Source organism: Cellulosimicrobium sp. NPDC057127, assembly GCF_042670945.1.
GTDB lineage: Bacteria > Actinomycetota > Actinomycetes > Actinomycetales > Cellulomonadaceae > Cellulosimicrobium.
In genome coordinates, this window is record NZ_JBHUUP010000003.1 from 56,911 (window position 1) to 108,838 (window position 51,928).

A 51,928-nucleotide genomic window follows, 5' to 3' on the forward strand; every position below is an offset into this window, starting at 1 on the left:
TATCCGTAGGCGGCGCCCTCCATGCCCTCGGTCGGGTTGGTGCGCAGGCAGAACGACGTCCACCCCGCGGTGCAGTTGCGGCACGTGCCGCACGCGATGTTGAACGGGACGCTCACGCGGTCGCCGACCTGGACGCGACCGACGGCGTCGCCCACTTCCTCGACGATCCCCATGTTCTCGTGGCCGAGGACCTTGCCCTCCTCGACCGCGGTCCGCCCCTCGTACATGTGCAGGTCCGAGCCGCAGATGTTCGTGGTCGTGATCCGGACGAGGGCGTCGGTGGGCTCCTCGACCCGGGCGTCCGGAACGTCCGTGACCTCCACCTGGTTCGGTCCGCGGTAGACGACGGCGCGCATCGTGGTCCTCCTCGTGTGGGCGGGCCGTCCGGTCGTCCGGGCGGCCCAGCCATCGTGCGCAGACGGTCCCGCGCTCGCACCTGGGTGCCACGGGGCGCTCCGTTCCCGTTGGCGCTTCCCTCAGGACGACACGTCCGCCGTCGTGAACCGGCTCCACGCGAGCGCGCCGAAGACGGCCGCCCACGCCGCCTGGACGGCGAGACCCTGGCCGAGCACGCCGAGATCGACCTCGGTGCGCAGCAGCTCACCGACGTCGAGCCAGTGGTGCGTCAGGAGCGCGCCGTGCACGGCGGACAGCTGCGGGAGGGCGTCGAGGACGCCCGACACGACCGCGACGACGACGGTCGCCGCCATCGCGGCGACGGGGACCTCGGTGAGCGTCGAGAAGAACAGCCCGACGGCGACGAGCCCGGTGAGGGACAGCCCGACGTACACGACGATGCCCGCCGTGCGGACCAGGCCCTCGGCCATGGAGACCGTGTCCCCGGACAGGAGCGTGACGTTGCCGACGCCGAAGTACGCCGCGCCGACGACGAGCCCGGACACGGCGATCGCGACCACCGTGCACCCGGCGAAGACGAGCACCCCGAGCGCCTTCGCGGCGAGGAGCCTCGTGCGGGGCACGGGGACGAGCAGGAGGTAGCGCAGCGTGCCGGCCTGCGCCTCCCCGGCGACGGCGTCTCCCGCGACGATGCCGACGGCGAGGGGCAGCAGCAGGGGCAGGCACGCGACGAGCGCGGTCAGCACGAGGAACAGGCCGTTGCCGGTCACCCGGTCGAGGAACGGTGGTCCGCCGGCGCCGACCGCGGTGTCCTGCGTGACGAGGACGACCGTGCCGATGAGGACGGGGACGAGGGCGAGACCGGCCAGCAGGACGAGGTTGCGACGTCGTCCGAGGACGAGGCGGAGCTCGCTGGCGACCAGCCGGGCGAAGGCGCCGCGCACGCGTGCGGGAGCCTCGGGCTCCGGCGGACGCCGCGCGTCCGCCTCCACGTCAGCGAGCGACATCGAAACCCTCCCCGGTCAGCTCGACGAACAGGTTCTCCAGGCTCGGCCGCCGGACCTCGAGACCGACGAGGTCGAGACCGGCGCCGACCATCGCCGCCGAGATCTTCTCCGGCGCGACGAGGCCGAGGCGTGCGGTGAGCGCCGTTCCCTCGCGCTGGAGGTCGACGAGGCCGAGGTCCGCGAGGAGCCGGGCGGCACCGTCCACGCACGCGCGGGTCGTGCTGACGACGACGGTGGTCTCCGCGTCGGCGGCGAGCTGCTCCGGGGCGCCCTGGACCAGGAGCTTGCCGCGGCTCATGACGCCGACGTGCGTGCACACCTGCTCGACCTCTCCCAGGAGGTGGGAGGAGACCAGGACGGTCGTGCCGGCCTCGGCGAGCTCGCGCAGGAGGTGACGCACCTCGCGCGTGCCCTGGGGGTCCAGGCCGTTCGTCGGCTCGTCGAGGACGAGCAGGTCGCGCGGCCGCAGCAGGGCCGCCGCGAGCCCGAGGCGCTGCTTCATCCCGAGCGAGTACTGGCGGAACGGCTTGCGCGCCGCCGCGGTGAGCCCCACGCGGTCGAGGGCGGCGTCCGCCCGGCGTCCGCGCGTCCGCGGGTCGGCGGTCGCGTCCACGGCGTCCAGGCGGTCGAGGTTCGCGCGCCCCGACCGGTAGGGATGGAAGCCGGGGCCCTCGACGAGCGCGCCCACCCGGGGCAGGACGCGCGGCCCTGCGGCCGGCATCGGCTCCCCGAGGAGCGCGGCGGTGCCGGACGTCGGGGCGACCAGCCCCAGCACCATGCGCAGCGTCGTCGTCTTGCCCGAGCCGTTCGGCCCGAGGAACCCGTAGACGGCCCCGCGCGGCACCTCGAGGTCGACGCCGTCCACCGCGACCTGGCCCGAGCGGAAGCGCTTGGTCAGGCCACGGGTGCGCACGGCGAGGTCGTGCGCGGGGACGGCGCCGGTCCCGCTCGTCATGCGAGGGCGCGCAGCGCCTCGGGCGGCACCGCCCCGGCGAGGACGCGGCCGTCGTCGGTCACGAGGACGGACAGCAGCGCCGAGGAGAGCAGGCGGCCCTCCGGCACCTCCTGCGTCAGCTGCTCGTACAGCCCGGCGGCGTCGATCTCCGGCAGGCCGGGGGCGACCCCGTCCTCGCCGACGAGCTCGCCGTACAGGTCCTGCGCACCGGCGGAGCCGAAGCTGCGCTCGACACCGGGCAGCGCCGTCGCGGACGCCGGGTCACCGGCGAGCAGGCCGGCCACGTCGACGCCGTCGACGGCGACGACCGTCTCCCAGCCGGTGCCGGTCACCGAGACGCCCTCGGGCAGCGCGGTCAGCGCCTCGGGGCCTGCGGCGGGGTGGTCGGCCGGGTCGGGCAGCGGGACCTCGACCTCGCTGGTGGACGCCCCGGCGGGTGCGGAGAAGTCGAAGACGGCGTCGTCCGGCGTCTCGAAGGACACGTCGGTGAACCCGATCTCCAGGGCGGGCGTCTGCGTGTCCTGCGTGCTCCAGACCTGCACCCGCAGCGGCGTGGACGTCTCCGCGTCGACGGCGACGAGCACGCGCTCCACGAGGGTGCCGTCGGTGCGCGGCACGAGGCCCAGCTGGTAGGCGTCGCGCCCCGCGACCTCGGTCGCCGTGCCGACCGACAGGTCCGTGGAGAGCCCGGCGTAGGCGACGAGGGCGTCCGCCGCCTGCGCGGGCGTCGGCAGGTCGCCCGCGACGTCCGGTGCGGCACCGGCGCGCGCCTGCTCGTCGAGCTCCTCGTAGGCGGCGAGGTCGTCCGGCGCGACCGTGTAGTGCACGACCTCGTCGTCGCGGCTCGAGTACGTCCAGGCCTCGGGACCGTCCCGCACGACGGAGAACTCCGAGAGGTCGCCGAGCAGCGCGGCGCGCGAGCGGTCCTCGCCGTCGGACCACAGGCGGACGGTCGAGCTGCCGCCCAGCAGGTCGAGCGGGCTCGCGCCCTGCAGCTCCTCGAGCGGGAGGTCGGGGAGCCCGAGCCGTGCGGTGTGGACCACCGTCCCGGACAGCGGGACGGGGTCGGCCTCCGCGACCTTCGTCAGCAGCTCCGCGGGCGTGAGCTCGGGGAGGTCGGCGTCGGCGGAGGCGACGAGCGTCGGCGCGGCGAACGCACCGGCGACGACCGCGGCGACCACGGCCGGGACGGCCCAGCGGGCGCGTCGCGAGCTCCCGCCGACGGGCTCGTGAGGGGACGAGGGGACGGGTTCGGCTGCCATGACGACACCGTCCCACACGCCTGCTGAGGCCACGCTGAGAACGCCGTCGGCCCTGGTTCCCGCCACGACGGCCGGGGAGTGCCATGCTGTCGACGTGCGGGTGCTGGTGGTCGAGGACGAGCGAGGTGTCGCCGGGGCGCTGCGCCGCGGCCTGCTCGCCGAGGGTTTCGCGGTCGACGTCGCGCTCGACGGGAGACGCGGCCTCGAGCTCGCCGCGTCGGGGGCGTTCGACGCGGTCCTGGTCGACATCATGCTGCCGGGCCTGAACGGGTACGACGTCGTCGCGCGGCTCCGCGAGCTCCAGGTCTGGACGCCCGTGCTCATCCTCAGCGCCAAGGACGGCGAGTACGACATCGCCGACGGTCTCGACCTCGGCGCGGACGACTACCTCACGAAGCCCTTCTCCTTCGTCGAGCTCGTCGCGCGCGTGCGCGCCCTGGTGCGGCGCGGGCCGCAGCCGCGGCCCGCGGTCCTGACGGTCGGCGACCTCGCCCTGGACCCGGCGACGCGCGTCGTGACGCAGCGCGGCTACGAGGTCGAGACCACGGCACGCGAGTTCGCGCTCCTCGAGTACTTCATGCGCAGGCCGGGGCAGGTGCTGAGCAAGGGCGAGCTGCGCGACCACGTGTGGGACGCCGCGGGGGACGGGCTGAACGTCGTCGAGGTCTACGTCGGGTACCTGCGGCGCAAGTTCGGCCAGTCGGTCATCGAGACCGTGCGCGGCGCCGGCTACCGCCTCACGGTCGCCGCCGCGCCGCGGGGGCCCGGCCCCGCCGCGTCGTGACGCGTCCCCGGTGGTCGCTGCGCGCCCGGCTGACCGCTCTCGCGTCGCTCGTGCTCGCGGCCGCGCTCGTGATCGGTGCCGTCGTGCTCTCCGCGGTGGTGTCCGGGGGGCGCGTCGCCGCGCTGGACGACATCGCGCGCGAGCGCGCGGTCCTGGTCGCCCGCCTCGCGGCGAGCGACCAGGTGCCGGACGTGCTGCCGGTCTCCGAGCCGGGCGAGGTCGCGCAGCTGGTCGGGCCTGCGGGCGAGGTGCTGGCGTCCTCGGGGACGGCGAGCCGCACCCTGCCGGTCCTGCCGGCCGACGAGCTCGCGGCCCTGCGCGCCGAGGCCGACGCCGCGGACGGCGTGCGCGTGGTCGGCACGGACCGCAGCGCGTACGACGCCGCGGCGCGGGTCGCCGTCGTGCCCGTCGCCGGCTCGGGCGAGGCTGGCGGGACGACGGCCGTGGCGACCGTGCCGCTGCGTGAGGTCGAGGGCGTGGTGCGCGCGCTGCGCCTCTCGCTCGCCGTCGTCGTCCCGCTGCTCACGCTCGTGGCGGCGGGGGTGATCTGGTCGGTCCTGGGCAGGGCGCTGTCGCCCGTCGAGGAGCTGCGGCAGGGCGCCGAGGCGGTCGCGCGGTCGGGCGGTCCGGGCGTGCTCCCGGTGCCGCGCACCGACGACGAGCTCGCCGCCCTCGCCCGCACGCTCAACACGATGCTCGACAGCCTCCAGGCGGCCGCGGCCCGGCAGCGGACGTTCGTCGCCGACGCGGCGCACGAGCTGCGCTCGCCCGTGGCGGCGCTGCGCGCGAGCATCGAGGTCGCGCGGCTGCACCCCGCGGCGTACCCCGGCGACGAGCTCGCCGTCGAGCTCGAGGACGAGGTGCGCCGCCTGCAGGCCCTCGTCGACGACCTCCTCGTGCTCGCCCGGCTGGGCGCGCGGCCGCTCGCGGACCACGACGTCGACCTGGGCGCCGTGGCGCGCGAGGTCGTCGCGGCGTCCACGGTGCGGCAGCGGCAGGAACCCGGTCGCGCGCCCGTCACGGTGACGGTCGACGTCGACGGCACGCCGACGGCCCGCGGCGACCGGGACGCGATCGCCCGGGTCGTGCGCAACCTGGTGGACAACGCGGTCCGGCACGCCAGGTCGAGCGTCCGCGTCACGGTCGGTCCGGGCGACGTCGTCGTCGACGACGACGGTCCAGGCATCGACGTCGCCGACCGCGAACGCGTCTTCGAACGCTTCACACGCCTCGACGAGGCGCGCGAGCGCGACGCGGGCGGCACCGGCCTCGGGCTGGCCATCGCGCGCGAGACCGCGCGGGAGCACGGTGGCGACGTGACGCTGGGGGAGTCCTCGCTGGGTGGGCTGCGTGCCGAGGTGCGGCTGGCGCCCCGCCCGGCGGAGCAGGCGCGCGGTGGCGACGCCCCTCGCCGGGACGGTCCTAGTGCAACAGGTACTTGAGCAGGATCACCACGACGCCGAAAGCGCCGGCGACGGCGGCCTCGGCCGCGAGGGCGAGGCCGCGCGCCCCGGCGCGGTAGCCGGCCAGGACGGCCGCCGCCACGATGAGGGCGACGGTGAACCACAGCGCGAGCCAGGCGGCCCCGGTGACGTCGAGCCCGAGAGCGTCTCCGAGCAGGAACACGAGGACGGGCGGGACGCTGCCCAGCAGGACGCCGAAGTTCGTGCGCAGCGCGACCGCGAGCCGCGTCCCGACGGAGTGCTCGACGTCCTCGAACCGGCCGCCGACCGCGTCGACGAAGACGTGCGCGAGCCAGTAGACGAGCGCGACCGACGCCGTGGCCACCGCGACCCGGTCCTGGGCGACGCCGTGGACGCTCGCGACGGCCAGCACGGACCCGCTCACCACGGCGCCGTACAGCAGCTCGGGCGCCGCGCCGGGGGCCAGGTGCCGGCGCAGAGGGCTGGGCAGCTCCACGACGCCACGGTAGCGACCGCCTGCCGACGGCGCTCGGCAACGACGAAGCGGGCCCAGGCTGTGCCTGGACCCGCTCCGTCGTCGCTGTCTCAACGAGTGTCCGGAGGGGGACTTGAACCCCCACGCCCGATAAAGGGCACTAGCACCTCAAGCTAGCGCGTCTGCCATTCCGCCACCCGGACGAGTGGACCGTCCCGACGTTCCCGCCGTTTCGGTGCGGGGAAAAACATAGCACGGTCCGGCCGGTGATCCCGCATCGCGCCGACCCCTCGCGACCCCGCGGCGCGTCTCGGGACGACCTGGGGCAGACTGGGCGCACGAGGGCGCGCACGAGCGCGCCGACGGGGGTGAGCGTGACCGACGAGCAGCAGCCGCCCGAGGAGGCGGGGGCGAACTCGCGCGCCGGCGCGACGAACGACCGCGCGCCCGCCTCGGTCAAGCACCTGGTGGGCGCCTCGCGGGAGGCCCGCAAGGTCGCCGGCGCGCGGCGCAACCCGTCCGTCGTGGGGCACGACGACACCGTCCCGTCGTGGCTGCGCAGCGCCGCGGGGTGGTCGTGGCGCCTCCTGCTCGTCGTCGCCGCGGTCGCGCTGATCTTCTACGCGACGGCGCAGGTCCAGCTGGTCTTCGTCGCCGTCTTCCTCGCGCTCGTCATCACGTCGGTGCTGCGACCCGTCACCGACGTCTACGCCCGGGTCATGCCCCGCGGGCTCGCGACGGCGCTCGCGCTGCTGTCCGCCCTGCTGTTCATCGCGGGGCTGCTCACGTACGTCATCTCGTCGGTCGCGGGGCAGTGGGAGGCGCTCGCCGGCGAGTTCACCGACGGCATCGACCAGATCTTCGACTTCCTCGAGAACGGGCCGCTGCCCGTGACGATCACGGCGGACGACGTCAACGGCTGGATCGAGAACGGCCGCCAGTGGATCACCGAGCACGGCGGCGACATCGCCAGCCAGGCGGCCGCGAGCGCCGGGTCCGTGTTCGAGGCGTTCGCGGCGATCGCGCTCGCGATCTTCTGCACGGTGTTCTTCCTGGCGCGCGGGAAGGACATGTGGACCTGGTTCCTCAACCAGCTGCCCGCGCGCTCGCGCGACAGCTGGAAGGTCGCGGGCGGGGCCGGCTGGTACACCTTCTCGGGCTACGCGCGCGGCACCGTCATCATCGCCATCATCGACGGCATCCTCGCCGGGATCCTCCTCGCGGTGCTCGGGGTGCCGCTTGCCGCCCCGCTGGCCGTGCTCGTGTTCATCGGTGCGTTCATCCCGATCATCGGCGCACCCCTGGCCATGATCGTCGCTGCCGTCGTCGCGCTCGCGGCGGACGGGGTCGTCACGGCGCTGATCGTCACGGTGGGCATCGCCCTCATCGGGCAGTTCGAGGGACACATCCTGCAGCCGCTCATCATGGGGGCGCAGGTCTCGCTGCACCCCGTGGTCGTCGCGATCTCGGTTACGGCGGGCACGCTGATCGCCGGGATCCTCGGCGCGGTGGTGTCCGTGCCGCTCGTCGCGGTCGCGTGGTCGGTGTTCACCAGGCTGCGGCACAAGGACCCGCCCATGGAGGAGGAGGTCCCCACGGCCAAGGAGATCGCGCTGGGCGACGTCACGCCGCGGACCGCACCGCCCGCCGCCGAGGACTGAGCCGGGCGGGTCAGCGCGGGACGGACGAGACGTCCGCCGCGAGCCGCAGCCGCACGTGCACGCGGTCGCCCACGCCCTTGTGGAGGCCGCGGCGGACGTCGCGCAGCACCGCGAGCAGGTGCGGGCCGCCGTAGGACACGAGCGACGCCCGGTACGTCACGTCGTCGAGCCGCACCACGACGGGAACCCGGCCCCGTGTGCCGAACAGGTCCGAGGCATCGTACGGCAGCTCCACGAACGCACCCGTGGCCGTCCCCGCCGCGGTCACCACGGCGTCGAACTCGACCTCGCCGGGGTCGGTCCACGTGGGCATGGCCTGACGCTAGCGGAGCGCGCGGCACGCCGGTGCACGGCACGCGCGAACGACCCGCGTGCGGCGACACTGGAGCATGAGGATCGGCATACCCACCGAGGTCAAGAACCACGAGGACCGCGTCGCGCTCACCCCTGCCGGCGCCCACCACCTCGTGCGGGCCGGGCACGACGTGCTCGTCCAGTCCGGGGCCGGCGACGGCTCCCACCTGTCCGACGCCGAGTTCGAGCGGGCCGGCGCGCGCGTGGTCGCCACCGCCGAGGAGGTGTGGGGCGAGGCGGAGCTCGTGTGCAAGGTCAAGGAGCCCGTCGCGAGCGAGTACCCGCTGCTGCGCAAGGACGTGCTGCTGTTCGCCTACCTGCACCTGGCGGCCGACGCGGCGGGGACGCGGGCCCTGCTCGACGCCGGCACGACGTCGGTCGCGTACGAGACGATGCAGGCGCCCGACGGCAGCCTCCCGCTCCTCGCACCCATGAGCGAGGTCGCGGGCCGCATGGCGACGCAGGTCGGCGCGTGGCTCCTGCAGCGGCCCGCCGGCGGGCGAGGGGTCCTGCTCGGCGGTGTCCCGGGCACCCCGCCCGGGCGCGTCGTCGTGCTCGGCGGCGGGACGGCCGGTCGCAGCGCTGCCCAGATCGCCGTCGGCATGCGTGCCGAGGTGACCGTGCTCGACCTGTCCCTGCCCGTCCTGCGTTCGCTCGACCACGAGCTGGGCGGACGCGTGCGCACCGTCGCGTCGAGCGCGTACGCCGTCGAGCGCGAGGTGCTCGAGGCCGACCTCGTCGTCGGCGCCGTGCTCGTGGCCGGCGCCCGCGCTCCGCGCCTCGTGAGCGACGACCTCGTCTCCCGCATGCGCCCGGGGGCCGTGCTCGTCGACGTCGCGGTCGACCAGGGCGGGTGCTTCGAGAGCTCGCGCCCCACGACGCACGACGACCCGACGTTCGCCGTCCACGACACCACGTTCTACTGCGTCGCCAACATGCCGGGAGCCGTCCCGGTGACGAGCACCCAGGCGCTGACGAGCGCGACCCTGCCCTACCTGGCGGCGCTCGCGGACGGTGGTCTCGACGCGGTGCGCGCCGACCCGCTGCTGCGCGCGGGAGCCTCGACGCACCGCGGGGCGCTGCTCAACGACGCGGTCGCCCGGGCGCACGGTCTGGAGGCGACGCCGGCGGGCGAGGCGCTCGGCGCGGGCTGAGGGCGCGGCGACCGCGGGGGCAAAGGCCGTGACCGGGGGGTTGCGGCGTGGCAGGGTGCCGGTGTGCAGCCCTTCACCCTCGACGACGGCGTCGTCCACCTCGCCACCCCGACGCTCGGCGACGTCGACGCCATCACCGCCGCGTGCCAGGACCCCGACGTCGCCGCGTGGACCGTCGTGCCGTCCCCCTACACGCGCGACGACGCGGTCGGCTTCGTGCGCGACTACGTGACCCCGGGCTGGGAGCGGGGGAGCGTGCTCACGTGGGCCGTCCGCGAGAGCGCGGGGCGCTCGGGCCTACCGGGACCGGAGGACGCCGGCCCCCTCCTCGGCATGTTCGGTCTCGGCCTCGACGACGCGCCCGCCGGGCAGCGCTCGGCCGAGATCGGCTACTGGATGACGCCCGCGGGCCGCGGCCGGGGTCTCGCGACCGCGGCCGGCCGGCTCGTCGTCGACGCGGCGTTCGACCCCGAGGTGCTCGGGCTCGCGCGCCTGTCCTGGGAGGCGTACGTCGGGAACTGGCCGTCGCGGCGGCTGGCGTGGCGCCTGGGCTTCCGGGTCGAGGGCACGGTGCGCGGTCACGCGCTCCAGCGCGGCGTGCGCCGGGACGCGTGGCTCGCCACCCTCCTGGCCGACGACCCGCGCGAGCCCTGCGAGCCGTGGCCGCACCCGGTTTCCGCAGACCGCGTCGCAGGGTGAGGATGGGGCCCATGACGTCTTCCGTGGTGCCGACCGGCGCCGTCCTCGACCTCGATCCCGCCAACCCCTTCGCCGCGCCGTCGTCGCTCGCGTACGAGCTCCCGGACTACTCCGCGATCCGCGAGGAGCACTACCTGCCGGCGCTGCGGGCGGGCATGGCCGCCCAGCGGTCCGCCGTCGAGGCGATCGCGACCGACCCGGAGCCGCCGACGGTGGCGAACACCCTCGAGGCGCTCGAGCGCTCCGGGCAGGCGCTGACCCGCGTGCTCCACGCGTTCTTCAACCAGGTCAGCGCGGACGCGACGCCCGGTCTCGAGGAGATCCAGGAGACCGTCGCGCCCGAGCTCGCCGCGCACCACGACGCGATCTACATGGACCGGCGCCTGCACGCCCGTGCGCGCGCCCTGCAGGACGCCGCCGACGCCGGCGAGCTCGCCCTCGAGCCCGACGCCGCGTGGCTGCTGCACACGCTGCTCGTCGACCTGCGCCGGTCCGGCGTCGAGCTCGACGCCGGGGAGCAGGCCCGGCTGCGCGACCTCAACGCGCGCCTGACGAGCCTCGAGGCCGCGTTCGGGCGCAAGCTCCTCGCCGGCGCGAACGCCGCGAGCGTGCTCGTCACGGACCGCGCCGAGCTCGACGGTCTTGCCGAGGACGCCGTGGCGGGGGCCGCCGCGGCCGCCGCGGCGCGCGGTCACGAGGGCGCGTGGCTCCTCGAGATGCAGCTCCCGACGCAGCAGGGCGTCCTCGCGTCCCTGACGGACCGCGAGGTGCGCGAGCGGGTGCAGCGCGCGTCCGAGTCGCGCGGGGCGACCGGCGACGACCACGACACGCGTGCGATCGTCCTCGAGACCGTGCGCCTGCGGGCCGAGCGCGCGCGCCTGCTCGGTCACGAGCACCACGCGGCGTACGTCGCCGAGGACGCCACGGCGAAGACGACCGAGGCCGTGAACGCGATGCTGTCCCGCCTGGCGCCGGCCGCCGTCGCCAACGCTCGCCGCGAGGCGGCGGACCTCGAGGCCGCCCTGCAGGCGGACGAGCCCGGGGCGAGCCTGCGCGCGTCGGACTGGTCGTACTACGCCGAGCGCGTGCGCAAGGACCGCTACGCGCTCGACGACGCGCTCCTGCGCCCCTACCTCGAGCTCGAGAAGGTCGTGCACGACGGCGTCTTCCGCGCCGCGAACCTCCTGTTCGGGATCTCGTTCACCGAGCGCACCGACCTCGTCGGGTACCACCCGGACGTGCGCGTGTTCGAGGTCTTCGACGCCGAGACACTGGGTGCGCCGGGCGAGGGCATGGGCCTGTTCCTCGCCGACTGGTACACGCGCGAGGCCAAGCGCGGCGGCGCGTGGATGAACAACCTCGTCGACCAGAACCACCTGCTGGGCCAGAGGCCCGTCGTCGTGAACAACCTCAACATCGTCAAGCCGCCGGCCGGGCAGCCCACGCTCCTCGGCTGGGACGAGGTCATCACGCTGTTCCACGAGTTCGGCCACGCGCTGCACGGACTCTTCTCGGACGTGCGGTTCCCGTCCCAGTCCGGGACCGACGTCCCGCGCGACTTCGTCGAGTACCCCTCGCAGGTCAACGAGATGTGGGCCTGGGAGCCGGAGATCCTGCGCTCCTACGCCGTGCACCACGAGACGGGCGAGCCCATGCCGGCGGAGTGGGTCGACACGATGCTCGCCTCGCGCCAGTTCAACGAGGGCTTCGGCACCACCGAGTACCTGGCCGCCGCGCTGCTCGACCAGGCGTGGCACCAGCTCGCGCCGGAGGCCGTGCCCGCGGCGGTCGACGACGTGGTGCCCTTCGAGACCGCCGCGCTCGACGCCGCGGGCGTCGCCTTCGCGCCGGTCCCGGCGCGCTACCGCACGACGTACTACAACCACGTGTTCGGCGGTGGGTACTCGGCCGGCTACTACTCGTACATCTGGTCGGAGGTGCTCGACGCCGACACGGTCGAGTGGTATCGCGAGAACGGCGGCCTGCGCCGCGAGAACGGCGAGCGGTTCCGCCGCACGCTCCTCGCGCGCGGCGGCTCGCAGGACCCGCTGCAGTCCTTCCGCGAGCTCCGCGGGCGCGACGCCGACATCGCGCCCCTGCTCGCGCGCCGCGGGCTCGACGCCTGAGAGTCCCGCGCTCGCACCGCGAGGTAGAGGGTTCGACGCCGAGGTAGAGGGAATCGCTGTCCACCTCGGCGGAGAACCCTCTACCTCGGCAGGTAGCGTGGGACGCATGACGAGCGTCCGACCCGACACCCCCGCCGTGCCCGTCCCCACCGCCGAGGACGAGGTGGTGCGCATCTGCCAGGACCTCCTGCGCATCGACACGTCGAACTTCGGCGACGGGTCCGGGCCGGGGGAGCGCGTCGCGGCCGAGCACGTCATGACGCTGCTCCACGAGGTCGGGCTCGAGCCGGAGCTGTTCGAGTCCGCACCGGGCCGCGCGAGCGTCGTCGTGCGCCTCGAGGGCGAGGACCGCTCGCGCCCCGCGCTCGTCCTGCACGGACACCTCGACGTCGTGCCCGCGCAGGCTTCCGACTGGTCCGTCGACCCGTTCGCGGGGGAGGAGCGCGACGGGCTGCTGTGGGGCCGCGGCGCCGTCGACATGAAGGACATGGACGCGATGATCCTCGCGGTCGTGCGCCAGATGGTCCGCGAGGGGCGCAAGCCCGCGCGCGACGTCGTCGTCGCGTTCTTCGCCGACGAGGAGGCGGGCGGCGTGTTCGGCGCCCGGTACGCCGTCGACCACCGTCCCGAGCTGTTCGAGGGTGCGACGGAGGCGATCAGCGAGGTCGGCGGGTTCTCGGTCGAGGTCGACGGCCGCCGTGCCTACCTGCTCCAGACCGCGGAGAAGGGCATCGCGTGGCTGCGTCTCGTCGCCGAGGGGCGCGCCGGCCACGGCTCGCAGGTCAACCCCGACAACGCGGTGACGCACCTCGCCGAGGCGGTCGCGCGCATCGGCGCGCACGCCTGGCCGTACACGCTCACCCCGACCGTCGACGCGCTGCTGCGCGGCGTCGCCGACCTCACGGGGCTGCCGTTCGACCCGCACGACCCGACGTCCGTGGACGCGCTCGTCGCCGCTCTCGGCCCGGCGTCGCGCTTCGTCGGCGCCACGGTGCGCCACACGTCCAACCCGACGCAGCTCACCGCGGGCTACAAGGCGAACGTCATCCCGGGCCGCGCCGAGGCCGCGATCGACGCCCGTCTGCTGCCCGGGCACGAGGACGAGGGCTTCGCGACGCTCCAGGCGCTCGCGGGCGAGCACGTGCGGGTCGAGGAGATCCACCGCGACATCGCCCTCGAGGTCCCGTTCTCGGGCGACCTGGTCGACGCGATGGTCGACGCCCTGCACGTCGAGGACCCGGGCGCGGCCGTGCTGCCGTACACGCTGTCGGGCGGCACGGACAACAAGTCGCTCGCCCGCCTCGGCATCACCGGGTACGGCTTCGCACCCCTGCGCCTGCCGGCCGACCTCGACTTCTCGGGCATGTTCCACGGGGTCGACGAGCGCGTGCCCGTCGACTCGCTGCGGTTCGGTGTCCGCGTGCTCGACCGGCTGCTCCGCACCTGCTGAGCCGCGGCAGCCCCTAGCGGCCGTCGAGCAGCGCGGTGACCGACGCGCGCAGCTGCGGCACATAGCTCCCGCCGAACAGGACCGCGTGCACGGCCACGGGGTACACCTGGTGCAGCGTCACGCGGTGACGCCAGCCCCGGGCGAGCGGGTGGCGCTCCTGGTAGCCGGCCACGATCTCGTCCAGGTGCGGAGCGCCGAAGAGGGCGAGCATCGCGAGATCGGCCTCGCGGTGCCCGCCGTGCGCCGCGGGGTCGATGAGCACGGCGTCGACGCCGGGCCCGCCGCCGACGCCCGGCCTGTCGACGCCCGGTCCGTCGACGCCCGGCCCGTCAGCGTCCGGCCCGCCGGCGTCCTGCCGGGGGGACCACAGGACGTTGCCGGACCAGAGGTCGCCGTGCAGCCGCGCGGGCACGTCGTCGAGCGCCGGGCGGGCGAGGTCGGCCAGCCGCTCGCCGAGACGCTCGAGCAGCCGCGCGTCGTCGGCCGTCAGCGCCCCGCGCTCGCGACCCTGCCGCGCGACCGGTGCGAGGCGCGCCTGCGCGTAGAACGTCGGCCAGTCCGGCCACGCGCCGGTGGGCATCGCGAGCGGGTCGTCGAGCGGTCCGAAGAACCCGTCGCCCGCCCAGTCCGCGGACGGTGAGCCCCAGCCCGGGGCACCCGCGTCGTGCAGGACGGCGAGGCGGCGCCCGAGGTCGCGCGCGGCCTCGGCCGTGGCCCGGGCCTGCTCGACCCGTTCGAGGTCGAGGTGGGTCTCCCCGACGTCGCGCACCCCGACGACGCGCGGGCCGCCGGGTACGCGCAACCACCCGAGGCCCGCGGCCTCGCACGCGAAGAAGCCCGGCGGGGCGTCCGGGCGGGCCTTCGTGAAGACGGCGGTCACGTGCTCAGAGCGTCGAGCTGACCCGGATGATCTTGCGCCGCAGCCACACACGCCGTTCGCCGCCCACGTACAGCCGCGAGCGTGCGAGCTCCCACCGGCCGTACTCGGCCTCGCTCGTGAGCAGCCGCTTCGCGTCGGACCGGCTCGTCGAGCGGTCGATCGTCACGACGCGGTACTCGTACTGCCCACCCTGCGCGGCCCACCCGGACCGCTGGGGTGACGTCGACGTCCTCTTCACGACTCACCGTCCCTCTCGTCCGTCGCACCGGTGAGTGAGCAGCGTCGACCACCGGCATCCAACGTGTGCCATTGTGCCCCTCTCGGCGCTACCGTCAGGGTATGACCGTTGACCCGCGTGCCGCCCTCGACCGGTTCGTCGCCGCGCTCGAGGCCCACTACAACGCCGTCGCAGCACGTCGCGGGGAGGACGACCCCGCCGTCGACGACGCCTACTACGTGCTCGCGGACGCCTTCGAGGTCTACGACGAGGCGCTCGGCCAGGTGCACGGGGAGGCCACCCCGTTCTACCTCGCCGAGGAGGACGACGACGAGGACGACGACGACGAGGACGACGCGCTCGAGCCGCTGGACGACGACGAGGTCGTCGGGGAGCTCGAGGCGGACGGCGCTCGCTGAGGCGCTCGCCGGGAAGGGAGCGCTCCGGGCGTCACCAGCGCTCGGGGTAGCCGACGTCGAGCTCGCTGACGTCGTCGAGCGCGGCACGGACGGCGTCCGGCAGCACGAGGTCGGTCGCCGCGAGCGACGTCCGCAGCTGGGCGGGCGTCCGTGCGCCGACGACGGCTCCGGCGACGGCCGGGCGGCCCAGGAGCCACGACAGGGCGACGTCGAGCGGTGCCCGCCCGAGCCCTTCGGCGGCCGTCACGACGGCCTCGACGATCCCCGCCGACGACTGGTCCAGGTACGGCTCCACGAACCCGGCGAGGTGGGGCGAGGCGGCGCGCGAGTCGGCGGGCAGCGAGCGGCGGTACTTGCCGGTGAGCACCCCGCGGGCGAGCGGGGACCATGCGAGCAGCCCGAGGCCCAGGGCCTCGGCGGCGGGCACGACCTCGCGCTCGACCCCGCGCTGCAGCAGCGAGTACTCCAGCTCGACGGCGGCGAGACCGACGTCGTCGGCGCCGCCGAGCAGGGCCGCGGCCCGGGCCGTCGCCCACGCGGGGTGGTTGGAGAGACCGACGTAGCGCGCACGCCCCGACGTCACCGCGTGCCGGAGCGCGGACAGCGTCTCGGTGAAGGGCGCGCGGGCGTCGGGCGCCTGGACGAGGAACAGGTCGACGTGGTCGGTGCCCAGGCGTGCGAGCGACTCGTCGAGCGAGTCGAGCAGAGCGCCCCGCGACGCGTCGACGACCGGACCGGACGACGTGCGCCGCACGCCGGCCTTGGTGCACAGCACCACGTCCTGGCGGTCGACCTTCGTGCCGAGCAGCGAGCCGATGAGCGACTCGGCGTCGCCGTCGGCGTAGGAGGCGGCGGTGTCGACCAGCGTGCCGCCCGCGTCCACGAAGTCTCGCAGCTGCTCGGCGGCGTCCAGCTCGTCGGTGTCCCGGGCCCAGGTCATCGTCCCCAGCCCGAGGACCGAGACGCGCAGGCCGCTGCGGCCGAGCTGACGGAGTTCCATGGGAGCCGAGGCTACCGGCGAGCCCCCTGCGGCGCGGCCCGGGCGCGCGGTCGGGCGGGCCTCACGGGGCGTCGTCGCAAAGTTCACCCGCCCGTGCAGGTCAGCGTCGTGCCCCGGGGTATCGTTTCCGCTCGTGAACGCGTGGGAAGCCGTCCTCCTCGGACTCGTCCAGGGCCTCACCGAGTTCCTCCCGATCTCCTCGAGCGCGCACCTGCGCATCGTCGGGGAGCTCATGGGGTCCGACCCGGGTGCGGCCTTCACGGCCATCACGCAGATCGGCACGGAGACGGCCGTCCTGCTCTACTTCCGGCGCGACATCGCGCGCATCTGCGCCGCCTGGTGGCGCTCGCTGCGCGGCGACCACGGCACCGACTGGCGGTCCCGGACGGGACGCGGGGACCACGACGCGGCGATGGCCTGGTACATCGCGCTCGGGTCCGTCCCGATCGTCGTCCTCGGCCTCCTGTTCCAGGAGTCCATCGAGAACACCTTCCGCAACCTCTACCTCACGGCGCTCATGCTCGCGGCCTTCGCGCTCATCCTCGGCTGGGCCGACCGGATCGGTGCGAAGCGCCGCACCCTGCGCGAGCTCACGCCCGGCCAGGCGGTGGCGTTCGGCTTCGCGCAGGCGCTCGCCCTCGTGCCCGGTGTCTCCCGCTCGGGCGGCACCATCACCGCCGGGCTCCTCATGGGCTTCACGCGCGAGGCCGCGGCGCGGTACTCGTTCCTGCTCGCCATCCCTGCGGTGCTCGGCTCGGGGTTCTACCAGCTCGTGAAGTCGGCGGGGGAGCCCGAGCCGGGGGCGCCCGGTGCCGGTGCGACGCTCATCGCGACGCTCGTGGCGTTCGTGGTCGGCTACTTCGTCATCATCGCGTTCCTGAAGATCGTCTCGACGTTCTCGTACACGCCGTTCGTCGTCTACCGGCTCGGCCTGGCCGCGCTCGTCGTGCTGCTCCTGCTCGTCGGCGTCCTCGAGCCCGGCGGGACCACCGCGACGACGCCGTAGCCGCGCGCCTCGCCCCGTCCCGGCGCGGCCCGGACGGTGGCGCGAGGCCTGCGGCACGGCCGTTAAGGTGGTCGCGTGCACAGCTGGCCCGCCCCGCAGATCCCCGAGCTCCCCGGCCGCGGCCGCCCCGTCCGGGTGCACGACTCGACCACCGGCGAGCTCGTCCTCTCCGCCGAGGGCCCGACCGCCACGCTGTACGCGTGCGGCATCACCCCGTACGACGCGACGCACATCGGCCACGCCAACACCTACGTCGCGTTCGACCTGCTCGTGCGCGCGTGGCGCGACGCGGGGCTTGACGTGACGTACGCGTCGAACGTCACCGACGTCGACGACCCGCTGCTCGAGCGGGCGGCCGCGACGGGCGTCGACTGGCGCGCGCTCGCCGCCGACCAGATCGCGCTGTTCGCCGAGGACATGACGGCGCTCGGCGTCGTCCCGCCCGACGTGTGGGACGGCGTCGTCGAGCGCATCCCGTCCGTCGTCGAGGCGGTCGAGGAGATGCTCGCCGCGGGCGCGGCGTACCGCGTCCCGGTCGAGCCCGGCGCGGGCGGCACGGACCCGGGGCTCGGCGACGTCTACGCCGACCTGTCCGCCGACCCGTCCTTCGGGTCGGTGTCGCGGTTCACGCGCGAGACGATGGAGCGCCTGTCCGCCGAGCGCGGCGGGGACCCGGACCGCGACGGCAAGAAGGACCGGCTCGACCCGCTGCTGTGGCGGCGCGAGCGCGCCGGCGAGCCGGCCTGGGACGGCGGCGCGCTCGGCACCGGACGGCCCGGCTGGCACGTCGAGTGCGCGGTCATCGCGCGCGATGCCCTCGGCCTGCCGTTCGACGTGCAGGGCGGCGGCGCGGACCTGCTGTTCCCGCACCACGAGATGTCGACGTCCCACGACCGCGTCCTGGCCGACGGCGCGGGCCCGCGCGTGCACGTGCACGCCGGCCTCGTCGGCTACGAGGGCAGCAAGATGAGCAAGTCGCTCGGCAACCTCGTGCTCGTGTCGAACCTCCGCGCGACCGGCGTCGACCCCATGGCCATCCGCCTCGCGCTGCTCGCCCACCACTACCGCGACGAGTGGGAGTGGACCGACGACGACCTGCCCCGCGCGGTGCAGCGCCTGGAGACCTGGCGCGACGCCGTCTCGGGCAACGGCGGCCCCGACGCCACGGCAGCGCTCGACGCGGTCCGCGCCGCGCTCGCGACCGACCTCGACGCGCCCGGCGCGCTCGCGGCGGTGGACGCGTGGGCGGCCGAGGCGCTGCGGCTCGGGCGGGACGCGTCCGGCGACGAGGAGGGCGCGCCCGGCGTCGTCGCTCGCGCGGTCAACGCCCTCCTCGGGGTCCGGCTCTAGACCGTCGGGCCCTTGCCGCGGTCGCCCGGGCTGCCCGGGTCGCGGCGGCGCAGGTAGCGCTCGAACTCGCGCGCGATCGCCTCGCCGCTCGCCTCGGGCAGCTCGGCCGTGTCCTTGGCCTCCTCGAGCTGCTGCACGTACTCGGCGATCTCGGCGTCCTCGGCCGCGAGCTCGTCCACCCCGTGCTGCCACGCCTCCGCGTCCTCGGGCAGGTCCCCGAGCGGGACAGGCTCGGACAGCAGCTCCTCGATGCGGGCGAGGATCGCCAGGGTCGCCTTGGGCGACGGCGGGTGGGCGACGTAGTGGGGGACCGCGGCCCACAGCGACACCGACTGCATCCCGCGCTCCGCGGCCGCGTGCTGGAGCACGCCGACGATGCCCGTCGGCCCCTCGTAGCGGCTCGGCTCGACGTCCAGCACCGCCTGCAGGCCGACGCTCTCCGACGTCGCCGTCATGGGGATCGGCCGCGTGTGCGGCACGTCGGCGAGGAGCGCACCGAGCGTGACGACGGTGCGCACGTCGTGCGCGACGGCGATGTCGAGCAGCTCGCGGCAGTAGCGGCGCCACCGCATCGACGGCTCGATGCCGTGCACGAGCAGGACACGGCGACCGCTCGGCGAGACCGTCGCGGCGGCGATCGTCGTGGTGGGCCACGTGATCTCACGGTTGCCGTCGTCGTCGGTCGTGACGATCGGCCGGCTCACCTGGAAGTCGTGGTACTCCTCGGGGTCCAGCTCGTCGACGTCCTCGGCCCCCCACACCTCGTGCAGGTGCGCGAGCGCGGCGGTCGCAGCGCTGCCCGCGTCGTTCCAGCCCTCGAACGCCGCGATCATCACCGTCTGACGTGCTCCGTCGTGCGCGTTCTCGCTCATCGCCCCAGCCTATGCGGCACGGTCCGACGAGCGCGGCGGTTCGCGCGTGGCGTACGGGCACGTCGCACCGGGTGAAGTCCGCGCCGTACCGTCCGGTGACGCCCGCAGCGGCCTCCCTCCCACCGCGAGACGCCGGTCGCGGTCGCGGCCGCGTCGTCGTGCGGGCCGCCGCCCGGCGGCCCGGGACGCACCGACAGCAGGGGGAACCATGAGCGAGACGACGACGGTGACCAAGGACGTCCTGGTCGCCGACTTCACCACCGCCACCGCGGACGTGCTCGACACGCCGACCCTCGAGGCGGCGGCCGAGCGGCTGCGCACCCTGACCACCTCGTACCCGGCACAGGGCACGGTGGCCAGCATGATCTTCTACCTCCAGATCACCGTGGACGTCCGGGGCGGCAGCAGCTTCCGCGGTCACGCCGGCGGCATCTCGACCCCCGGCGGTGGCGGGGCCTGGGGTGACCTCTACACGGACGACATCGACGCGCTCTACGCGCGGACGAAGAGCTTCCAGTTCAACGCCACGCCGGTCTACTTCAACGTGAACTTCTTCGACGGCGGCTCCCACCTGCTCGGGCACTTCCAGGCAGGTTCCTTCTCCACCGCGCTGGGCACGGGCGGCGGGTCGGGGCACTGGAGCTGATCGCCCGGGCCGCGTCGTAGGGTGGTCGGGCCGGGGCCGAGCCCCGGTCCGACCCCCCTGTGACGCCCTGAGCTGGAGTGCCCGTGACCCACGCCCGTCCGCCCCTCGCCGCCGACCTCCCGCACGCCGTGCTCTGGGACATGGAAGGCGAGCGTCACTTCGGTCGGTACAACTCCGTGCAGGAAGACGCATAGAACCGCGGAATCCGGCCAACCGTCCTGTATAGAACTCAATGAGCAGCATCACCGTACACGGCGATCGAGCGCGGGTTTGATGCATCGGATCATGCATCGGCCCGGACTCGTTCTACCCAAGAGGATCGCCTCCGGCACGCTCGACGAGCACCTGCAGCGCGTCCAGCACCGCAAGGCCGAGATCTTGGACCCGGTGCTCGGCCATGGCTACGACACCTCGGTCACCCACCAGGAGACCGACGACGTCGCCTCGGTGGCCAGCATCGCCATCGCCATCGTCACTGAGCGAGTCGAGGTGCGTGCCAAAGCGCTGGCCAAGCGCCAGCCCGCCCGCCAGCTCGCGCACGCCGCCTGACCGCACGGCGGCAGGCGCGGTTTCGCCCCGTGACCCGCTACCCACATCCGGCGGCGCGTGCAACGATCACGCCGTGGGATTCCTCCAGCGCCTGCTCGGCAAGCGATTCGAGCCCAGCACCGACCTCGAGCCAGCGCCCCGCTCCGAGCCGCAGTCCGGCCCGGAGCCGGCGGTGACCCTCTCGGTGTCGCTGCAGATGAGTCCGCTGACGAAGGTGGCCGGCACGACGACGTTCGCCGCCGCGGGGGCCCAGGGGCTCGTGTGGCGCCGTGGCGTCGGTGGGCGAGGCGTCCTCGAAGACACCGCGGTGCTGCAGCGGGACCCTACCAATCCGGTCGATCCGAACGCGGTCGCGGTGCTCATCGACGGCGAGCACGTCGGGGCGCTGCCCTCGCCCTACGCCCGGGCGACCACCCTCGACGCGGGAGCCGCGCAACCCGTTCCGGTGCAGGTGGCCTGGGCGGAGTCCGAGGGCAAGCTCCGGGTCGAGGCGTGGGTGTGGCTCGGCGAGCCGCCCGCCCGCTGGACCTACTCGGCCGACAACCTTCCGCCGATGACGACCAAGGAGCGGGCGGCCGCCGACCACGCCCGCACCCGGGAGATGGTCGCGGACGCGGTCGCCGGCGGCGGGCACCGGGCCGCGCAGTTCCAGTCCGGGATGGTCCAAGGCGTCCATTACCTCGAGCTCGTCGAGCCCATCAAGCAGCTCAAGCGTGAAGCACGCCTCGATGAGGCGCTCGAGCTGTGCTACGCCGCGATCCAAGGTGCCGAGGGCGACCCGATCGGCGGCGCGCCCGCGCCGTGGTACACCGAGCAGGCGGCAATCGTCCTGCGCAAGCTCGGTGACCGGGACGGGGAGATCAAGGTCCTGGAGCGCTACCTAGCGCACCTCCCGGCGGGGCAGAGGGCGACGAGCAAGCTGGGCCTGCGCCTGGCGAAGCTGACGACCCCCTAGGCGGTTTCCACAGCGAGGCCGCGCGGTCCGCCGGTGACGCCGTACCCTCGCGCCCATGTCGTACCTGTCGCGCCCGACGCGCGAGATGCTGCCGCAGTTCCGGGGCGACTTGAAGAACGGGTACAACCCGTTCCAACTGCGCCGGTTCGACACCTTCGTCGCCGAGCAGTACGCGGCGGGGCGGTCCCTTCGCGAGATCGGCGAGCTCACCGGCCGCACGCAGACGGCCGTGCGTCGGCAGCCTGGACCGCACGGGGACGTCGCGGCGCGGACGTGGTGCTCAGCCCGTGGCCGACCGGCCGCGCTGATGTCGGGGCTGGCGGACGCCGCTCGGCGCGCCGACCCTGAGCGGCCCGCTGCGGCTCAGGCCGCCGGTACCCTCCTGACGTGACGTGGCAGCCCGGGGAGCACATCGCAAGTCCGCGCGAGGCGGAGGAATGTGCCGCCTGGCACCTGCGCCAGATTGGGTTCGCCGACGCGAAGGTGACGGCCGCCAGCGGCGACGGCGGCGTCGACGTCCGCGGCAGCCAGGTGCTCGCCGAGGTGAAGCAGATCGCCGCGGTGGTCGGTCGCCCGCTGCTGCAGCGGCTCGCGGGCGCGAGCGAGCGGCAGGACGTCGCCCTCGCCTACTACTCGGCCAGCGGGTACTCCGTCGCCGGCCAGGAGTACGCCGACCGGATGGGCATGGCCCTGTTCATCTACTCGGTGCGTGGGGAGGTCACGCCCGTCAACGGCCACGCCCGCGCCCTCGTCGAGCGCATCCGCGCCGAGGAGCCTGCTGCGCCGTCGAGCTCGTCGACTGGCGGCACCTTTCGAGCTGCGTTCCGAGATGCGGCCGAGGCCAGCCGCGCGGAGCGGGAGCGTCTCCAAGGGCTGAGCCCGGAGGAGCGGAGGCGCGAGACGGCCGAGTCCATGCGCCAGCTCGCCAACTGGCTCGAGAAGGCGCTGCTGGTCATCGGGGTGGTCGGCGTGATCGGGGCTGTCGGCATTTCGTGTCAGGCCGTGGCAGGAACCAACCCGGACGCCGAGCTCATCGTCGCGACCCTGCCGCTCGGCCTTGCCGTCGGATCGTTCGCCCTGCTGTGGCTGATCCGGCGCGTACGGCGTGTTCGTCTCCTGCGACACATCCGGCGCGGTAAGCAGTAGCAGCTACAGGCCTGCGGCGGCCGCCGCGTCGTCGGGGTCGCTGAACGTACGCGAGAAGCTCTGGGCGTTGCGCAGCGGCTCGCCGTCCGGGCAGATGACGCGGAACTTCTTGCCGACGGCCTCGACGCGCCCCGCCGGCTCGCCGGACGTCGCGCTCTTCGGCCTGTGGTGCCTTTCGATACCAGCGCGCGCTCGACGAATGCGCAGCCGCGCTGGTACGCGAGCCCGAATAAGCCCGGCCTGGTCCGGTGGTGGGACGGCGCGAGTTGGACCCACACATCAGCCCCCGTACGCCCACTCCCAGCCGCCGCTCTGCGGGTAGAAGGGGCGGTACGCCACGACGCCGGGCCCGCGGGCAGGTCCAGGACAATCGTGCCGTTGGCCAACTGCGCCGGCCCCATCGTCTGGGGGAAGTATCTCGGCGTCGGACGGGCACATGGACGCGTTGCCGACGGGGTCGTTGACCCGCATGTTGTTCGTGTCGAACGCCTGGAAGTCGTGGGCCGACATCGTGAAGTCGCCCATCATCTCAGAAGACCACGCCGCGGTGGTGTTCACTTCGAACCGCAGGGCGACGAACTGCCCGTTGGCCGACGGCTCCGCGAAGCCGCTCGTGCACTAGTAGCCGGGAATGATCTCGGTGACCTTGAAGTCGAGCGTCCATTCGCCCGTCACGTCGTTCGTCAGGCCCGCGGTCTCACCGATCTGCTTCACGAGGTGCCCGCGCTCGTTCGGCTCGGCGGTGGGCTCCGCCGGCTCCTCGGCTTCGACCGGCTCCGCCTCCTGCGTCGTCGGCTCCTCCGCCGGCTCCTCGGAGGTGGTGCGCGTCCCCGCCGGCTCAGGCGGTCCGGACGGCGACGTGGTCGAGCACGAGGCGGTGAGCGCGGCGGCGAGCACGACGGCAGGGGCGAGCAGGCGAATCTTCATCGAGCGTCCTTGAGGTCGGAGCGCGCCGAGTCCGCGAGAGCGCGGGTCCCGGACGGCGTGACGGGGGCGAACGTAACGGTTCGGCCACGGCCCGGCGCCTGCTCGAAGCGCTGCGCCCGGCCGCAGGAGGCGGACCAGCGGGCCGGGCGCGGCGCCGTCAGTCGTCCTTGCCGTCCGTCTCCAGCTGGTCGGCGCATTCGCCGCAGTACCCGTTGAAGCCTTCGCCGTCGGACAGGTCGCCGCCGCACTGGCCGCCGCACCCGTCGATGTCGTGCTCGGCCACGTCCGCGAGCGTGTCGTCGTCGGCACGGATCACGCCGGCGGCCGTCCCGAACCGGTCGGACAGGTGCACCACCCACTGGCCGCCCACGCGCTGCGGACGACGCCACAGGCGGAAGTCGTCAACGCCGTCGACCAGGTCCACCTCCGCCGTGAGCGGGTCCACAGCCTCCAGGTCGGCGCGCGTCAGGCGCTCGTCCGCGAGGAGCTCGCCGACGCGGAAGCGAGGGCGCAGACCGACCTCGCTCAGCAGGTCGACCCGCTCGGCAAACGACGCCCGCTCGCCTCGGCGTGCTGGTCGATCGCCTCACGCGGGTCCATGCCGCGCGCCGGGCGACGGCACGCCCGGGCGATCAGGGCCTCGATGCCGCGGCCGTGAAGGTCGACGTCGGACTCCGCGCGAGCGCTGGCGGCGAACTGCCCACCCGTGCTCACGCCTGCGGGCACGCGCGCTGTGGTGGTGGTCGCATGGCCGGTAGATGTGCGGTCAAGGCGGCGCGGGCGAGGAGCGCGGGTCACGTCATGAGGAGCCGCTGCGCGCGTGGTCTCTCCACGCGATCCAGAAGAACGCCGCGGCGATGATGAGGGCGATCGGCGCGATACCGAAGACGAGCGCCGTCACCGCCAAGCCGAACACGACACCGAGCGGCCAGTGCTCGGCAGGTGCCTGACCAGCCCACCACTGCAGCAGCGGATACGACAGCAGCGCCAGCACGGCTATCGACAGGGCTACCCACGCCGCACGGATCGCACCGCGGCCCGGCGCTGGGGAGTCGTTCATGCCGACACCATCCCACGCCCGCGACGGGACACCGGGCCGGGCGCTCCGAGGCTCAGGCGGCGTGGGCGGCGGGGGAGGGCATGGACTCGCCGTGGACGAACGCGGCTAGGGTCTGCCGGTCGTAGGGCGAGCGTGCCTGGGCGAGCACGAGGTCGCCGTCGGCGATCACGAGGTACATCGAGCCGTCGACGTCGAGGTCGGCGCTGCAGGCGCACTCGTGCGCGTCGGTCCACCGCGCTGCGCACGTGCTGCTAGCCCCTGCCCGAGCGCCGGAGGGCGTGCGCAGTGGCAGTCGGTTCGCCGAGCCACGAGTACGGCTTCCCGACCGTGCTGTGCGGGCGCTGCGAGGGGTCGGGCAGGTCGGCGTACAACCGCGACGCCGGGCACTCACGCTGCTTCGCGTGCAACGGCGTCGGGCGCCGGTACCCGCGCGGGCCGGTCGCCGACGCGGTCGCGGAGTTCTCCAAGGAGCGCACGGCCGCGGCCCGGCCGAACGCGTGGCAGGTGAAGCGGGGCGACGTCGTCTCGCCGCTGTACGAGCGGTACGGCAACGCGCGCTGGGGCGTGGTGGAGAAGCTGCTGGTCGCGCGCGACCGCCCGACCCGGTTCGTCGGGGAGGGTGAGGCGCGCCGGGCGGTGGCGTGGCCGGCGCTGCTCGTTCTCGAGGACGGGCGCCGGCTGCGGATCAGCACGGACACGGTGCTGGCCCGGCGCGGGGCCGAGGTGGATCCGGCGCCGTTCGTCGCGATGGCGCTGGCGACGGATTGAGGGTCAGCGACGCGCGCCGCGACGCTGCTCGCGCACGACCCAGGCGTCGTCGACGACCTTGAGCACAGCGAGCGTGCACACCGCGGTGGCCACGATCGGCCAGCCGCTGTCGACGGTGTCGTGCACCCACCACATCCCCGAGGCGAGCAGCCCGGCCCACGCGAGCGCGGCGAGGGGCTTGAAGCGAAGAGGGCGGTGCGCGACCGGCGTGGTGTCGATGTCCATGCACCACGGATGTGCGGACAGAGCAGGATTTCATGAATGCATGAACGACGCCGCGGCGGGCGTCCGGCTCGCGGTGCCGGGCGGCCTGGGAGCGCCCGCGTTCTACGACGCCGCGGCGCCTCTCCCGTTGTCGACGAACAGCACCCACTCCAACCGGTCCGCGGCGACAGCAAGCTCAGCGGACCAGGCGTGCACGGCTTCGACGTACGCCCGGTAGCGAGCAGACCGGGCGGGTTGTCCGGCGAGGTCCACCAGCCGGACGTCGAGCGAGCCGTTGAGCGAGCGGTACACGCGCTGGTCCAAGATGAGCGGCTGCCAGGCGCGGCCCTCACGCCGCCCGGCGAAGGTGAACCACTTCGTGAAGAACGACGGTCCGACACCGGGGCAGGACCAGCCGGCGTAGGCGTCGGCCAGCGCCGTCGTGTCATCGGCGGCGCGCAGCCGCTCGGCGCTGGTGCGCAGGGCCGCGACCAGCTGCTCGCGATGGGCGAACGCGGTCGCGGTGTGCCGAAGCGTGCGGCCGCCGGACGTCCCGGAGCCCCACACCTGAACGAGCAGGAACGCACGCAGCAGGGCCCTGTCGTCGTCGAGATCGTTGCTCGTGGCCACCTTGAGCACGGCATCGCGGTCGACGACACGGTCGCCGCTCACGCGGACGCTCGGGCCGGTGATCGCGTCGTCGCGGAGCACGGCGCGGACGGGCGGCTCCACGTCGGCCAGCGTGGTCTCCCAGGTGCGGGGGCGGAAGCGGACCGCGTCAGGCTCGTCTGCGGCGTGGGAGTCGACGAGTGCGGGGAGGGCGGGAGGTAGGGAGTGCGTGGAGGGCATGGTGCCCATCCTGACGTCGGGGACCGACCTGCGGGGGCAGTTGGTGGGTGGAGCCGGAGGCGACAGCGAGCCCGTGCTGATCGGCGTCCGCACCGTCGTGCGTCGCGCGTGGGAGGGTGGCGGCATGGCGAAGCGGTCGAGGCAGGCGAGACGGCGTGAGCTGCGGTGGATCCTCGGCACGGTCGTCGTGATCCTCACCGCGGCGGCGGCTGCCAGCATCGCGCTGCCGTTCGTCTCGACGCTGCTCGTCTGACTCCATGCCGGGCGTGCGCGCCTCAGGCAGGGGCGGCGCCCTCCGGGCGCGCGGGCAGGTGGCGGTACAGCGTCGTGCGCGCGATGCCGGTCTCGGCCGCGATCTGGGCGAGGGTCATGCCCTCGTTGTCGCGCAGGTGGGTGGCGTAGCGGATCTGCTCGTCGGTGACGGTGCGCGGACGCCCGACCTGCTTGCCGGCGCCCGCGGCGACCTCGCGGGCGTGGGTCAGGCGCTCGAGCATGTACGTGCGCTCCATCTGGGCGAACAGCGCGAGCACCACGACCGACAGCTGGGCCATCGGGTCGTCCGGGTCGCTCGTGTCGACGCGGATCGGGTCGGCCAGGTTGCGCAGGCCGATGCCCCGCTCGCCGAGGTCGTGGAGCATGTTGAGCGTGTCGCGCACGCTGCGCCCGAGCCGGTCGAGGGTGTGCACGACGATGACGTCGCCCGGGCGCGCGTAGGCGAGCATCTGCTGCAGGCCCTCGCGGTCGGTGGTCGCCCCGGACTTGCGGTCGACGTAGGTGTGCTCGGGCAAGACCCCGGCGCCGGCGAGCGCGTCCAGCTGGCGGGCGAGGTCCTGCTTCTCGGTCGAGATCCGTGCGTACCCCAGGAGCATGCGGTGGACCGTACCGGAAGTGGGGGACAGCGCGAGTTCCGGGACAGCGACTTGTGGGATGACTTCTGGGACGCGGTGCGCGCGGCGTGTCGCCTCCGGGCCGGCGCCGGCCCGACGGCGTCCCACAACCTTGGAACCGGACACCCTGCCCGGGTCCCTGCCGCGTGAGACGCGGTGCACCGCAGTTGTGTCGATCGTGGCGCGCCGCGCGTCAGCCTGCCAGCGCAGCGGATCGGACAGGGACCTGCCCAGCCGCCCGTGCTCGTCGTACGCTGCAGAGCAGCGAAGGAGGGGGAGATGGTGAGCGGACCGGCTGGCCGCAGCGACGTGCCCGGGCACTCCGTCGCCGACGACATGAGCGATGTCGATGCGGCCGCGTACATCGAGGCTCACCACGACGAGATCCGCACCGAGGGCGGCGACGTCGCGGCGATCGAGTTCGAGTCCTCGGAGGACGTCAGCCTCGTGGTCCCGGTGCGGATCGCGAAGGGCGACGTGGAGACTGTCGCGGCCGCGGCGAAGGCTGCCGGCGTGCCGCTGTCGACGTACATGTTAGCGGCGACGCTGGCTGCTGCGCGGAGCGAGCCGGGCGTGCAGCAGCAGCAGCCGCCGCCCGCCTCCGGGTAGGTCCGGGCAGCGGCGACCGGCGGACGCGTCGAGGCGGACTCTCCGCCCGAGGAGCGCCGTCGCGCTCGCTCAGCGTGCAAGCGCGGGCTGCGGAGTCCAGGTGCCGTCGACGAGGCGGTGCGCCACGACCTCGGTGCGGTGCGGGGCGGTGGCCGCGCGGGCGATGACCTCGGCGACCTGCTCGGGGGAGTCGAGCTCGAGGACCGGGCGCCCGTCGCGCGAGAAGCCCCACCGCTCCGGCAGTGCCTCGCGCGCCGCGAGCACCGAAGCGCGCACCTCGGCCAGCGCGGCGTGCTCGGCGGCGCGGACGACCCCGGCGCGCTCGGCGTCGTCGAGGTACTCGGCCGCCGAGGCGATCCGGCCGCCGGTGAGCTCGACGCGGGCGGTGCGGATCAGGGCGGCGACCTCCGAGCGGCGCCGGGCCTCGAGCGCGACGACGTCCTTGCGCGTCAGGCGGGTGCCGAGGGCGCGCGAGGCACAGGTGGTCCCGAGCCGGTAGGCGATGACGCCGTCGGCGTCGGCGAGCAGCACGGTGCCGCGCAGCTCGGTGCGTCCGCAGGCGTCGCAGTCGGTCTGCTCGTCGTTCATCCCGACGGCGCGGAGCCCGGCGGTGTCGATCGCGGCCATGCCGACCCGATGTGCGGAACCGAAGACGGGCGCGCACCGAGATGCGCGGAGGTCAGCAGTCGAGGGTGTCGAGGTCCTCCACGACGTCTCCGACGCGCAGTGCCGACCAGGTGTCCCGGTACGTGCAGTAGGTGGTCGTCGTGCCGTCACGCACGAGCGTCACCGTGTGGAAGCTCGGGGCGCGCACGACGCTGGCGTCGACGTCCTCGCTCGCCGGCTGCATGCCCTTGTCGACCACCTCGCCGCTCACGGGCCAGTCCTGGTGCCGCCCCGCCAGGTAGGAGCCGGCGAGCACGGCCGCTATGAGGCAGGCGAGCAGCAGGCCGAGCACCAGGGCGATCGACGTCCGCTTCCTGGCCCGGGTAGGCATCAGGGTCCCGGCCCTCGACGTCACCGGCATCCTCTGGCGAGTCGCGCGCTGCGTCAGCAGCGCTCGACTCCGGTCTGGGCGCTCGTCAGGTCGGCGCCGCAGTCGGTGCCGCCGTCGTCCACCAGCCCCCAGACGAACGCGGCGGCGATCAGCGCGCCGACGACGACCGCGCCGACCCCGGTGATCGCGGTGGAGTGGCTCCTGGGGTCGCGGGGGCGGTCCTGCTGCTCGCTTGAGGGCGAGGCCTGCGGCGACGAGGACTGCGGCGTCGGCCGCTTGCTCAGGACGGAGTCTCGGATCCAGGCCGGCTCGTCCTCGCCAGTCTGGTGGTCACGCCGGGGCTGGGCGCCGAACATGCCCTCGTGGAGGTCTTCGAACTTCCCTTGGTGGCCGTGCGCCATCGCTGGTCCTCCGGAGACGAAGTGCGCGCTGCACGGGGCGGGTTTCGGGGGCTGCTCCGCTCGCCGTCCCTCTCTCCAGTGCCCGCTCGGGCGCGACGAGCGTAGCAGGGGGCTCCAAAGGTCTTCCGGAAGTCCGGGCGGGCGTTTCGCGCTGTTCGCCCGTTTCTGTGGCTCGACGGAGGTTGAAGTCCGTCGGGCTGTAGGTGTGCTCCGTCGGTGTTTGCCCAGGTCAGCGGCCGAAAATGGGCCCGACGGAGCGACGGAGCGGGTTTCGCCCCCGGTACCCCTATAGGGAACAGATACACACTCTCTGGGAGCTCCTACCGGGGTGGCCCACAGGGGAGGGGTGAGTGAGTGTGTGTGTCCCCTATAGAGACGACTACGTATTCGTCTCCGTTACTCCGTCAGGACCCTAGAGGGCCCCAGAAATGTCCACTGACCTGGGAAAAGGCAATCGGTCGGAGCGACGGAGTAGCGACGGAGTGCCGACGGACCCGACGGAGTGGGCCTTCAACTCGGGTCTGACCCATGATGCAGGGTCGCTCCACCTTGCAATAGAACGTGCGTTCGAGCCTTGGCGCATACTGGAGGGGTGACGGTGACCGCCCCCGACGCGCTCGAGGTGGCTCGCGCGGCCCTGCGTCGCGCCGAGCTGCGCACGGGCGTGCGCACCGTGGCACCCCCGGTCGTCGACATCGACGTCGAGGACAAGCCGCGCCCGCTCGGCGCGCTGCTCGACGACGGCGTCCTGCCGGCAGGGGCCGTCAGCGTCGTGTCCGGGTCGACGAGCCTGCTGCTCGCCCTGCTCGCGATGTCCCAGGGCTCGGCCCAGTGGGTGGCGTTCGTCGGGATGCCCGACCTGGGCCTGCTCGCCGCGGCGGACGCAGGTCTCGACCTGGACCGCGTCGCGGTCGTGCCCAGGGTGGGCGCCGAGGCCGCGACCGTCGTGGCGGCCCTGCTCGACGGCTTCTCGTACGTCGCCGTCGGCCCCGGGCTGGCGCTGGCCCCCTCCGACCGCCGCCGGCTGCTCGCCCGTGCGCGCGAACGCGACGCCTCGCTGGTGAGCACCCACCCGTGGGAGCAGCCCGCCCTGCCGACCGCGGCGGGCGCTACCTGCGCCGCTGCGAGCGCGAGGTCGCTCGCACCGCACGGGGTCATCCTCGTGGTCGGCCTCGCCGCGGGCCTGACCGCAGGGCTCATCGCCGCCGCGGTCACCGTCGTCGTGGCCACCGACTCCACCTACGGGCGCGAGACCGTGCGCATCACCTGGAACCCGGTCCTCGCCGACCTCGAACTCGCGCGCCGCCGCGCCCCGCACCTGCTCGCATGGGACGTGCTCGCCCGCAGTTGCCACGCCTCGGTGATCGACCTGCGCGCTTCACGCAAGCGCCTGCACCGCGAGGTCGCCCGGCAGGGTCCGGGCGCCGTCGACGCCCTCATGCGCGCCGCCTGACTAGGCGCCGAACCTCACCCGCGGTGTCGCTGCGAACAGGGCGGATTCACGGGTGCGTACGCCGCTAGCATGCGGCCATGAACCCGCAGCCGGGCTGGTACTCGAGCCCGAACGAGCCCGGTCTGTTCCGGTGGTGGGACGGCGTGCGCTGGACCCACACGACCGCGCCGCAGTACGCGCCCGGCTACGCACCGGCGCCGACCAGCACCGCCCCGGCCCCGGCCGTCACGCCGCAGTACGCCCCTGGGTATGCGCAGGCACCGGTCGGCGCTATCCCCGCCGCGGCGGCGACTGTGCGACCAGTCGGTGTCGCGCCCCAGCGCGAGTGGGTCTGGGGCTTCATCTACCGGCGGCCACTCAAGACGGACTTCCTCGTCTGGTGGACCGGCGTCATCGTCATGCTGACCATCCTGGCCTACGCCATCCGCAGCTTCGGCCTCGCCGCCTTCCTCGTTGACGTGGTGATCGCGCTACCGCTCAACGTCGGCCTCCTCGTCCTCCCGCTTTCGCTGCTGCGCTACGGCCTGGTGACCGCGGGAGTCCGACGTTCGCGACACCCCGCCGCACCGCGCGCGCAGGCGCTGACCGCTCAGCCGCGGACCGCGACGGTGCGGGTCGGCTCGACCGAGGTCGTCTTCCGGCGCAGCGCGGGCGGCAAGGTCACCGCCGCAGCCAGGCAGGGCACGCTCGACGCCCAGACTCTCGAGCGGGCAAAGGCGCGGCTACGCGCGACGCAGAAGGCCGCCGGCGAGCGGCCCTGGGTGACAGGGTGACGGTCCCCGTGCGCTGGCCGGCGTACGTCTGGACGGTGTCGTAGGCATGGGGCAGGTCGGCGCCGCGTACGCCTGGGTCCACATCATCGCCATCGGCCTGACCGCGCTCGTCGCCATCTCGATCGTGGTCTACCCGGTGTGCCTCGTGCGCGCCCGCGGGAACCCGAGGAAGGCCGCGAGCATGGAGCTGGAGTTCATCTCCTTCCACCCGGGGTGGTCCTTCTTGATCGCACTGACGGTCGTTGCGGTCGCCTGGTTCGCGTGGGACCGCTTCTACGAGCCCCAGCACACGAGCGAAGGGCGCCCGTACGCGACGGAGTGGACGGTGCATCGCACCTCAGGTGGCGGCACCGACACCGTCTTCCCGACGGACACCAAGGCCCTCGGGCTGGCATGCAACACCACCCTCGCTCAGGACGGCTTTGTACTGCGCTCCGACCGCGGCTACGAGGAGGAGTTCGAGCCTGGGTCGGCAGTCTGCCGCGGGCGCCACTACGCCGAGCCGTAGGTTCGCGCGGGACAGGCTACCAGCGCGGGTAGCCGATGATCCGCCAGCCGTCGGGCACCTTATCGGCGATCGCAGCCTTTCCCTCCTCGCAGGACGCGGCGTCCTCCACCACGTTGTCCCGCGACTCCAGGGCGTGACCGCCCGCGTTGTCCGGCGGGATCTGCTGGATGGTGACGTGCACCAGCGTGGCGTGGTGCTACGCGCGCCGGCGTCTCGCGCCGTGCCGCACATCCACAGAGTGCAGCGGCGGCCGCGGACGGCGGCGGTCGCGCGAGCCCGGCCACCGACCCGACCGAGGAGCACCAGTGACGCAGCACCAGTCCATGACCGTCGGCACCGACGGCGCCTGCTCGGGCAACCCCGGACCCGCCGGATGGGCCTGGGCCGCCGCTGAGGGCACCTTGACCTCGGGCGTGATGGCGCGCTCGACGAGCCAGGCCGCTGAGCTGCAGGGCGTGCTCGAGGCCATCACCATGTTCAACGACATGCCCGACCTGACCGTCGAGCTCGACTCGGCCTGCGCGATGAACACCTACGCCTCGTGGATGGACAACCACAAGCGCCGCAGCTGGCACACCGGCGACGGCAGCTCACCTCCAACCGCGAGATCATCGAGGCCGTCGTCGACGCCCGCGGCGCCCGTCGCGCCGCCGGACTGCCGCCGGTGCGGCTCGTGAAGGTCAAGGACCACGCCCGCCCCGCTACCCACCCCTTCAATGGAAGGGCCGACACTCGCGCCGTCGCCGCCCGCATCCGCGCGTCCGCATCGGACCTCATCGGTGAGACCGGCACCTGGCAGTTGCCCGTCGTCGCGGCCTGACCACCGGCGCGTGCAGCGACCACGGCCAGCGGTGTCGCTACGCTGCGCACCATGACCGACACCCTCGACCTCAACCCCGGGACGGACACGCTCAGGGACGCGCTGACCGACTTCGTAACGTGGCGTCAGGGCTACCTGATGGGGGACGAGAAGGGCGAGGCGCAGTCTTTCCTGGACCGACTGTTCCGCGCCTTCGGGCACGCCGGAGTCCAGGAGGCCGGCGCACAGTTCGAGTCCCGCATTCGCAAGGGGCCGGACGCCAAGGGCGTGTCGTTCGCCGATCTGCTGTGGAAGCCGCGAGTAATCGTCGAGATGAAAAGAGCGGGAGCCAACCTCACCCGCCACTACCAGCAGGCATTCGACTATTGGGTCCGGTCCGTCCCTGACCGTCCCCGGTACGTCGTCCTTTGCAACTTCGACGAGTTTTGGGTCTACGACTTCGAGACCCAGCTCGACGAGCCTGTCGACCGGGTCAGTTTGGCGGACCTGCCTCGCCGGTGGGAAGCGCTGTCGTTCCTGCTGCCTCGTGAGCTCAAGCCAGTCTTCGACAACGACCTGGTCGACGTCACCCGCGCGGCCGCCGCCAAGGTGGCAGCCGTGTTCCGGGCCATGATCGAGCGGGGCGTGGTCCGCGAGGTCGCCCAGCGGTTCACGCTCCAGTGCGTGATGGCGATGTTCGCCGAGGACACCGGCCTGCTGCCACGGCACCTGCTAACCGAAGCCCTGCGTGAAGCCACGGACGGCGCGGCCGCTTACGACCTACTCGGTGGGTTGTTCCGCGAGATGAACACCCCCGGAGCGACGGCCGGCGGCCGGTTCGCAGGCACCCCATACTTCAACGGAGGCCTGTTCGCGTACGTCTTTCCGCAAGAACTGACCATGTCCGAGGTCGAGCTGCTGCGCGACGCCTGCCGCGAGAACTGGGCGTCGGTGCGACCGGAGATCTTCGGCACGATCTTCGAGCAGTCGCTCGACGCCGACGAGCGCCACGCCTTGGGGGCGCACTTCACGTCCCAGGCGGACATCATGCGCATCGTCGGGCCGTGCATCGTGGACCCGTGGCGCGAACGCATCGCCGCAGCACGCAGCCAAAGAGACCTCAAGGTGCTGCTGAGCGACCTGTCGCAGTACCGGGTGCTCGACCCGGCGTGCGGGTCCGGCAACTTCCTCTACGTCGCCTACCGCGCCCTGCGCCGCATCGAGCACGACATCACCGACCGGCTCGCCCAGATGTCGGGTCGGCCCGACCAAGGGTCGTTCTCCTACGTCCAGCCAGAGAACTTCCACGGCATCGACGTGAACCCGCTCGCGGTGGAGATCGCCAAGGTCACGATGATGCTGGGCAAGAAGTTGTCCGCCGACGAGTTCGGCGACTCCGGCGCCGTGCTACCCCTGGACAACCTCGACTCGTCCATCGTGGCGACCGACGCGCTGTTCTCCCCGTGGCCGCGAGCTGACGTCATCATCGGCAATCCGCCGTACCTCGGCGGGCGGCGCATGGTCGACGAGCTCGGCGCCGAGTACGTCGACCGACTGCGCGAGAAGTACGGGGCCAAGGGGGTCGCCGACTTCGTTACCTACTGGTTCCCGCGAGCCCACGACCACCTGTCCGATGGCGGTCGCTGCGGCCTGGTCGCGACCAACTCGATTCGGCAGGGTGACGGGCGCAAGGCGTCCCTGGACTACGTCGTCGACAACGGCGGCACGATCATCGACGCGGTCTCGAGCATCCCGTGGTCGGGTGACGCTGTCGTTCATGTGTCGATCGTCAATTGGCAGAAGGGCGGTGACGCACCCGCCTGCCGGGTGCTGTGGCTCGACGGCGGGCAGGCGCGCATGGAAGTCCCGGACATCTCATCAGCACTCTCCCCTCGCACGGACCTGCGGACCGCCGTTGCACTGACCGTCAATCGGGGCGTGGTCGGGCAGGGGCAAACCTACGGAATCGCCGACGCGTTCGACCTCACGACCGCTGAGGCCCGGGCACTGATGCGGTCGGAGCCGGCCGCATCCGCGGTGGTGAAGCCAGCGATCGGGGGCCGTGACCTGCTGCACACCGTCGAGGTCGACACCTGGGTGATCGACGTCGACGACGACGAAGCCGGAGCCGCGTGGGCTCAGTACCCGCGGACGATGACGCGACTGGCGGAGCTCGCGTTGCCGCCACGGACGGAGCGTGCCGAGAGGCAGCGCAAGAAGAACGCAGAGGTGCTGGGGCGCAACCCCAAGGCGCGCATCAACGTGCACCACTTGAACTTCGCCGAGCGGTGGTGGCGGCTGGGCTACCGTCGCACCGACCTGATCGAACGTCTGGGCCGCCTCGATCGGTACATCGCGCTCACCCGCACCACGTCGTTCGAGCGTGGGCCGGTCTTCACGTTTGTCGACGGTACGTTCCGCCCCACCGACTCCTGCGTTGCGTTCCCGCTCGACGATGACTACGCGTTCGGCATCCTCCAGTCAGCCGCGCACGTCGCTTGGTATCGGGAGCGGGCGACGACCCTGAAAGTCGACCCCAACTACACCAGCAGAACCGTGTCCGACACGTTCCCGTGGCCGCAGGACCCGTCCGCCGATCAGGTGCGCGCCGTCGCCGAGGCCGCCGCCGCAATCGTCGAGCATCGCGCTAAGCCGTTCGGCATGGGCATCACGCTCGCAGCTCAGTACGACGTGCTGCGCAGGCCAGGGAGGTCGACGCTGCGCGACCTGCACACTGCGCTCGACGCCGCGGTCATGGAGGCGTACGGGTTTGAGCCCGGCACCGACGTGTTGGCGCAGTTGCTGGCCCTAAATCACGAGGTCGCCGCGCGCGAGGCCGCTGGCCAGAAGGTCACCGGGCCGGGACCGGTCGCGGGTGTCGCTACTCGGCTGTCCACCTGGGCGTTCCCCGCGCCCGCGCTGTAGTGCCTACGAGCCCCGGGGCTATTCGTCTGCACATCTGCACGGCGACCGCAGCCCCGGGCGAGAGGCGCCACCGCTGAACGACGTCCGCATGACATCGACGTGACGCCACAGCTCGAGGACCAGCGTGCGCACCTGCTGGTATGCGCCGCGCTCGTCATCGCGGCCCGGGCGCACGCCCGTCAAGTCGAAAGACCGGCACTAAACCTCGCAGCGGACCCGGCTGGGGCGCCGAGCTGCGCTCCGAACGGTTCGTGGGTCGCATGGCGACCCTTTGCGCGGTGAGGACTCCCGAGGTGGTCACGCGGGAGTTGGCTGATCTCAAGGGCTGCTGAACGCCGACGAGGCGAATCTTGGAACAGACCGAGAAGCTCGAGCGCTGCGAGGAGGCGGCCAAGATGCGGCAGGCTGCCGGTGCCGCAACAGCGCACCTCCGCGAGGAGGCGGCTCAGCGAGTGAGGCGTCGCTGGGCCGCGATGCTCGCGGGCCCCCGCACTGTTTGGCCGCCTGCACGACCGCGCCCGACGAGCTGCAGACGTTTGTGACGTCTGAGGCCGCGACCGCGGAGCCTGCCGGGACCCAGGAGCCGCCTCCTAAGCCGTCGAAGACCGCCGACGACCCCGCTGCCGCCACCGATGCGGCGGTGCCTCGCCCCGAACAGACGGACCAGCAGCGTGCCGAGGCCGAGTCGCTGCTGCTCGTCCTGACCGCGCTGTTTGACACCGGTGCGGCGACGGGCGCCCAGGTCGTGGCCGCAGCGGGGATGGCGTGCGACACGTTCGACGCGGGCGGGGACATAGTCTTGGCATCGGCGTTCACGGTGCTGGAGCTGCGTCGTCGTGGCGTACTGGCGCCAGCGGGCGCCGGAGATCGTGCGCTGGTTCGCAGCGCAGACCTGGTGACCGGCAGGGCCCTAGTCCCAGCAGTCCGGGCAGTCGGTGCAGTGCCGGCACGGCGCGGCGACGCCCGGGTTGGCGCACGCGCACTCGTGCTCGTACTCGTCGATGACGTCGGGCTCGACGAGCGCAGTCAGGGCGGCGGCCTCGCGAGCGTTGCCGCGCAGCGGCAGGGTGCCGGCGGCCTTGTGTCGGGCGTACCGGGCCCGAGCCTCGGCGTTGCGCGCCTCGCGCCGGGCGGCCGCCTTCGCGCGCGAGTGCTCGACGGCGAGCTCATCGAGCTGGCCGAGCGCAGCGAACACCGCGTCGACGTCGCCGCCGGCCGCGGCCGACTGCAGCGCGTCCCGGTTGGCGCGCGCAGCGTCCGAGAACGGCGCGGTCACGAGTCGGGGATGACGGTGGCCGCCGGCACGGCGAGCGCGGGCAGGAGGGCGGCGAGGACGACGATCGCGCCGAGGGTGATCGTGGAGGAGCGGCGGCGGCGCGCGGTGGAAGACTTCATAGACGTGCAGATGTGCGGCAGGCGCCTCAGCCGGCAGGGGCCGGGCACTACCCTGTGCCCACCGGTGCCGGCCGCGCGGCCGCATCACGAGCGGAGGAGCGGGCATGGCAGAGGGACTGTCGCAGGACGAGCAGGACACCATCGTGGGCGAGCTGATCGAGGGCATCGAGACCCTGGACGAAGACGAGTCCGACGCCTTGTACGACCAGCTCGACGCCGACCACCAGATGCGGGTGGACGCCGCGGTTCGGCGGTTCGCGGACAACGCGGTCGGCGACGAGCACTGGGACTCCGACAACTAGCCGGGCCGCCGCTGCGTGGAGGTCCTCAGCGGACGTCGGCGCGCTTCGCGATCCGGTGGTCGATCCACGCGCCCAGCAGGATCCCCGTGACCTGGCCGGGGAACCACGACCAGATGAACCCGGTGACGAGCCCGACGACGAGGCCGGTGCCGCCGAAGATGAGCTGCAGCCACACCACCCACCAGGTCCGCCGCTGCTCTGCTCGGGTCACCCGTCGAGTGTGGCGGCTGAGACCGGCCCGCGCGAGCACAGGACGGCGAACCCGGCCGGTCACAGGTCGCGGTGCTCGAGGTACTTGCGCCCGGCGTCGGTGACGTACCACTCGCGCCCGCCGACGCGGCTCTCCTTGGCGGCCAGGCCGTGCCGGAGCAGGCGCCACAGCAGCGTCGCGGCCTTCATCGGCATCGTCGCCCCGGTCGACCCGGGCCCGGCGCCGTCGCGGCGGCGCGAGCGCTTGGCCCAGCCGGGGGAGTCGGGCCACAGCGCGTAGGCGACCTCGCGCGGTGCGGCGAACGCCGCCGGGACCTGCCCGGTGCCGACGAGCTCGTCGCACAGGTCGCGCAGCGCCACCAGCGCGCGCTCCTGCGGCGGCGTCAGGGTCGGAGCCTGCTCGCTCACGACGGCACCTGCCCGCGCGCCTTCGCGTCGTGGCGGCGCACGACGGCGAGCACCTCGCGCGCGGTGCCCAGGTGGTTCCACCACCCTGAGTCCGGCCGTCCGGCGCCGACGGATCCGAACGCGATCGCGACGGCGACCTGGCGCTCGAGCTCGGGCACGGCGGCGACGTCGACGACCTCGCCGGTCACGGTCGTGCGCTGCGGGCCCGGCTTCGCGGCCGGGTCAGCCACGTCGCACCTGCATGCTCGGGACGAACACGACGCGTAGCGGCTGCCCGTCGGCGAGCTGGTGGGACGACAGGGTCTCACGGCCCGCGTGCGTCCAGCCGGCGGGCAGGCACGAGTCGGCCAGACGCTTCGTGCGCGGCACCCCGAACCGGTCCACCACGACGGTGTCGGCCGGCAGCGCGTCGAGCTCGGCCGCGGTAGTCACCTCGGGCTCGCCGCGCTCGACCAGCGCGGCCTTCTGCTCGCCGGGCAGGTGCAGCACGCGCACGGGGTACGTGAGCCACTCGGTCCGCTGGTCGCGTTCGATGCCGCTCACCGTGGGAAGGTCGTCGCCTCCGAGCACGACGACGGGCTCAACCTCGTCCCCGCCGATCTCGTTGAGGCACGCGAGGGCAGCGACTCCGCGGGCGTCGACGATGAGCGCGACGGCGTCGTGTCCGCGGTCGTTGAGGTCGAGCAGCAGGTCGTCGAGATGCTCGGCGGCGCACACCACCTGCACGTCGTTCGGCGAGCTCAGCTGGCGGGCGGCGCCGGTGACGTAGCCGGCCGTGTAGCCCTCCTGGCGCAGCGCGTAGGGGGAGTGCCGGTCGACCGCGTGCGGGTACCGCTGCTCGGCCTTGACGGCTGCCTCGTCCTGGAGCGTCGTCATGTACCTGCCTCCTGGTCCTGGGTCGGGGCGCCGGGCCAGGCGATCTCGCGGCCGATGCGGCACGGCAGGCAGTACGCGTCGGCCGCGTAGGGCGCGTCGGGGACGCGGCCGGACGACGGGTCGGCGCAGCTCCAGGGCGCCACGAACGCCTCGCATCGTGGGAGCACGGCAAGCACGCGCGTGATCGTCGCGTCGGACCGGTCCCCGTACAGCGCCCTGATCTGCTCGGCCGCCGTCAGGCAGTCCAGGTAGTCCGCGCCGTCGCGGGCCTCGGCGGTGACGACAGCGCCCTCCCGTCCGCCCTGCACGGCGGTCGCGAGGATGACGTCCGCCACCTGCACGTCGGTGGGTGCGCCCTCTCGCTGGCTGGACGCGGCCCAGCCCTCGACGTACGCGACGCGACTGAGCGCGGTGAAGCGGACGTCGGGGTGGGAGTCCGAGAAGCGCAGGCCAGCGGCGTCCCAGGCGGGCTGGGACTCATCCCAGAACTCGCGTCCCTCTCCCTCGATGCCGGTCATCGGATCTCGCCCTTCTCGATGCGGTCGGCGCGGACGGCGAGCATGTCGGCGATCGGGCCGACGAACTCGCCCGAGTCGGCCGCTTCTCGCAGCGCCGCGGCCTTGATGCGGTGCGCCTCACCGTTGTCGGACGTCGACGCGCACAGGGCCACGAGCCGCTCGGCGACCTTCCAGCGGCGCATCGCGCTCAGCACCTCGTGCCGCTCGGTGAAGTCGGTCCAGTGCTCGGGGCAGCCCTCGCGGTACATCTCCTGCTCGTCCGGAGGCCAGTCGCGCACGTCCTGGCTCACCTCCGGCGCCGGGATGAGCGCCGCCACCTCCTCGACGCTCGGCACGCCCGCGCGCTCACGGGACGCGGCTCCGGCGATGTAGGCCGCTCGGACCTTGTCGCCGACCGTCGTGGCGGGCTGCATCCCGCCGACGTTGCGCCGCGCGTACTCGCGCGCCTCATCCTCGATGATCACGGGTTCATCACGTCTCCGTGCACGTCCTGGTCGGTGTAGAGGGTCCCCATGTCGAGCACTCCCCACTCCGCGCGGACGCGCCACTGGTTCGGGCCGGTCTTGACCCACCGCGTCCCGTGAGCGGTGCGCAACTCCAGGCCGACGGGCAGGTCAGGGCTTGCCATGACGCACCTCCGCCGGGTCCGTGGTCCGCGCCGTCGCGAGGACGGCGCGAGCGGTCATGCGCGCGGCGTGGCGCACCTTGCGCTCGGTCGCGTCCGGGAACTGCACGCGCAGCTGGGCGGTGGCGGCCTCGGTCGCGGTCTCCAGCGGCGTGCTCGGGCTGCGGTCCGCGGCGGCGGTCATCGGCCTGCCTCTCGCTGGATCCGGTCAGCGCGCTGACGGAGGCGGTCCCTCACCGTTGCATCCATGCCTCACCGATGTGCGGCATCGCTCTACTGCCCTGACTGAAGTGCTGCGGAATGGTTGAAAACGGCCTGGTGGTCTGGGATCGTCTTCGCCACGACGGGTGCGCAAGGGGGCGGGGCCAGATGGGCCGACGTTGGCTGGTGGCGATCGCGGTGCCTGTCCTTCTTGCGGGGTGCGCGAATGCCGAGGCCCCGGGCGATGAGTCCTCGACGGCGTCGATCGTCGTCGACTCGTTCCCAGCGGTCGACGCCGGGATCAAGCCGCCTCCCGACGGGTCGAGCAGTGTGCTCCTGGACTCGAGCACCGACCCCGCACGCCTCACCCTGACCACGTGGGGCAGCGCTGGCTGCGTCCCGGTCCCGCAGTCCGTGCAGTGGACTGACCCATCCACGATCGAGGTCACCACCGCCGCGCGCAAGAGCGGCCAGTGCGCCGCGAACTACGAGCCAATCAGCCAAGTCGTCGAGCTCCCTGGCACCCATGCGGTCAGCGAGGTAACGGCCGTCGAAGTAGACGGAAAGCAGGTCAAGTTCACACTCGAAGGAGAGCAATGAGCACCAGACTGCGCCGCGCAGGGGCTGCGCTTCTCACCGCGGCCGCCCTCGGCCTCGGCGGGATGACCGCAGCAGCAGGCGAAGCGGTTCCCAACCCTCTACCCGACACCCCCGCAGGCCCCGACCCGGATTCCGTAATCGACCCCGACACGCTCGCGGACCGACTCACCCTGCCTCCGATCCCCGAGGAACTCGCCGCTGAGGCCGAGCGGATCCAGGCGACCTACGCCGACGACGACCGCTTCGGCGCCGTCGCTGTCTCCGACGACCGCACCGAGATCGCGGTCACCTGGTACGGCGACCTGCCCGACGACATCGTCCCGAGCGCCGAGCTCACCGTCGTGGAGGCGGCGATCGCTCCGGGTGACCTGCGCAGAGCCGCACAGAGTCTCGCCGGCGCCGAGGTGTCCGGAACGAAGGTGGTTGGCGCCGGCGTGAACGCCGACGGTTCGGGCGTCTCGGTCGACGTCGACGCGTCGACGGCGACCTCTGGCCGCTCGGCACGCTCCCAGGGCGCCGAGGACGTAGCCGCCGCACTCAGCCGCCAGGCCGGCGTGCCAGTCACGGTCAACGAGCCGGTCGAGGCCGAGGCTGCCGTCGGACGCCTGCAGGACAACCTGCACCTGGGCGGCGCCAGGATCCAGCGGTTCGATGACGGGTACCTGTACGGGAGGTGCTCGACGGGCTGGCCGGCTCAGCGGTACTCCGACTCGGCCTACGGCATGATGTTCGCCGCCCACTGTGGCCAGAACAACTCCCAGTGGGTCCGCACGGAGATCGTCCAGGGAGGCGTCTCGGCCTACTCCTACGGGACGATGGTCAACCGCACTCTCGTGCGTGACACCGCGGTCATGACGACCGACTGGTCTTACCCGTACATCTACATCAACGAGTACACCAGCGACGCGTTCATCGGCGTCGAGGCGGTCGCGTCCAGCTACATCGTCGGTCAGGAGCTGTGCAGCTCAGGCTCGTTCTCTGGGCTCGTGTGCGGCGGTCAGGTCGTCCAGTTGGACTACTACGTCGACTACGAAGATTCCGACATCGACAACGCCAAGGTCGCCCGCATCGTCAACTTCAACGGACAGCCCCTGTGGGGTAGCGGCGACAGCGGCGGCCCCATCTTTGACCTCGTCCAGGCCAGCACCGGGCTCAAGCCGCGCGCCGTCGGCATCGTGTCCGGCATCTACTGGGACGCCACCGTCGACTTGTCGATGTGTTCCGGTGTCGCGGGGGTGCCGAACGGGCAGGACGGGCGCCACTGCAGCCCGTACGGGTTCGGGGCCTATGCGAAGGAGGGCGCCGACCTGTTCGGGTGGAGGATCCTGACGCAGTCGACTCCGTAGGGTCGGCGTGAACGCGGGCCGCTCCCGGTGGGAACGGCCCGCGTTCGGGCGTCCTCCAGCGGCGTCGGTGGGCTGCGGACGGCGGCGGCGGTCATCGGCCCGCCTCCCGCTCGACCTGGTCAGCGCGCTGGCGCAGGCGGTTCCTAACGGTCCAGGCGGTCTGGGTGCGCGCCCCGGCGTCGATGCGGCCGGCCTCGCTGCGCAGTTCGGCTGCGGCGATGTCCGGCCCGACCGCGGCCAGCTGAGCCGCCGCCTTCTCGCGGTGCGTGTCCTGCGCCCAATCGGGCAGGCTGTCGAACGGTCGTGCAGCGCGTCGAGAGCGCCGGCGTCCAGGCGCCGCGGCGAGCCGTGCAGCAGGTCGCGACCGAAGTACGTCACCTCGAGCAGCAGGCTCGCCTCCCACGACGAGGGCCGGCCCGCGACGAGTGCGCGCTGGGCCGTGGCGAGGTCACCGTCGCGAAGGCGGCCCAGCCCGTCCTCCCACACCTTGCCGAGCGCCGCGGCGAGCGTGCCGACGGCCCGTGTCCTGGCCGAGCGCAGTGCGGTGGCGATCGTGGCCTGGTCCTGCTCGCTCATAGGCTCGACGGGGCGCAGCGGGCCGTGCTCGGCGGCGGCTTGCTCGTAGGTTAGGTAGTGCCCCGAGCGGTACCGGTCGGAGTTCGCGTACTGCGGCTCGCCCTCGACGCCCATGCGCCACCAGCCGTGCATGTCGCGGTCGACGAACCGGTCCGGGGGCTCCATGCTCCGCAGCGTCCCACAGGGCGCTGCCGCGGGGACACCCTCACGTCACGTGTTCGGCGCGGCCTTGAGGTGGCCGGCAACACGCAGGGCGATCACGACGTCGCCCGCGATGGCCACGTCGCCGACGGTGGGCGCGGGCACGTCCTGCTCGCTGCCGCCCATGCTCGCGTGGAAGAAGCGCGCGACCGCCTGCGCGGCGATCTCCTGGACGGTGGGCGCCGGAGCCGGCGCCGCCCACACGGCGTAGGACGGGACGCCGATGCCCGACCGCTGGCCCTCGCTGTCGAGCTGGTACCAGAGGTCATAGGGGCCCTTGACGAGCGCGATGCCGTCGTCGCCAGTGGCACGTTCGCCCTCGCGGGCGCGGTCGAGCCACTCGGGCGTGCGGCGTCGCCTCTTGACTCCGTCGCAGACCGAGTACGTGTCGTCGGCGTGGCGGTGGCGCAGGTGTGGGTCGAGCAGGCCGCAGAACGCGGCGTGTCCAGGGCCGGGCTCGATGGGGGCGTAGGTCTCGTCGGTCACAGGGGTGTCCTTCGGGTCGGGGCAGCGGGCAGGCACTGGCCGATGGTGGCCGCGGCGGCCACGGTCACTGGCCGCCCGACCGGTCGCGGTTGCGCTGCCAGCGCCGTGCGACGGCGTGCATGTCCTCGCCGGGGTGGGCCAGCACGAGCACGCCGCCGAGCCGGCCGGTCGCGTACGTCCCGATGTTCGCCGCGTGGCGCGCGACCCGGTCGAAGTAGGCGTACCTGTGCACGGCGTCGTTGACCGGCGGCACGTAGCGCACGGCGCGCAGCAGGTCGCGCACGCGCCCCGCGGGGGTGTGCAGGCCTGCAAGCGTCGGGGCGATGTGCGCGGCGATCGTGGTGGTCGGGTGAACCTCGTGGGTGATGAGCCACACGAGCAGGCGGGCTACGTCGTTGCCGTCCAGGCGTGTGTGCAGCGCGTTCCCGTCCGGCAGGCGCACCTCCAGCCACGCTTGCCCGTCCCGCCGCAACTGCACCCGCAGCGTGCCCGCGCGGCCGCGCACATGCACCTCGAAGTCGGCGAAGCCCTGCAGCAGGCCCACCGACAGTTTCGTCTCGGCGGCGCCGTCCATGATGAAGGTGAGCTCTGCCTCGTCCAGGTCGTAGCTCGCGGAGTCCTCGACGTCGATGGTGACCAGCACCTGGCCGTCGCGTCGGCGCAGCGACAAGGGATGGCCGGCGCCTGACGGGGACAGGTGGAGCTCGAGCCCGCGCGATCCAGCGGCTCGGGGGCGTGTGGGCACCGGCATCGCCGCGGGGCCGGGCACGTCGGTCAGCAGGCCGTGGCGGCGCAGCAGGCCTGCCAGGTGCGCGACGTCGACGTCGACGGTCCGCGTCATGCGCTGGCCGTCGGTGTGCAGCAGTCCTTCGGCTCGCAGGGCCGCGGCCAACCGGTCGGTGTCGCTCGCCGGCCCGCTGACCGATTCGTGCGTCATCGGTGCCCGCGGCCGATCAGGCGGCCGCGTCGCTGAGCGCGGCGACGCGCCCGTCAGCTGCGCTGAGTACGGCCCGGACCATGTCGAGCGCGCGCGAGCGGATGTCCTCGACGTCGTCGAACGACTCGAACAGCTCGACGAGTGCCGCTACCCCTGCGGCCTCGCGGTCCACCTCGGCTCCAGGGTGGACGTACGTGAAGGCTGGGTCGGGCGCCACGACCGGTGCGGCGTAGGACCCGTCGGCCTTCTGCGCGCGCCAGACCGCGGTCACGTCCCTGCCGTCGGCGGAGATCTCGAACAAGTCCAGCAGCCCGCGCGCGGGCAGGTCGGGGGCGAGGGCGGGATTGCTGGTCGCGGTGAGGGTGACGGCGATCTGCGTTATCGGGGTCTTCTCCAGAGTCGGGGCGGCACAGGCACAGGGCATATGTGCGGCGGCGGCTCGTTCTCAGTCGGGTGGGGCGGCGGGCAGGTGCGCGACCGTCTCGGCCACCAGCGTCGAGGCCTCGCGGACGGCCTCGTTCCAGCCGGGCGGCCGCGTACCGGTGGCGTCGGCCAGGGACGCCACGCGCACGGCCAGGGCTTGCAGGTCGCGGCGCACCCGGTCGATCTCGGCGGTGCTCGCCACCGGCGGCCCCGCCAACGCCGCCCGGGCGGTCGCGGACCGCAGCGCCTCACCGTGGGTGGAGCCGGGGTGCGCGCCGGTGCACGCGAGGCGGGAGGCGGCGAGCATGCCGGCGGCGAACGTGTCGGGGAAGTCGGCGGCCTGGGCGCCGAAGCGGCGCTCGTGCAACAGCTCGGCGATGCGCTCGGCCTCGGCGACGCGCACGTCCACGGCGGCCTGAGCCATGACCGGGGCGATCGCCTGGCGCAGGGTGCGCCCGGCCACGCGTACCTGCAGCATCGACTCGATCGGCTCGTCCGGGGCGATCGTCAGCACGAGCGCGTCGGAGACGAGGTCGACGTAGACGGCCGCGCCGGGCTCGGGCCCGGTCTGGGTCACGCGGCCATGCCCGCCACGACCCCGGAGCCGGAGAGCGTCCGGACGGCGGCGAGGGCCGCGGAGTGCAGGCCCGCGACGGTGCCGTCGTTGACGAGCACGGCGTCGAAGCCGTCGTAGCCGTCCAGCTCGGTCTCCGAGGAGTGGGCGTCGCTGGAGGCGAGCGAGGGGCGCTCGACGCGCAGCAGGACCCCGGCGGCGCCACGGATCGCCTCGGCCTCGTTGAGGTGTCGCACGTCGGTGATGACGACCGGCCTGCCCACTGCGGCGGCCGTCTCCATCGCGATGCGCACCCAGGTGTCCTCGCCGAGGATCTTGCGCCCGACCTCGGTGCCCATCCGCTGCAGCAGGCGGCGCACCTCAGGGATCTCCTTCGCGGCCTCCCAGCCGACCGTGTCGACGAGCTCGCGCAGGCGCATCGGCTTGCCGAGCAGGGTGCGCACCAGCCAGCGCCACGACCACAGGATCGGGTCCAGAATGTAGAGGGCCTCCTTGAGGGCGTCGCCGAACGCGACCCTGGTGAAGCCGAGGTCGCGGACGAGCGCCTCGGCGGCGGTGTCCTTGCCGTGGCGCTTCTTGCCCGAGATGCCGACGATGAGGGTGCTCATGCCCGGCAGATGTGCGGCAGGGCTCGACGGGCCGGAGTCGGCGAAGCGTCCGAACGCCGGGGCGTAGGTGCGGGTGAACGTCGACCCGTCGCCGCAGGTGACCTCGAGCGCGACCGGCTCACCGCCGTGGTGCGCGCGGCGCGCTGCCTCGACCATCGCGTCAGCGACGTCCGGGCTCCAGGTGAGGGTGCTCACCCCGTCCGGATGTGCGGCACAGCGCCCTCGGCGCTCAGAGCCAGGGGGTCTGCCCCAGGCGCGCCAGCTCGTCGCGAGCTCGTGCGCGTGCCTGACGAACCTCGTCGGGGTCCGCGAACCCGGTGAGCCCCTGCAGGGTCGTGCTGTGCCCGCCGTCGACGCGCTCGAACGCCACGGACCCTCCGGTGACGGAGACCAGGACGCGCCGGACCGAGCGCGTCTGCGGGTCGTACTCGCACGCGACCCCGGTGGACGGGCGCGGCGCGACCGGCACGGCCGCGGCCGCCTGGGGCTGGGGAACGGAAGCCGGAGCGCGGCGAGCTCGTGCCGGCCCACGGCGGCTGCGGTACACGACGTAGTACGCCGCGGCCGAAAGGGCGCCGAGCAGGAGCGTGACTGTGAAGGCCAGCCCCTCCAGCGTCATGAGCCAGACCAGGAACCCGATCCCGGCGAAGGCGGTGAGCGTCATCGCCGCGACGAGGAGCGTGACCACGCCCGCACTCCACGGCTTCCACTGCCGCGCCGGTGCAGCACTCGGGGGATCCTGCTGGTCTCGTTCGGGGGCCACTGCGGGGGCGGGGTCCTGGGCACGTTCGCGGGCGACGGCTGCCAGGTGCGCACGGCGGGCAAGGTCGTTGACGGCGGTGACGGAGCCGGTGACGTCGTACTCGAACAGCAGCATGCCGACCTCGCTGGCGTACTGCAGCGCCTGGGCCGAGTAGCCGACGTAGACGAAGAAGAGCAGATCGAGGTGGTCGGCGTGACCTCGAGCTCCGAACAGCCGCTGCAGGTCCGGACGACCGGTGACGTTGGTGCGGAACTTCACCTGAGCGATCGCGCGCGAAGAGCGCACGTCGACGCCGGCGTCCGCACCGCGCGGCGTCACGCGCGCGTCGGTCAGGCCGAGCCACCTCATGTGCATCGCCGCGAGGTACTCCGCGTCATCCGGGGTGTGCACGACCCGTCGGTCTAGATGCGGCGACGTCATGGCGTGGATCATACGGACGGCACCGACGCGCCCGGGCAACGTGCCGCGGAGCCTCGGCACAGCCCTGGCCAGTCAGTGCCTCAGGCGTCGACGAGCTCGCCCTTGAGCTCTGCCAGGCGCCGGCGCCCGGTCGAGGCCGACCCGCCGAACCGCTTGGCGAACGACGCCCCGGTCGGCTTGACGCCGGCGGCCAGCTGCTCGTCGAGCCAGGCGCGCATCTGCTCCTCGCTGGCCATCGCCCTGCTGCGGCCCGAGGGGCGCTGGTCGGCGGGCTTGGCGACGCGCTGCGCCGCCGGTGCGATCGCGTCCGGGGTCGTCTCGACCTTCGCAGCGGCGGCGGCCGGCGCGGGGCGTCGGCGCGGCCACGGGAACGACAGTGAGCCCGCACCGGGGTTCGTCCGGTCGAGCAGCAGGGCGCTCAGGTGCGTGGCGGCGACGAGCGCGATCGGCGGCACGGTCGCGACCGCCACGGCGATAACGTCAGGCACCTGGGTCTCGGTGAGCGTCGCGTGCGCGCCGTTGGCCACGACCGACACCACGACGCCGCCGAGCAGCAGCGCCCACGGGTAGGTCGTGATCACGCGGGAATGGCCGCGCAGCGCGAACACGGCGACGGTGGACACGATGATCACACCGTCGACGATCAACGGCCACACCCACGCCTGCTCGCGCGGCACACCGGAGCGCAGCGCCAGATCGGTGAGCGCGTGGAAGCTCAGCCAGAAGGCACCGACGGCGATCACCGCGGTGCCGACCAGTGCGCTGGTGAGCGCCGCGCGCGTGACCGGCGGCGCGCTACGTGCGCGCCGGCTCATGCCAGCGGCGCGCTCAGCATCACCGAGCGCAGGTCGATGGACGTCATCGCCTAGTCGATCAGGTGCTCGGCGCTGGTGATCATCCCGGCGCTCACCTGGGTGCGCAGCTCCTGCTGGACGGCGATCACGGCGAGCGGGGTGAGCACCTGGTCGCCGAGTATCGTGACGATCAGGGTGAGCTCGCGCTCGAGCGCCAGGTCGCCTCGCGCGGTGGTCAGGTCGGCCTCGAGGGCCGCGGATGCACGTGAGAAGACGTGGCGGACATAAAGCGGAGGGATGCTGGTCATAGGGGCCTCTCGTTGCTGATTGCGTTGCTCGCGTGAGTCGCGACTGTAGGTTCGATACCCACAGCCGCGACGAACGGGTACTACGCGCTGGAACGCCAAGCTCCAATACACCTGACGGATCGACGTCACGCTTTGTGCGGACAACGCATCGCCGACACTGCCGGGGAGATTCATAGACCGGCACTGCGAGAAGTTTGTCGGGTGCAAGTACGTAGAGCGCATGTGGAGGAGATGATCCGAGTGGCCAGGAGCGCCGCCGACGAGCGTTGGCGATCGGCACCTGGCGCCGTCTCCTGGCAAGACAGTCCGCGTGGTTCCTAGCCGCTAAGTGAAGTCACGGCCGCCTGCCGCGTCTTCACTGCCGGGCAGAGCGTCAAGCATGCTGCTCAACTTGCTCATCGCCGTGTGGTGCGCGTTCGGCATGAGGTGCGCGTAGGTGTCGAGAGTGAGCTTGGCAGTGGCGTGCCCGAGACGTTCCTGAATGACTTTAATGTCGATGTTCGCGCTGAGCAGCAGCGACGCGTGGGTGTGCCGCAGGTCGTGCGTGCACACCCGCGGCAGGATCACATCTGGGTGCGCTGCCGCGTACTGGTCCTGGGCGCGGTGCAGAGCGTGGAGAAAGGCAGCCTTGGTGGCCTTCGCTCCTGGGCGGTCGATGAACACCGCGTGACGCTTGAGACGAAGGCTCTGCGGAGCTGACATCTGCTTGCGGCGGAGCTCCTGCAAGATTCGTACCGACGTGTTGTCCAGACGAATCGTGCGGATTTTCCCGCCCTTGGGCGGACCGAGCCGCTGCCGATCTTCACCGTTCCCGGGAACAGTCCGGACCTGTCGAGCGACCGTCAGCGTCGCGCGAGACAGGTCGATATCCGGCCACGCGAGTCCGAAAAGCTCGCCGATGCGCAGGCCCGTGCGGACGAGGATCTCGTACGCGTCCGCCCAGTGCTGTTGCGTGGCGCTCGCCCAGGAGCAGAAGTGCCTGGCCTGCTCGGGGGTCCAAACAACGATCGGCTTCTTGCGCTTGGCCGCTGAGCCCTTGGGCCTTCCGGAGCGCCGGTTTGAGGCTGGGTTCTTGGCAATCAAGTCATCCTCGATCGCGGCGTTGAAGATTGTGACGAGCCAGCCCGCGTAGCGCGCGACGGTTGACTGCGCAAGGGGACCGCCGCCCTTCGTCGTGGATGCGCGGCCGACGCCTGCCTCCAGGGCGCGGTAGGTCGCCGCGAGGTCGCTGGGAAGGATGTCGGCCAGACGCAGGCGTCCAATATGCGACTCGACGTCGTCGATGACTCGCGAGACGTACGCGCGCGTGTTTTCTCCGACGGAGTGACCGGCCAGCCACCTCCGCGCGTACGTGTCGAAAGTCAACCTGTCGCCCGATGCCGGCCTAGCTTTGCCATCGGCAAGGGCGACCAGGCGGCGTTTGAGCTCTAGGCGCGCCTCGTCCTCAGTCAGGAAGCCGGCCTTGCCCACGGCATGCTTACCGCGTTCCGGGTTCTTGAAGTCGCGCGGCTCGTACCACTGGATGCGATAGCGCTGCGCACCGGTGCGAGTCCGGTAGGGGGAGATCGACCCCTCGCCGTACCTGCGTCGCGACATCCTCTCCTCGGCGCTCATGCCGCGGGTGCCCTGACGCCCAGGCGGTCGAGCAACGGAGCGCGAGGGATGAGCAGTCGTCGCCCGAGCCGGGTGCCGGGCAGTTCACCGGCGTGGACAGACGAGGCGACGGTCCTCGGATCGACGCCTAAGAGTGAGGCGACCTCGCCTACGTTGAGGACCTCGCGGTCGGTCGCCCACAGCTCCGCCCAGGAGGTGATCTTGGGCGCGATGGTGTTGTTCGTCATGGGTCGTATATGTGCGGCGAACGCCGATGTCCAGATTGCCCGACCTCTATGCCGGGCGTTGCCGATACCCTCGCTTGATGCACCGTTTGATGCACCGCGACTACAGGAGCACACGTTGACCCTCTCGCTAGACGACGTTTCTGCAGGTCAGAGCGCCGCACCGGTCGAGGGTCTGCCCGCCGCCGTGCTCTGGGACATGGACGGCACGCTCGTGGACACCGAGCCGTACTGGATCGCGGCGGAGCACGAGCTCGTCGAGGCGCACGGCGGTACGTGGACGCACGAGGACGCGATGCAGCTCGTCGGCAACCCGCTGCTGACGTCGGCGCAGATCCTGCGCGACCGCGGCGGCGTCGACCTGCCGGTCGAGGAGATCGTCCGCTACCTCCTGGGCCGCGTGATCGAGCAGGTCCAGGTGGAGGTGCCGTGGCAGCCGGGCGCGCGCGAGCTGCTCGGGCAGCTGCGGGACGCGGGCGTGCCGTGCGCGCTCGTGACGATGTCGTACCGCGAGCTCGCCGGACCCGTCGCGGCCCTCGCGCCCGACGACGCGTTCGCCGTCCTCGTGTGCGGGGACGAGGTCGAGCGCGGCAAGCCGGACCCCGAGCCGTACCTGGTGGCCGCCGAGCGGCTCGGCGTCGACGTCACGCGGTGCGTCGCGATCGAGGACTCCCCGGCGGGCATCGCGTCCGCCCGCGCGTCGGGTGCCGCGACGCTCGGCGTCGAGGCGGTCGTCCCGGTCGAGCCGGCGCCCGGGCTGAGCCGCGCTCCCTCCCTCGAGCTCGTCGACCTCGCGATGCTCGCGCGCATCGTCGGGGGCGACCCGGTCGACCTGCTCGCGGGCGAGGCGGCCGGAGTCGGGCGCTGACCGCATACCCTTCCAGGGTGAACCGACCGACGCCCCGAACCCCTCCCAGGCCCGCACGGCAGGACGCGGCCGGCCGGACGAAGGGATGGGTCATCGGTCGCGTCTCCGGCGCGCCCGTGATCCTCACGCCGTCGTGGTTCGTGGCGGCGGTCGTCCTCACGGTGCTGTTCGCCCCGACGGTGCAGCGGCTCGCGCCCCGGCTCGGCAGCGAGATCTACGTGGTGTCCTTCGCGTTCGTGCTGCTGCTGTTCGCGTCGGTGTTCCTGCACGAGGTCGCGCACGCGCTCGTCGCGCGCGCCCGCGGCCAGCACGTCACGGAGCTCGCCGTCACCCTCTGGGGCGGGCACACGGCCTACTCCGGGACGTCGGCGCGCCCGCTCGACGGCTTCCTCATCTCGGTCGTCGGCCCGCTCACGAACCTCGCGCTCGCGCTCGTGCTGTGGCTGGCGTTCCAGGCGCAGGACACGTTCTCCGTCCCCGCGCTCCTGCTGTACGCGGGCGCCTTCTCCAACGCGTTCGTCGGCTTCTTCAACCTCCTGCCCGGCCTCCCGCTCGACGGCGGGCAGATCCTCGAGTCGGCCGTGTGGGCCGCAACCGGGTCGCGCACGAAGGGCACCGTCGCCGCGGGCTGGGTCGGGCGTGCCGTCGCCGTCGGCGTCGTGGGGTGGGCGCTGCTGTGGCCGCTCACGCTCGGGGTGCGCCCCGACCTGTGGACCGTCGCCTGGGCGGCGCTCATCGGGGCG

The 51,928-nt window shown here is 73.0% G+C and carries 71 protein-coding genes, 1 tRNA gene and 1 pseudogene (2 of these 73 running past the window's edge); 31 read left to right on the top strand and 42 right to left on the bottom strand.

The window, feature by feature from the left end:
* From ACFTZA_RS03645 to ACFTZA_RS03660, 4 genes are all read right to left on the bottom strand, one after another.
* Positions 1–356, bottom strand: the 5' end (the start) of a protein-coding gene (locus ACFTZA_RS03645; RefSeq protein ID WP_378190883.1) for a glutathione-independent formaldehyde dehydrogenase. It extends 787 nt beyond the left edge of the window; 356 of the gene's 1,143 nt are visible here — the first part of the coding sequence; its start codon is at positions 354–356; its stop codon lies off the left edge, out of view.
* A gap of 120 nt (positions 357–476) precedes the next feature.
* Positions 477–1,364 carry an ABC transporter permease gene (locus ACFTZA_RS03650; protein WP_378190884.1) on the bottom strand — a complete coding sequence of 296 codons (888 nt, stop codon included), beginning with the start codon at positions 1,362–1,364 and terminating at the stop codon, positions 477–479.
* Positions 1,351–2,319 (bottom strand): ABC transporter ATP-binding protein, encoded by a 969-nt coding sequence (locus tag ACFTZA_RS03655; protein ID WP_378190885.1) that lies wholly within the window; start codon positions 2,317–2,319, stop codon positions 1,351–1,353. Before ACFTZA_RS03655 ends, ACFTZA_RS03650 begins: the two co-directional genes overlap by 14 nt.
* A complete protein-coding gene (locus tag ACFTZA_RS03660) occupies positions 2,316–3,581 on the bottom strand; it encodes an outer membrane lipoprotein carrier protein LolA (RefSeq protein ID WP_378190887.1) in 1,266 nt (421 codons plus the stop codon). Before ACFTZA_RS03660 ends, ACFTZA_RS03655 begins: the two co-directional genes overlap by 4 nt.
* A 94-nt stretch (positions 3,582–3,675) precedes the next feature.
* Between ACFTZA_RS03660 and ACFTZA_RS03665 the strand changes: the two genes are divergently transcribed.
* A complete protein-coding gene (locus ACFTZA_RS03665) occupies positions 3,676–4,365 on the top strand; it encodes a response regulator transcription factor (RefSeq protein WP_378190889.1) in 690 nt (229 codons plus the stop codon).
* Entirely contained in the window at positions 4,362–5,807 is a 1,446-nt protein-coding gene (locus tag ACFTZA_RS03670) for an ATP-binding protein (RefSeq protein ID WP_378190892.1), read from the top strand. The genes ACFTZA_RS03665 and ACFTZA_RS03670 overlap by 4 nt, the downstream gene beginning before the upstream one ends.
* Here ACFTZA_RS03670 and ACFTZA_RS03675 read toward each other — a convergent pair.
* Both ACFTZA_RS03675 and ACFTZA_RS03680 read right to left on the bottom strand, forming a co-directional pair.
* A complete protein-coding gene (locus ACFTZA_RS03675) occupies positions 5,788–6,285 on the bottom strand; it encodes a hypothetical protein (RefSeq protein ID WP_378190894.1) in 498 nt (165 codons plus the stop codon). The two genes, ACFTZA_RS03670 and ACFTZA_RS03675, sit on opposite strands and share 20 nt — an antisense overlap.
* Positions 6,286–6,382: 97 nt before the next feature.
* Positions 6,383–6,467: transfer RNA gene (locus tag ACFTZA_RS03680), tRNA-Leu, on the bottom strand.
* Between the two features lie 321 nt (positions 6,468–6,788).
* On the opposite strand from ACFTZA_RS03680, the gene ACFTZA_RS03685 reads away from it, so the two are divergent.
* Entirely contained in the window at positions 6,789–7,925 is a 1,137-nt protein-coding gene (locus ACFTZA_RS03685) for an AI-2E family transporter (RefSeq protein WP_378191424.1), read from the top strand.
* Between the two features lie 10 nt (positions 7,926–7,935).
* Here the strand turns inward: ACFTZA_RS03685 and ACFTZA_RS03690 are convergent, their stop codons facing one another.
* Complete coding sequence (locus ACFTZA_RS03690; protein ID WP_378190896.1) at positions 7,936–8,238, bottom strand: DUF1905 domain-containing protein; 303 nt, start codon at positions 8,236–8,238, stop codon at positions 7,936–7,938.
* A 76-nt stretch (positions 8,239–8,314) separates the two neighbouring features.
* On the opposite strand from ACFTZA_RS03690, the gene ald reads away from it, so the two are divergent.
* The 4 genes from ald (at position 8,315) to ACFTZA_RS03710 (ending at position 13,708) form a co-directional block, all read left to right on the top strand.
* The gene (gene ald / locus ACFTZA_RS03695) at positions 8,315–9,433 is read left to right on the top strand and encodes an alanine dehydrogenase (RefSeq protein WP_378190898.1); all 1,119 of its coding nucleotides are present in this window, start codon (positions 8,315–8,317) and stop codon (positions 9,431–9,433) included.
* Positions 9,434–9,496: 63 nt separating this feature from the next.
* Positions 9,497–10,132 (top strand): GNAT family N-acetyltransferase, encoded by a 636-nt coding sequence (locus ACFTZA_RS03700; RefSeq protein WP_378190900.1) that lies wholly within the window; start codon positions 9,497–9,499, stop codon positions 10,130–10,132.
* Positions 10,133–10,143: 11 nt separating this feature from the next.
* The gene (locus ACFTZA_RS03705) at positions 10,144–12,258 is read left to right on the top strand and encodes a M3 family metallopeptidase (protein WP_378190902.1); all 2,115 of its coding nucleotides are present in this window, start codon (positions 10,144–10,146) and stop codon (positions 12,256–12,258) included.
* Positions 12,259–12,364: 106 nt separating this feature from the next.
* On the top strand, positions 12,365–13,708 hold the full coding sequence (locus tag ACFTZA_RS03710; RefSeq protein WP_378190903.1) for a M20/M25/M40 family metallo-hydrolase: 1,344 nt from the start codon (positions 12,365–12,367) through the stop codon (positions 13,706–13,708).
* 13 nt (positions 13,709–13,721) lie between these two features.
* Here ACFTZA_RS03710 and ACFTZA_RS03715 read toward each other — a convergent pair whose 3' ends face one another.
* Complete coding sequence (locus tag ACFTZA_RS03715; RefSeq protein WP_378190905.1) at positions 13,722–14,588, bottom strand: fructosamine kinase family protein; 867 nt, start codon at positions 14,586–14,588, stop codon at positions 13,722–13,724.
* Between the two features lie 4 nt (positions 14,589–14,592).
* The gene (locus tag ACFTZA_RS03720) at positions 14,593–14,826 is read right to left on the bottom strand and encodes a DUF5703 family protein (RefSeq protein WP_378190907.1); all 234 of its coding nucleotides are present in this window, start codon (positions 14,824–14,826) and stop codon (positions 14,593–14,595) included.
* Between the two features lie 101 nt (positions 14,827–14,927).
* On the opposite strand from ACFTZA_RS03720, the gene ACFTZA_RS03725 reads away from it, so the two are divergent.
* Positions 14,928–15,224, top strand: coding sequence for a primosomal protein (locus tag ACFTZA_RS03725; protein ID WP_378190909.1), 297 nt, complete (start codon positions 14,928–14,930; stop codon positions 15,222–15,224).
* A 31-nt stretch (positions 15,225–15,255) separates the two neighbouring features.
* On the opposite strand, the gene ACFTZA_RS03730 is transcribed toward ACFTZA_RS03725, so the two are convergent.
* Positions 15,256–16,224, bottom strand: coding sequence for an aldo/keto reductase (locus tag ACFTZA_RS03730; RefSeq protein WP_378190910.1), 969 nt, complete (start codon positions 16,222–16,224; stop codon positions 15,256–15,258).
* Positions 16,225–16,357: 133 nt separating this feature from the next.
* On the opposite strand from ACFTZA_RS03730, the gene ACFTZA_RS03735 reads away from it, so the two are divergent.
* Together ACFTZA_RS03735 and mshC are read left to right on the top strand one after the other, a co-directional pair.
* On the top strand, positions 16,358–17,230 hold the full coding sequence (locus ACFTZA_RS03735) for an undecaprenyl-diphosphate phosphatase (protein ID WP_378190912.1): 873 nt from the start codon (positions 16,358–16,360) through the stop codon (positions 17,228–17,230).
* Positions 17,231–17,305: 75 nt separating this feature from the next.
* Positions 17,306–18,580: a cysteine--1-D-myo-inosityl 2-amino-2-deoxy-alpha-D-glucopyranoside ligase gene (gene mshC, locus ACFTZA_RS03740; protein ID WP_378190914.1), complete on the top strand. Its 1,275-nt coding sequence runs from the start codon at positions 17,306–17,308 to the stop codon at positions 18,578–18,580.
* Here the strand turns inward: mshC and ACFTZA_RS03745 are convergent.
* The gene (locus tag ACFTZA_RS03745; protein WP_378190917.1) at positions 18,577–19,452 is read right to left on the bottom strand and encodes a PAC2 family protein; all 876 of its coding nucleotides are present in this window, start codon (positions 19,450–19,452) and stop codon (positions 18,577–18,579) included. The two genes, mshC and ACFTZA_RS03745, sit on opposite strands and share 4 nt — an antisense overlap.
* Before the next feature lie 208 nt (positions 19,453–19,660).
* On the opposite strand from ACFTZA_RS03745, the gene ACFTZA_RS03750 reads away from it, so the two are divergent.
* The 7 genes and pseudogenes from ACFTZA_RS03750 to ACFTZA_RS03780 all read left to right on the top strand — a co-directional run bounded on the left by ACFTZA_RS03750 (position 19,661) and on the right by ACFTZA_RS03780 (position 23,370).
* Positions 19,661–20,098, top strand: coding sequence for a VapA/VapB family virulence-associated protein (locus ACFTZA_RS03750; protein ID WP_378190919.1), 438 nt, complete (start codon positions 19,661–19,663; stop codon positions 20,096–20,098).
* Between the two features lie 273 nt (positions 20,099–20,371).
* Positions 20,372–20,647, top strand: a complete 276-nt coding sequence (locus ACFTZA_RS03755) for a hypothetical protein (protein ID WP_378190921.1) — start codon at positions 20,372–20,374, stop codon at positions 20,645–20,647.
* Between the two features lie 73 nt (positions 20,648–20,720).
* Positions 20,721–21,602 carry a hypothetical protein gene (locus tag ACFTZA_RS03760; RefSeq protein WP_378190923.1) on the top strand — a complete coding sequence of 294 codons (882 nt, stop codon included), beginning with the start codon at positions 20,721–20,723 and terminating at the stop codon, positions 21,600–21,602.
* Between the two features lie 55 nt (positions 21,603–21,657).
* Positions 21,658–21,993: a hypothetical protein gene (locus ACFTZA_RS03765; RefSeq protein WP_378190925.1), complete on the top strand. Its 336-nt coding sequence runs from the start codon at positions 21,658–21,660 to the stop codon at positions 21,991–21,993.
* Positions 21,990–22,748 carry a restriction endonuclease gene (locus ACFTZA_RS03770; protein ID WP_378190927.1) on the top strand — a complete coding sequence of 253 codons (759 nt, stop codon included), beginning with the start codon at positions 21,990–21,992 and terminating at the stop codon, positions 22,746–22,748. Before ACFTZA_RS03765 ends, ACFTZA_RS03770 begins: the two co-directional genes overlap by 4 nt.
* 168 nt (positions 22,749–22,916) lie before the next feature.
* Positions 22,917–23,042 (top strand): annotated as a pseudogene (locus ACFTZA_RS03775) (DUF2510 domain-containing protein); the annotation flags it as partial.
* 175 nt (positions 23,043–23,217) lie between these two features.
* Positions 23,218–23,370 carry a hypothetical protein gene (locus ACFTZA_RS03780; protein WP_378191442.1) on the top strand — a complete coding sequence of 51 codons (153 nt, stop codon included), beginning with the start codon at positions 23,218–23,220 and terminating at the stop codon, positions 23,368–23,370.
* Here ACFTZA_RS03780 and ACFTZA_RS03785 read toward each other — a convergent pair.
* The 4 genes from ACFTZA_RS03785 to ACFTZA_RS03800 form a co-directional block, all read right to left on the bottom strand.
* Complete coding sequence (locus ACFTZA_RS03785; RefSeq protein WP_378191444.1) at positions 23,367–23,675, bottom strand: hypothetical protein; 309 nt, start codon at positions 23,673–23,675, stop codon at positions 23,367–23,369. The two genes, ACFTZA_RS03780 and ACFTZA_RS03785, sit on opposite strands and share 4 nt — an antisense overlap.
* A 157-nt stretch (positions 23,676–23,832) precedes the next feature.
* Positions 23,833–24,120 (bottom strand): hypothetical protein, encoded by a 288-nt coding sequence (locus ACFTZA_RS03790; RefSeq protein ID WP_378190929.1) that lies wholly within the window; start codon positions 24,118–24,120, stop codon positions 23,833–23,835.
* A 354-nt stretch (positions 24,121–24,474) separates the two neighbouring features.
* Positions 24,475–24,735: a hypothetical protein gene (locus tag ACFTZA_RS03795; RefSeq protein WP_378190930.1), complete on the bottom strand. Its 261-nt coding sequence runs from the start codon at positions 24,733–24,735 to the stop codon at positions 24,475–24,477.
* Positions 24,736–24,787: 52 nt separating this feature from the next.
* The gene (locus ACFTZA_RS03800) at positions 24,788–24,913 is read right to left on the bottom strand and encodes a hypothetical protein (RefSeq protein ID WP_378190932.1); all 126 of its coding nucleotides are present in this window, start codon (positions 24,911–24,913) and stop codon (positions 24,788–24,790) included.
* 107 nt (positions 24,914–25,020) lie between these two features.
* On the opposite strand from ACFTZA_RS03800, the gene ACFTZA_RS03805 reads away from it, so the two are divergent.
* Positions 25,021–25,503: a hypothetical protein gene (locus tag ACFTZA_RS03805; protein ID WP_378190934.1), complete on the top strand. Its 483-nt coding sequence runs from the start codon at positions 25,021–25,023 to the stop codon at positions 25,501–25,503.
* 3 nt (positions 25,504–25,506) lie between these two features.
* Here ACFTZA_RS03805 and ACFTZA_RS03810 read toward each other — a convergent pair whose 3' ends face one another.
* Both ACFTZA_RS03810 and ACFTZA_RS03815 read right to left on the bottom strand, forming a co-directional pair.
* Positions 25,507–25,728 carry a hypothetical protein gene (locus tag ACFTZA_RS03810; protein WP_378190936.1) on the bottom strand — a complete coding sequence of 74 codons (222 nt, stop codon included), beginning with the start codon at positions 25,726–25,728 and terminating at the stop codon, positions 25,507–25,509.
* 102 nt (positions 25,729–25,830) lie between these two features.
* Complete coding sequence (locus ACFTZA_RS03815; RefSeq protein ID WP_378190938.1) at positions 25,831–26,556, bottom strand: hypothetical protein; 726 nt, start codon at positions 26,554–26,556, stop codon at positions 25,831–25,833.
* A 1-nt stretch (position 26,557) separates the two neighbouring features.
* Between ACFTZA_RS03815 and ACFTZA_RS03820 the strand changes: the two genes are divergently transcribed.
* Positions 26,558–26,809: a hypothetical protein gene (locus ACFTZA_RS03820; RefSeq protein ID WP_378190940.1), complete on the top strand. Its 252-nt coding sequence runs from the start codon at positions 26,558–26,560 to the stop codon at positions 26,807–26,809.
* A gap of 22 nt (positions 26,810–26,831) precedes the next feature.
* On the opposite strand, the gene ACFTZA_RS03825 is transcribed toward ACFTZA_RS03820, so the two are convergent.
* Entirely contained in the window at positions 26,832–27,425 is a 594-nt protein-coding gene (locus ACFTZA_RS03825) for a recombinase family protein (RefSeq protein ID WP_378190942.1), read from the bottom strand.
* 300 nt (positions 27,426–27,725) lie between these two features.
* Between ACFTZA_RS03825 and ACFTZA_RS03830 the strand changes: the two genes are divergently transcribed.
* Positions 27,726–28,052 carry a hypothetical protein gene (locus ACFTZA_RS03830; protein WP_378190944.1) on the top strand — a complete coding sequence of 109 codons (327 nt, stop codon included), beginning with the start codon at positions 27,726–27,728 and terminating at the stop codon, positions 28,050–28,052.
* 69 nt (positions 28,053–28,121) lie between these two features.
* On the opposite strand, the gene ACFTZA_RS03835 is transcribed toward ACFTZA_RS03830, so the two are convergent.
* Genes ACFTZA_RS03835 through ACFTZA_RS03845 form a run of 3 tightly spaced genes read right to left on the bottom strand, consistent with a single transcriptional unit; the run spans position 28,122 to position 29,450 of the window.
* A complete protein-coding gene (locus ACFTZA_RS03835) occupies positions 28,122–28,679 on the bottom strand; it encodes a hypothetical protein (RefSeq protein WP_378190946.1) in 558 nt (185 codons plus the stop codon).
* A 52-nt stretch (positions 28,680–28,731) separates the two neighbouring features.
* Positions 28,732–29,049: a hypothetical protein gene (locus ACFTZA_RS03840; protein ID WP_378190948.1), complete on the bottom strand. Its 318-nt coding sequence runs from the start codon at positions 29,047–29,049 to the stop codon at positions 28,732–28,734.
* Positions 29,050–29,102: 53 nt separating this feature from the next.
* Positions 29,103–29,450 (bottom strand): hypothetical protein, encoded by a 348-nt coding sequence (locus ACFTZA_RS03845; RefSeq protein ID WP_378190951.1) that lies wholly within the window; start codon positions 29,448–29,450, stop codon positions 29,103–29,105.
* Positions 29,451–30,042: 592 nt separating this feature from the next.
* On the opposite strand from ACFTZA_RS03845, the gene ACFTZA_RS03850 reads away from it, so the two are divergent.
* The 3 genes from ACFTZA_RS03850 (at position 30,043) to ACFTZA_RS03860 (ending at position 32,184) form a co-directional block, all read left to right on the top strand.
* A complete protein-coding gene (locus ACFTZA_RS03850) occupies positions 30,043–30,903 on the top strand; it encodes a hypothetical protein (RefSeq protein WP_378190953.1) in 861 nt (286 codons plus the stop codon).
* Between the two features lie 77 nt (positions 30,904–30,980).
* A complete protein-coding gene (locus tag ACFTZA_RS03855; RefSeq protein ID WP_378190956.1) occupies positions 30,981–31,676 on the top strand; it encodes a DUF2510 domain-containing protein in 696 nt (231 codons plus the stop codon).
* Between the two features lie 46 nt (positions 31,677–31,722).
* Positions 31,723–32,184, top strand: a complete 462-nt coding sequence (locus ACFTZA_RS03860) for a hypothetical protein (RefSeq protein WP_378190959.1) — start codon at positions 31,723–31,725, stop codon at positions 32,182–32,184.
* 16 nt (positions 32,185–32,200) lie between these two features.
* Here ACFTZA_RS03860 and ACFTZA_RS03865 read toward each other — a convergent pair whose 3' ends face one another.
* Positions 32,201–32,365 carry a hypothetical protein gene (locus ACFTZA_RS03865; protein ID WP_378190961.1) on the bottom strand — a complete coding sequence of 55 codons (165 nt, stop codon included), beginning with the start codon at positions 32,363–32,365 and terminating at the stop codon, positions 32,201–32,203.
* A 124-nt stretch (positions 32,366–32,489) separates the two neighbouring features.
* Between ACFTZA_RS03865 and ACFTZA_RS03870 the strand changes: the two genes are divergently transcribed.
* The 3 genes from ACFTZA_RS03870 to ACFTZA_RS03880 are packed head-to-tail and all read left to right on the top strand — an operon-like array spanning position 32,490 to position 35,908.
* On the top strand, positions 32,490–32,861 hold the full coding sequence (locus tag ACFTZA_RS03870) for an RNase H family protein (protein ID WP_378190963.1): 372 nt from the start codon (positions 32,490–32,492) through the stop codon (positions 32,859–32,861).
* The gene (locus ACFTZA_RS03875; protein WP_378190965.1) at positions 32,858–33,004 is read left to right on the top strand and encodes a hypothetical protein; all 147 of its coding nucleotides are present in this window, start codon (positions 32,858–32,860) and stop codon (positions 33,002–33,004) included. Before ACFTZA_RS03870 ends, ACFTZA_RS03875 begins: the two co-directional genes overlap by 4 nt.
* A 51-nt stretch (positions 33,005–33,055) precedes the next feature.
* Positions 33,056–35,908, top strand: coding sequence for a DNA methyltransferase (locus tag ACFTZA_RS03880; protein ID WP_378190967.1), 2,853 nt, complete (start codon positions 33,056–33,058; stop codon positions 35,906–35,908).
* A gap of 910 nt (positions 35,909–36,818) precedes the next feature.
* Here ACFTZA_RS03880 and ACFTZA_RS03885 read toward each other — a convergent pair.
* Both ACFTZA_RS03885 and ACFTZA_RS03890 read right to left on the bottom strand, forming a co-directional pair.
* Positions 36,819–37,184: a hypothetical protein gene (locus tag ACFTZA_RS03885; protein WP_378190969.1), complete on the bottom strand. Its 366-nt coding sequence runs from the start codon at positions 37,182–37,184 to the stop codon at positions 36,819–36,821.
* Complete coding sequence (locus ACFTZA_RS03890; RefSeq protein ID WP_378190971.1) at positions 37,181–37,303, bottom strand: hypothetical protein; 123 nt, start codon at positions 37,301–37,303, stop codon at positions 37,181–37,183. Before ACFTZA_RS03890 ends, ACFTZA_RS03885 begins: the two co-directional genes overlap by 4 nt.
* A 104-nt stretch (positions 37,304–37,407) precedes the next feature.
* On the opposite strand from ACFTZA_RS03890, the gene ACFTZA_RS03895 reads away from it, so the two are divergent.
* A complete protein-coding gene (locus ACFTZA_RS03895; protein ID WP_378190973.1) occupies positions 37,408–37,605 on the top strand; it encodes a hypothetical protein in 198 nt (65 codons plus the stop codon).
* Positions 37,606–37,630: 25 nt separating this feature from the next.
* On the opposite strand, the gene ACFTZA_RS03900 is transcribed toward ACFTZA_RS03895, so the two are convergent.
* From ACFTZA_RS03900 to ACFTZA_RS03935, 8 genes are read right to left on the bottom strand one after another with little or no spacing between them, the layout of a single operon-like run.
* Positions 37,631–37,816 (bottom strand): hypothetical protein, encoded by a 186-nt coding sequence (locus tag ACFTZA_RS03900; protein ID WP_378190975.1) that lies wholly within the window; start codon positions 37,814–37,816, stop codon positions 37,631–37,633.
* Positions 37,817–37,875: 59 nt separating this feature from the next.
* Positions 37,876–38,223 carry a hypothetical protein gene (locus ACFTZA_RS03905; protein ID WP_378190978.1) on the bottom strand — a complete coding sequence of 116 codons (348 nt, stop codon included), beginning with the start codon at positions 38,221–38,223 and terminating at the stop codon, positions 37,876–37,878.
* Complete coding sequence (locus ACFTZA_RS03910) at positions 38,220–38,453, bottom strand: hypothetical protein (protein ID WP_378190980.1); 234 nt, start codon at positions 38,451–38,453, stop codon at positions 38,220–38,222. Before ACFTZA_RS03910 ends, ACFTZA_RS03905 begins: the two co-directional genes overlap by 4 nt.
* Positions 38,446–39,099 carry a hypothetical protein gene (locus tag ACFTZA_RS03915; RefSeq protein WP_378190982.1) on the bottom strand — a complete coding sequence of 218 codons (654 nt, stop codon included), beginning with the start codon at positions 39,097–39,099 and terminating at the stop codon, positions 38,446–38,448. Before ACFTZA_RS03915 ends, ACFTZA_RS03910 begins: the two co-directional genes overlap by 8 nt.
* Positions 39,096–39,617 carry a hypothetical protein gene (locus ACFTZA_RS03920; protein WP_378190984.1) on the bottom strand — a complete coding sequence of 174 codons (522 nt, stop codon included), beginning with the start codon at positions 39,615–39,617 and terminating at the stop codon, positions 39,096–39,098. Before ACFTZA_RS03920 ends, ACFTZA_RS03915 begins: the two co-directional genes overlap by 4 nt.
* Complete coding sequence (locus ACFTZA_RS03925; RefSeq protein WP_378190987.1) at positions 39,614–40,081, bottom strand: hypothetical protein; 468 nt, start codon at positions 40,079–40,081, stop codon at positions 39,614–39,616. The genes ACFTZA_RS03920 and ACFTZA_RS03925 overlap by 4 nt, the downstream gene beginning before the upstream one ends.
* Complete coding sequence (locus tag ACFTZA_RS03930) at positions 40,078–40,245, bottom strand: hypothetical protein (protein ID WP_378190989.1); 168 nt, start codon at positions 40,243–40,245, stop codon at positions 40,078–40,080. The genes ACFTZA_RS03925 and ACFTZA_RS03930 overlap by 4 nt, the downstream gene beginning before the upstream one ends.
* Complete coding sequence (locus tag ACFTZA_RS03935; RefSeq protein WP_378190991.1) at positions 40,232–40,426, bottom strand: hypothetical protein; 195 nt, start codon at positions 40,424–40,426, stop codon at positions 40,232–40,234. Before ACFTZA_RS03935 ends, ACFTZA_RS03930 begins: the two co-directional genes overlap by 14 nt.
* 203 nt (positions 40,427–40,629) lie before the next feature.
* Between ACFTZA_RS03935 and ACFTZA_RS03940 the strand changes: the two genes are divergently transcribed.
* Together ACFTZA_RS03940 and ACFTZA_RS03945 are read left to right on the top strand one after the other, a co-directional pair.
* Positions 40,630–41,043, top strand: a complete 414-nt coding sequence (locus ACFTZA_RS03940) for a hypothetical protein (protein WP_378190993.1) — start codon at positions 40,630–40,632, stop codon at positions 41,041–41,043.
* Positions 41,040–42,389, top strand: a complete 1,350-nt coding sequence (locus tag ACFTZA_RS03945; RefSeq protein ID WP_378190994.1) for a hypothetical protein — start codon at positions 41,040–41,042, stop codon at positions 42,387–42,389. Before ACFTZA_RS03940 ends, ACFTZA_RS03945 begins: the two co-directional genes overlap by 4 nt.
* Positions 42,390–43,175: 786 nt before the next feature.
* Here the strand turns inward: ACFTZA_RS03945 and ACFTZA_RS03950 are convergent.
* The 10 genes from ACFTZA_RS03950 to ACFTZA_RS03995 all read right to left on the bottom strand — a co-directional run bounded on the left by ACFTZA_RS03950 (position 43,176) and on the right by ACFTZA_RS03995 (position 50,320).
* Positions 43,176–43,652 carry a hypothetical protein gene (locus ACFTZA_RS03950; RefSeq protein WP_378190996.1) on the bottom strand — a complete coding sequence of 159 codons (477 nt, stop codon included), beginning with the start codon at positions 43,650–43,652 and terminating at the stop codon, positions 43,176–43,178.
* A gap of 64 nt (positions 43,653–43,716) precedes the next feature.
* The gene (locus ACFTZA_RS03955) at positions 43,717–44,589 is read right to left on the bottom strand and encodes a hypothetical protein (RefSeq protein ID WP_378190998.1); all 873 of its coding nucleotides are present in this window, start codon (positions 44,587–44,589) and stop codon (positions 43,717–43,719) included.
* A gap of 16 nt (positions 44,590–44,605) precedes the next feature.
* Positions 44,606–45,013 (bottom strand): hypothetical protein, encoded by a 408-nt coding sequence (locus ACFTZA_RS03960; RefSeq protein ID WP_378191000.1) that lies wholly within the window; start codon positions 45,011–45,013, stop codon positions 44,606–44,608.
* Between the two features lie 21 nt (positions 45,014–45,034).
* A complete protein-coding gene (locus ACFTZA_RS03965) occupies positions 45,035–45,589 on the bottom strand; it encodes a hypothetical protein (RefSeq protein ID WP_378191002.1) in 555 nt (184 codons plus the stop codon).
* Positions 45,586–46,389, bottom strand: a complete 804-nt coding sequence (locus ACFTZA_RS03970) for a hypothetical protein (RefSeq protein ID WP_378191005.1) — start codon at positions 46,387–46,389, stop codon at positions 45,586–45,588. The genes ACFTZA_RS03965 and ACFTZA_RS03970 overlap by 4 nt, the downstream gene beginning before the upstream one ends.
* A gap of 34 nt (positions 46,390–46,423) precedes the next feature.
* Positions 46,424–47,347: a restriction endonuclease gene (locus ACFTZA_RS03975; protein WP_378191008.1), complete on the bottom strand. Its 924-nt coding sequence runs from the start codon at positions 47,345–47,347 to the stop codon at positions 46,424–46,426.
* A 110-nt stretch (positions 47,348–47,457) separates the two neighbouring features.
* Positions 47,458–48,192 carry a DUF2637 domain-containing protein gene (locus ACFTZA_RS03980; protein ID WP_378191010.1) on the bottom strand — a complete coding sequence of 245 codons (735 nt, stop codon included), beginning with the start codon at positions 48,190–48,192 and terminating at the stop codon, positions 47,458–47,460.
* Positions 48,193–48,242: 50 nt separating this feature from the next.
* Positions 48,243–48,479 (bottom strand): hypothetical protein, encoded by a 237-nt coding sequence (locus ACFTZA_RS03985; protein WP_378191011.1) that lies wholly within the window; start codon positions 48,477–48,479, stop codon positions 48,243–48,245.
* A 324-nt stretch (positions 48,480–48,803) separates the two neighbouring features.
* Entirely contained in the window at positions 48,804–50,093 is a 1,290-nt protein-coding gene (locus ACFTZA_RS03990) for a tyrosine-type recombinase/integrase (RefSeq protein WP_378191013.1), read from the bottom strand.
* Complete coding sequence (locus tag ACFTZA_RS03995; RefSeq protein ID WP_378191015.1) at positions 50,090–50,320, bottom strand: helix-turn-helix domain-containing protein; 231 nt, start codon at positions 50,318–50,320, stop codon at positions 50,090–50,092. The genes ACFTZA_RS03990 and ACFTZA_RS03995 overlap by 4 nt, the downstream gene beginning before the upstream one ends.
* A 115-nt stretch (positions 50,321–50,435) precedes the next feature.
* Between ACFTZA_RS03995 and ACFTZA_RS04000 the strand changes: the two genes are divergently transcribed.
* Both ACFTZA_RS04000 and ACFTZA_RS04005 read left to right on the top strand, forming a co-directional pair.
* Entirely contained in the window at positions 50,436–51,185 is a 750-nt protein-coding gene (locus ACFTZA_RS04000; RefSeq protein WP_378191017.1) for an HAD family hydrolase, read from the top strand.
* Positions 51,186–51,202: 17 nt separating this feature from the next.
* On the top strand, positions 51,203–51,928 hold the 5' portion of the coding sequence (locus ACFTZA_RS04005; RefSeq protein ID WP_378191019.1) for a site-2 protease family protein. 456 nt of this gene lie beyond the right edge of the window; only the first 726 of its 1,182 coding nucleotides appear in the window; it begins with the start codon at positions 51,203–51,205; the stop codon falls past the right edge of the window.

Bases quoted from the DNA above. Each gene is read 5' to 3' on its own strand.
- ACFTZA_RS03650 (WP_378190884.1), bottom strand. From the start codon at position 1,364: ATGTCGCTCGCTGACGTGGAGGCGGACGCGCGGCGTCCGCCGGAGCCC.
- ACFTZA_RS03655 (WP_378190885.1), bottom strand. From the start codon at position 2,319: ATGACGAGCGGGACCGGCGCCGTCCCCGCGCACGACCTCGCCGTGCGC.
- ACFTZA_RS03660 (WP_378190887.1), bottom strand. From the start codon at position 3,581: ATGGCAGCCGAACCCGTCCCCTCGTCCCCTCACGAGCCCGTCGGCGGG.
- ACFTZA_RS03690 (WP_378190896.1), bottom strand. From the start codon at position 8,238: ATGCCCACGTGGACCGACCCCGGCGAGGTCGAGTTCGACGCCGTGGTG.
- ald (WP_378190898.1), top strand. From the start codon at position 8,315: ATGAGGATCGGCATACCCACCGAGGTCAAGAACCACGAGGACCGCGTC.
- ACFTZA_RS03705 (WP_378190902.1), top strand. From the start codon at position 10,144: ATGACGTCTTCCGTGGTGCCGACCGGCGCCGTCCTCGACCTCGATCCC.
- ACFTZA_RS03710 (WP_378190903.1), top strand. From the start codon at position 12,365: ATGACGAGCGTCCGACCCGACACCCCCGCCGTGCCCGTCCCCACCGCC.
- ACFTZA_RS03725 (WP_378190909.1), top strand. From the start codon at position 14,928: ATGACCGTTGACCCGCGTGCCGCCCTCGACCGGTTCGTCGCCGCGCTC.
- ACFTZA_RS03730 (WP_378190910.1), bottom strand. From the start codon at position 16,224: ATGGAACTCCGTCAGCTCGGCCGCAGCGGCCTGCGCGTCTCGGTCCTC.
- ACFTZA_RS03745 (WP_378190917.1), bottom strand. From the start codon at position 19,452: ATGAGCGAGAACGCGCACGACGGAGCACGTCAGACGGTGATGATCGCG.
- ACFTZA_RS03750 (WP_378190919.1), top strand. From the start codon at position 19,661: ATGAGCGAGACGACGACGGTGACCAAGGACGTCCTGGTCGCCGACTTC.
- ACFTZA_RS03755 (WP_378190921.1), top strand. From the start codon at position 20,372: ATGCATCGGATCATGCATCGGCCCGGACTCGTTCTACCCAAGAGGATC.
- ACFTZA_RS03765 (WP_378190925.1), top strand. From the start codon at position 21,658: ATGTCGTACCTGTCGCGCCCGACGCGCGAGATGCTGCCGCAGTTCCGG.
- ACFTZA_RS03780 (WP_378191442.1), top strand. From the start codon at position 23,218: ATGTTGTTCGTGTCGAACGCCTGGAAGTCGTGGGCCGACATCGTGAAG.
- ACFTZA_RS03785 (WP_378191444.1), bottom strand. From the start codon at position 23,675: ATGAAGATTCGCCTGCTCGCCCCTGCCGTCGTGCTCGCCGCCGCGCTC.
- ACFTZA_RS03795 (WP_378190930.1), bottom strand. From the start codon at position 24,735: ATGAACGACTCCCCAGCGCCGGGCCGCGGTGCGATCCGTGCGGCGTGG.
- ACFTZA_RS03800 (WP_378190932.1), bottom strand. From the start codon at position 24,913: ATGTACCTCGTGATCGCCGACGGCGACCTCGTGCTCGCCCAGGCACGC.
- ACFTZA_RS03810 (WP_378190936.1), bottom strand. From the start codon at position 25,728: ATGGACATCGACACCACGCCGGTCGCGCACCGCCCTCTTCGCTTCAAG.
- ACFTZA_RS03815 (WP_378190938.1), bottom strand. From the start codon at position 26,556: ATGCCCTCCACGCACTCCCTACCTCCCGCCCTCCCCGCACTCGTCGAC.
- ACFTZA_RS03825 (WP_378190942.1), bottom strand. From the start codon at position 27,425: ATGCTCCTGGGGTACGCACGGATCTCGACCGAGAAGCAGGACCTCGCC.
- ACFTZA_RS03835 (WP_378190946.1), bottom strand. From the start codon at position 28,679: ATGGCCGCGATCGACACCGCCGGGCTCCGCGCCGTCGGGATGAACGAC.
- ACFTZA_RS03840 (WP_378190948.1), bottom strand. From the start codon at position 29,049: ATGCCTACCCGGGCCAGGAAGCGGACGTCGATCGCCCTGGTGCTCGGC.
- ACFTZA_RS03845 (WP_378190951.1), bottom strand. From the start codon at position 29,450: ATGGCGCACGGCCACCAAGGGAAGTTCGAAGACCTCCACGAGGGCATG.
- ACFTZA_RS03855 (WP_378190956.1), top strand. From the start codon at position 30,981: ATGAACCCGCAGCCGGGCTGGTACTCGAGCCCGAACGAGCCCGGTCTG.
- ACFTZA_RS03860 (WP_378190959.1), top strand. From the start codon at position 31,723: ATGGGGCAGGTCGGCGCCGCGTACGCCTGGGTCCACATCATCGCCATC.
- ACFTZA_RS03880 (WP_378190967.1), top strand. From the start codon at position 33,056: ATGACCGACACCCTCGACCTCAACCCCGGGACGGACACGCTCAGGGAC.
- ACFTZA_RS03890 (WP_378190971.1), bottom strand. From the start codon at position 37,303: ATGAAGTCTTCCACCGCGCGCCGCCGCCGCTCCTCCACGATCACCCTC.
- ACFTZA_RS03895 (WP_378190973.1), top strand. From the start codon at position 37,408: ATGGCAGAGGGACTGTCGCAGGACGAGCAGGACACCATCGTGGGCGAG.
- ACFTZA_RS03915 (WP_378190982.1), bottom strand. From the start codon at position 39,099: ATGACGACGCTCCAGGACGAGGCAGCCGTCAAGGCCGAGCAGCGGTAC.
- ACFTZA_RS03920 (WP_378190984.1), bottom strand. From the start codon at position 39,617: ATGACCGGCATCGAGGGAGAGGGACGCGAGTTCTGGGATGAGTCCCAG.
- ACFTZA_RS03930 (WP_378190989.1), bottom strand. From the start codon at position 40,245: ATGGCAAGCCCTGACCTGCCCGTCGGCCTGGAGTTGCGCACCGCTCAC.
- ACFTZA_RS03935 (WP_378190991.1), bottom strand. From the start codon at position 40,426: ATGACCGCCGCCGCGGACCGCAGCCCGAGCACGCCGCTGGAGACCGCG.
- ACFTZA_RS03945 (WP_378190994.1), top strand. From the start codon at position 41,040: ATGAGCACCAGACTGCGCCGCGCAGGGGCTGCGCTTCTCACCGCGGCC.
- ACFTZA_RS03955 (WP_378190998.1), bottom strand. From the start codon at position 44,589: ATGACGCACGAATCGGTCAGCGGGCCGGCGAGCGACACCGACCGGTTG.
- ACFTZA_RS03960 (WP_378191000.1), bottom strand. From the start codon at position 45,013: ATGCCCTGTGCCTGTGCCGCCCCGACTCTGGAGAAGACCCCGATAACG.
- ACFTZA_RS03980 (WP_378191010.1), bottom strand. From the start codon at position 48,192: ATGAGCCGGCGCGCACGTAGCGCGCCGCCGGTCACGCGCGCGGCGCTC.
- ACFTZA_RS03985 (WP_378191011.1), bottom strand. From the start codon at position 48,479: ATGACCAGCATCCCTCCGCTTTATGTCCGCCACGTCTTCTCACGTGCA.
- ACFTZA_RS03990 (WP_378191013.1), bottom strand. From the start codon at position 50,093: ATGAGCGCCGAGGAGAGGATGTCGCGACGCAGGTACGGCGAGGGGTCG.
- ACFTZA_RS03995 (WP_378191015.1), bottom strand. From the start codon at position 50,320: ATGACGAACAACACCATCGCGCCCAAGATCACCTCCTGGGCGGAGCTG.